Below are 53,812 nucleotides of genomic sequence, written 5' to 3' on the forward strand. Positions count from 1 at the left end.
CCATCGTTCCGCTTGCACCCTGGCGGTTCTCCACGACCACCGGGCGTCCGAGCCGGGGCGCCAGTTTTTCCGCGATGACCCGGGCAACCTGGTCGGGGCCGCCGCCGGCGGGGAAGGGCACGACCAGGGTGATGGGTTTCGTGGGAAAATCGGCCGCATGAAGCGGCGCCAGGCTCGCCAGGGCGAGCGCGACACAGGCGGAATGTCGCAGCGTTCGCAGTAAGGTTCTGCGCACGACGTCATGCTGTTTCTTCAACCACATCATTTTTCCTTTGGTAATGGATGGGAAGGCCGCCCTCCGCGGCACGGGTCCGTCGAAACAAGGATGGCTAAAATTCCTTTTATTGGGAATTTTGGCCATTGTGGCAGGGCTGCCATTTCCCTTCAAGCGGAATGAACATGACTAAGACAAGGCCACAGAAGCGAAGCGCGGGCCGGCCGGAGGCGGGATCGGGCGACAAGCAGGCCGAGATCATCGAGGCGACGCTGTCCATCCTGAGGACGACTCATCCGGACGCCGTGACGGTGATCGAGGTGGCGCGGCATGCCGGCGTGGATCCCGCGATGGTCCGCTATTACTTCAAGAACAAGGAAGGCCTGTTCGTGGCCGCCGCGAAGACGCTCATGGGCCGGCTGCTGGCGCGCGCCACCGAGATCGTCCAGGGAGAAGGCGAGATCGGCCCGAAGATCCAGGAGCGGCTCAAGGGCATGCTGACCATCCTGGTCGAGAATCCCTTCCTTCATACCTTGTTGAACCGGGTGTATTCCTCCGAGTCGGCGGAAGGCCGGCAGCTCATGGCGGACGTCAACGGGCGCAGCATGGTGCTGATGGGCGACCTGCTCCGGGCGCGGCCGGGCGATCCCGTTCGCGCCATCGACCCGCGCATCCTGCAATGCGCGCTCATCGGCCTGAGCGAGGTGCTGCTGAACGCCAGGCCGCTGATCGAATACATGTTTGGCGTGGAGGCCGACAGCCAGGACTTCGTCGATCGCTACGCCGCCGCCATGGCGGATCTGCTCCTGCGCGGACTGGCGCCTGGTTGACAGTCGATTCCTGGAACTCCTAAAATTCCTTCAATTAGGAATTAAAGGGTTCGTGATGTTCGTTCGCAATCAATGGTATGTGCTGTGCTCCAGCGCAGAGCTGGCATCGCGGCCGCTGGGAAGAGTCGTTTGCGGCATTCCCATGGTGGCGTTTCGAACGCAGAGCGGCCGGGTGGGCATCGTCCAGGACCTGTGTTCGCACCGGCGCGCGCCGTTGTCGATGGGGCGGGTGCAGGGGGAAAACCTCCGCTGCGTCTATCACGGCATGGAATTCGGCACCGACGGGCAGTGCCTGCACATTCCTTCCCAGTCGGTCATTCCGCGCATGGCCCACGTCCAGGCATTTCCGGCCATCGAACGCTATGGCTTCATCTGGGTATGGCCAGGCGACGCCGAGGCCGCCGAAGCCCTGCTGCCGCAATTGCCGTGGCGTGAAAGCAAGGCATGGAATAGCGGGTTGATCCAGTATTTTCCCGTCAAGGCCTCGTACCTTTACATGAACGACAACCTGCTGGATCTGTCGCACGTCGCGTTTCTCCATGAGTCGAGCATCGGTTTCGATCCCAGGCTGTTGTCCGAAGATCCTCTGGAAATCGAGGTGACCGACGATGGCGTGGTGAACCGGCGCTGTTTCAAGGATGTGGAGCAGGCACCGGCACACCGGGAGTGGTACCCGTTCCCGGGGCGGGTCGATCGGGTCCAGGTGGCGGAGTGGACGCCGCCCGGCCGGATATCCGTCCTGGTCCGCAACTCGGCCGAAGGCGTGGACGTAGATCTGCGCGCGGATCACTTGCTTACGCCGGAAACCGCGACGACGCATCACTACTACATCGCCCTGTCGCGGAATTTCCGAATCGAGGATGAGGCGCTGAGCGAGCGGCTCAATGCCGATGCGCTTCGAGTCCACCAGGAGGACGTCGATATCGCCGAGGCGCAGCAGCGGATGGCGCTGGCCATGCCGCATGCCCGCGACCTGCCTCTCCAGGCGGACCGGGGCATGCAGGCGGCGCACCGCATCATGAAGCGCCTGCTGGACGCCCCCGCCGTCTAGGGCCTGCCCGAAGGGCGCCCATCCAAACGCACCCCTGACTGCATTGCGAATGCGCGCCGGGGTAAAATTCCCCATGGATCCGAACGAGCACCCTCCATGGTCTGGACGCCCCGAGTCACCGTCGCCGCCGTGATCGAGCGCGGCGGCAAGTTCCTGGTCATCGAGGAAGACACCGACGCCGGCGTCAGGCTGAACCAGCCGGCCGGCCACCTCGAAGCCGGCGAATCGCTCGAAAGCGCCGTCAGGCGCGAAACCCTGGAAGAGACCGCGCATCCCTTCGTACCGTCGGGATGGCTGGGCACGTACCTGTGGCGTCCCGAAAGCGTCGATGCGCCGACCTTCCTGCGCTTCGCCTTCGTGGGCGAGGCGGGCGAGCCGCTTCCCGGCCGCGCCCTGGACGAAGGCATACGCCGCGCGTTCTGGATCTCCACCGACGAGCTGCGCGCCCGGCAAGCCGAGCACCGCAGCCCGTTGGTCATGCGCTGCGTGGACGACTATCTGCGCGCGCGGGCGTCCGGCCGGCCGTGGCTGGCGCTGGACGCGCTCTACACATATACGGCAATCGTGGATACGCATCATGGCAAGCAGTAAGGGACGCATCGTAGTGGGCATGTCCGGCGGGGTGGATTCGTCGGTCAGCGCCTGGCTGCTGAAACAGCAGGGCTACGAAGTGGTCGGCCTCTTCATGAAGAACTGGGAGGACGACGACGATTCCGAGTACTGCTCGACCCGCCAGGACTGGCTGGACGCCGCCAGCGTGGCCGATGTCATCGGCATCGACATCGAAGCGGTCAACTTCGCCGCCGAATACAAGGACCGTGTGTTCGCCGAATTCCTGCGCGAGTATTCGGCCGGCCGGACGCCCAATCCCGACGTGTTGTGCAACGCCGAGATCAAGTTCAAGGCCTTCCTGGACCATGCCATGCGCATGGGCGCCGAGCACATCGCCACCGGCCACTACGCGCGCGTGCGCCGCGTGGAGTCGGGGCCGCAGGCCGGGCGCCACCAATTGCTCAAGGCCCTGGACCACACCAAGGACCAGAGCTATTTCCTGCACCGGTTGAACCAGGCGCAGTTGTCGCGCACGGTCTTTCCGCTGGGCGAGATCCGCAAGACCGAGGTGCGGCGCATCGCTCATGAACTTGGCCTGTCCAATGCCGCCAAGAAGGACTCCACCGGCATCTGCTTCATTGGCGAACGTCCGTTCCGCGAGTTCCTGAACCGCTACCTGCCCACCCAGCCCGGCCCCATCCTGACGCCCGAAGGCCAGCGCGTGGGCCGGCACGTCGGGCTGTCGTTCTACACGCTGGGCCAGCGCAAGGGCCTGGGCATAGGCGGCGTGAAAGGGCGCCAGCAGGAGGACGGCACCGCGGACGCCTGGTACGTGGCGAAGAAGGACCTCGCGTCCAACACGCTATACGTGGTGCAGGGCCACGACCATCCCTGGCTGCTGAGCGACGCCCTGCAGGCGCAGCAGGCATCGTGGGTGGCCGGCGAGCCTCCGGCGCCGGGCGCCTATGGCGCCAAGACCCGTTACCGGCAACCCGATGCGGCGTGCACGCTGGCGCGGGCCGATGGCGAAACGTTCGAACTGGGCTTCCCCGAACCCCAGTGGGCAGTGACGCCAGGCCAGTCCGCGGTGCTGTACGACGGCGAGGTCTGCCTGGGAGGCGGCATCATCACGTCCCCGTCCGCGCGCTAGCGGCGCGGATTGCCTATCCCTCGAAGGCCTCCGGATCGTCCAGCACGATGCGCGCGGTCTTCTGGTAGTGCTCGGTCAGCAGCGCCACGGCCCGGTCGGCGTCCCCCGCCGTGATGGCTTCCATCAGGGCTTCATGTTCGGCCTGGATCGGGCGGTCCGGGAAGATCTTCTGCACCGACAACTGGCGATAGCGGTACAACTGGTCCGCCAGTTGTTCGCAGAAGCCGATCAGCCAGCGCGACCCGCATCCGCCTATCAGTGCCCGGTGGAAGGCCCGGTGGCGCTGTTCCCATTCGGGATTGGCCTCGAAGCGGTCGTCCCGCAGCGAACGCGGCGTCTTGGACAGGCGATGGAAGGCCAGGACCAGGCCCTCTTCCCATTGCGCGGAGCCGGACGCCATGGACTTGCGCAGCGCGATTTCCTCCAGCCAGCAGCGGGTGTTGGTGATCTCGACCAGATCGGTGGGGCTGACCGCCGCCACGGCGAAGCCGCGCTGGTCGCGCTGTTCCACCAGGCCGTCGGCGGTCAGCCGGTTCAGGGCCTCGCGCACGGGGGTCTGGCCGGCGCCGTAGTGGTGGCCCAGGAATTCGATCTGCAGCTTGCGCCCGGGCGGCAGCAACCGGCCCGCCAGCAGATCGGCGCGCATGCGGTCGTACAGCGTGGTGGTCTGGGTGGCGGCGGGGGCGCCGGGGTCGGCCGGTGGGGCGGGGGTCTTAGCCACGAAAACTCCATGAGGCCCGTTGTGGGCGGCCGTGCGTGGGTGCCGGCCGGTGGATTTTATATGAAAGTGTATAAAACGCCGTACCCATCAAAAATATGTATAAAAAATTGCATTCAAGAAAAATGTATATAAAATGGCGAAGCCAAAGGAATAACCGTCCCGCGGGGCCGGCGTCTTGGCGCGTGCAGGCACGCGCGTTTTCACCCCACTACCGGAGTTAGAGATGAAATTCGTGAGTTTCCGCAAAGATGGCGCCGTGCGCCTGGGCGTCCTGGCCGATGACGGCATCATCGACCTGAACCAGGCCCAGCCGCAGGTCCCGGCGGACCTGGGCGCCGCGCTGCAGGCCGGCGTCGACCTCCAGGGCGCGGCGAAGGCCGCCATCGCGTCGTCGGCCCCGCGCCTGCCGGCCGATTCCATCGCCTACGCCCCCGTGGTGCCCCGCCCCGGCAAGATCATCTGCCTGGGCCTGAACTATTTCGACCATGCCAAGGAAGGCGGCCGCGACAAGCCCGAATACCCCTGGTTCTTCTTCCGCGGCGCGACTTCGCTGCTGGCCCATGGCGAACCCACGGTGCGTCCGCGCGTGTCCGACAAGTTCGACTACGAAGCCGAGCTGGCCGTGGTGATCGGCAAGGCCGGCCGCCACGTCAAGCGCGACCAGGCCATGGACCTCGTGTTCGGCTATGCCTGCTTCAACGACATCTCGGTGCGCGACTACCAGAAGCGCACGCCGCAGTGGACCATCGGCAAGAACTTCGACGCCACGGGTGCCTTCGGCCCGCACCTGGTCACCGCCGACGAACTGCCGGCCGCCGCCAAGGGCCTGTCGATCAAGTGCCGCCTGAACGGCCAGGTCATGCAGGACGCCAACACCAGCGACATGATCTTCGACATTCCCGAGACCATCGAGCTGCTGACCGAAGTGCTGACGCTGGAACCGGGCGACGTGATCGTCATGGGCACGCCCGCCGGCGTGGGCCAGGCGCGCAATCCGCAGGTCTGGATGAAGCCGGGCGACGTGGTGGAAATCGAGATCGAGAAGGTTGGCCTGCTGCGCAACCCGGTAACGGCCGAAGCCTGATATCCGGGCGGCAACGCAATGAAAAAAGCCCCGCGGGGCTTTTTTCATTCTCATCAGAAATTGAGTTGTTCCGGGCTGATGCCCAGAGCCGCGGCAATTTTCTCTCTGGATGCCTTGCGCAGACGGTCGCGGCTTTCCTGCTGGGCGTAAGCGGACTGGCTGACTCCCAGGCGTTCAGCGACGACAGCCTGGGTCAGACCCAGATGCTCGCGCCAGGCTCGGACCGGTGTGGCGCCATCTACGGTTCGATCGACCACGTCGTGTGGAATCAGGTCGCTGTCCACATTGCGCCGCGCCATGTACTCGCCATAGGGGATCACCACGAAGGCGGGTTCGCCATCCGGCCCGTTGATGATCTGGATGTTAGTACGTGCGTTCATCGCGCTTTTTCACCTCTTGAATTTCAACGATCCTGATTTTTCCGTCCCAGTCGAAGAAAATCCGGTAGTTGGCGATCCGTAGCCGGTATCCGTACTGATGATTGACGAGAGCCTTGACGTGCAGGCAATCAGGCATTGTCACTAGACCGGAAACGCCGTCTCGTATGGCCATCTGATGCTGCCGATCAAGCTTGCGCAGCTGCCTGGCTGCCTTCACCGTCCACAGAATCGAGTTCATGAGAATTATAAGCTAATTATAAGTTATTGGTGTGCTCCATTATGGCCTGTTGGAGAAGGATTTCTGCTCCTTGGTATGTCCGGCCTGACATACTCACGAGGTTCGGGCAGCGTCCTAAAGCAACCTTTCCCGATGTTCCCGCACGGCCTGTCGCGCCATGTCGTTCAGTTCCGCATCGCCGTGGGCGTCGAGGTGTGCCAGCAGGGCGCGGCGCATGCGCGGTTCCCAGAAGCGCTTCAGGTGATCGGCCACGTCGGCGATGGCCTGCGGCCGGTCGGGCATGGTGCTGAAGAAGTCGCCGATCTGGTTGGCCATGCGGATGAGGTTGTTGGCGGCGTTCATGGCGACGGACTCGTAGCGGGATGGGCGCGCAGGCGCTCCGGATGGGTGTAGACGACGTGGCCATGGTGGCGCACGAAACCGGCCAGGGTGACGCGGCTTTCCTCGGCCAGCCTGATCGCCAGGCCGGTCGGCGCGGAGATCGCGGCCAGCATGCCTATGCCCAGCGTGGCGGTTTTCTGGACCATTTCGTAGCTGGCGCGGCTGGACACCAGCAGGGCGCCGCGCGACAGGTCGGCATGGGCCGCGGCCAGTGCGCCCAGCAGCTTGTCCAGGGCATTGTGGCGGCCCACGTCCTCGCGCACCAGGGCGACGTTCCCCTGCGCGTCCATCCAGGCCACCGCGTGCGTGGCGCCGGTCGCCAGGCGCAGGGTCTGCAGGCTTTGCATGGTTTCCAGTCCCCGCTGCAGGGCCTCGGCATCGAAGCAAGGGTTGCTGGCGACCGGCGCGGGCCGCCGGACGGCATGCCGCAGGCTCTCGGTGCCGCACAGGCCGCAGCCCGTGCGCCCCGTGAGGTTGCGCCGCTTGTCCTTCAAGGCGGCAAAGCGCTGCGCGGCGATGCGCAGGGCGATGCGGATGCCGTCCGGCTCGTCGGAAATTTCGCAGTCGTAGAGTTCGCCGGGGCGCGCCAGGATGCCTTCGCTGAGCGAGAAACCCAGTGCGAAATCCTCCAGGTCGCAAGGCGTGGCCAGCATCACGGCATGAGAGATGCCGTTGTATTCCAGCGCGATGGGGACTTCTTCGGCCAGCAGGTCGGTGCGCACGTCATCGCCGCCGTCGCGCCGGCAGCGAACCTCGACCGTGGCCGTCGGCGGCCGGGCGGTTGGATGCAGGCTGTTCATGGTCTGGCCAGGCTCCTCACTTGGAAACCAGAACGTGGCGTTCTTCGGCGGCCGCCGCCAGACGCAGCTGCCGTTCGTTGAACTCGCTGTACTGCTGCTGCCATTGCGAGGGTTGGGTCACCGGCATGACCTGCACGGCCGTCACCTTGTATTCGGGGCAATTGGTGGCCCAGTCGGAACTGTCGGTGGTGATGACGTTGGCGCCCGACTCGGGGAAGTGGAACGTCGTGTACACCACGCCCGGCTGCACCTTGTCGGTAACGGTCGCGCGCAGCACCGTCTGGCCGGCGCGCGATTCGATGCCTACCCAGTGGTCGTCTGCGATGCCGCGTTCCTCGGCGTCCTGGGGATGGATCTCCAGCCGGTCTTCGGCGTGCCAGAGGTTATTGTCGGTGCGGCGGGTCTGTGCGCCCACGTTGTATTGCGACAGGATGCGCCCCGTGGTTAGGATCAGCGGATAGCGCGGCGTGACCTTTTCCGGCGAAGCGAAGAACTGCGTGATGATGAAGCGGCCCTTGCCGCGCACGAACCGGTCGATGTGCATGGTGGGCGTTCCCTCGGGCGCCTCGTCGTTGCACGGCCATTGCAGGCTTCCGAGGCGGTCGAGCTTGTCGTAGCTGACGCCGTGGAAGGTCGGCGTGAGCCGGGCGATCTCGTCCATGATTTCCGACGGATGCGAATACGGCATGGGATAGCCGAGCGCCTCGGCCAGCGCCACGGTGACCTCCCAGTCCGACTTCCCGCCCAGCGGCGGCATCACTTTGCGCACGCGCGAGATCCGGCGCTCGGCATTGGTGAAGGTGCCGTCCTTTTCCAGGAACGACGAGCCGGGCAGGAAGACGTGCGCGTATTTGGCGGTTTCGTTCAGGAAAATGTCCTGGACGACGATGCACTCCATGGCGGACAGCGCCGCGGTCACGTGCTGCGTATTGGGATCGGACTGCACGATGTCCTCGCCTTCGCAGTACAGGCCCATGAAGCTGCCTTCCAGCGCGGCATCGAACATGTTGGGGATGCGCAGGCCGGGCTCGGGGCTGAGGGTGACGTTCCAGGCGCCTTCGAATTCGCTGCGCACCGTGGTGTCGGAGATGTGGCGGTAGCCGGGCAGCTCGTGCGGGAAGGAGCCCATGTCGCACGAACCCTGGACATTGTTCTGGCCGCGCAAGGGGTTGACGCCCACGCCTTCGCGGCCGACGTTGCCCGTGACCATGGCGAGGTTGGCGATGCCCATCACCATGGTCGAGCCCTGGGCGTGCTCGGTCACGCCCAGGCCGTAGTAGATCGCGCCGTTGCCCGCGGTGGCATACAGGCGGGCGGCGGCGCGCAGCTCGGCCGCCGGGACGCCGGTGATGGAGGCGGTTGCCTCGGGGGAGTTTTCCGGCCGCAGCACGAAGTTCTTCCAGTCTTCGAAGGATTTCGTGTCGCAGCGGTCGGCGACGTAGCCGGCGTCGTGCAGCCCTTCGTTCAGGACCACGTGGGCGAGGGCATTGATGATGGCGACGTTGGTGCCGGGCAGCAGCTTCAGGTGATGGGTGGCCGCCGCATGCGGCGACTTCACCATTTCCGTGGCGCGCGGGTCGACCACGATCAGTCTGGCGCCCTGGCGCAGCCGCCGCTTCATCTGCGAGGCGAACACCGGATGGGCGGAGGCGGGGTTGGCGCCGATCACCATGATGACGTCGGCCTTCATGACCGAGTCGAACGACTGGGTGCCGGCGGATTCGCCCAGGGTCTGCTTCAGGCCATAGCCGGTGGGCGAGTGGCATACGCGCGCGCAGGTGTCGACGTTGTTGTTGCCGAAGGCCGCGCGCACCAGTTTCTGGACCAGGTAGGTTTCTTCGTTGGTGCAGCGCGAGGAGGTGATGCCGCCGATCGAATCCTTGCCATGCCTGGCCTGGATGCGGCGGAACTCGCCGGCCGCGTAGGACAGTGCTTCTTCCCACGATACCTCGCGCCAAGGATCGGTAATCCTGCTGCGGATCATGGGCTTGGTGATGCGGTCCTTGTGCGTGGCGTAGCCCCAGGCGAAGCGGCCCTTGACGCAGGAGTGGCCATGGTTGGCGTGGCCGTCCTTGTTGGGCACCATGCGCACGACTTCGTTGCCCTTCATCTCGGCCTTGAACGAGCAGCCGACGCCGCAATAGGCGCAGGTGGTGACGACGCTGTGCTCGGCCTGGCCCATCATGATGACGGTCTTTTCGGTCAGGGTGGCGGTCGGGCAAGCCTGGACGCAGGCGCCGCAGGACACGCATTCCGACTCCATGAACGACTCGGCCTGCCCGGCGGTGACCCGCGACTCGAAGCCGCGGCCCGAGATCGTCAGCGCGAACGTGCCTTGTGTTTCCTCGCAGGCGCGCACGCAGCGGTTGCAGACGATGCACTTGGACGGATCGTAGGTGAAGTAAGGGTTGGACTCGTCCTTGGCGGCGTCGAAGTGGTTCTTGCCTTCATAGCCGTAGCGCACTTCCCGCAGGCCGACCACGCCCGCCATGTCCTGCAGTTCGCAATTGCCGTTGGTCGGACAGGTCAGGCAGTCCAGCGGATGGTCGGAGATGTAGAGTTCCATCGTGCCGCGCCGCAGTTCCGCCAGCTTGGGCGATTGCGTGCGCACGCGCATGCCGGGTTCGCACGGCGTGGTGCAGGAGGCCGGATAGCCGCGCCGGCCTTCGATCTCGACCAGGCACAGCCGGCACGAGCCGAAGGGTTCGAGGCTGTCGGTGGCGCACAGCTTGGGGACGTTGACGCCGGCGATCGCGGCGGCGCGCATGACCGAGGTGCCGGCGGGCACTTCGACCGGGGCGCCGTCGATTTCCAGGATGACGGTCTGGTTCGATTCGCTCGCCGGCGTGCCGTAGTCGAGGTCGTTGAGCTGGTTCATGGTGATTCCTCTTGAGCTCAGGCGGCTTGTTGCTTGGACGCCTGCGCGCCGAAGTCTTCCGGGAAGTGGTCCAGGGCCGACAGCACGGGGTAGGGGGTCATGCCCCCCATGGCGCACAGCGATCCGTTCAGCATCAGGTCGCACAGGTCGCGCAACAGCCGTATCTGCTGGGGCCGGTTCTGGTTGGCGATGATCTTGTCCACGACTTCAACGCCGCGTGTCGAGCCGACCCGGCACGGGGTGCACTTGCCGCAGGATTCCAGCGCGCAGAACTCCATGGCGTAGCGGGCTTGCCGGGCCATGTCGACGCTGTCGTCGAAGGCGACGATGCCGCCGTGGCCCAGCACCGCGCCGATGGAGGTGAACGCTTCGTAGTCGATGGGCGTGTCGAAGGCCGACTCGGGCAGATAGGCGCCCAGCGGACCGCCGACCTGGACCGCGCGCAGGGGGCGGCCGCTTTCCGTGCCGCCGCCGTAGTCGACCAGCAGCTCGCGCAGCGTGATGCCGAAGGCCTTCTCGACCAGGCCGCCGTGCTTGAGGTTGCCGGCCAGTTGCAGCGGCAGCGTGCCGCGCGAGCGGCCCATGCCGTAGTCGCGGTAGAAGGCCGCGCCCTTGGCCAGCACGATGGGCACGGTGGCCAGCGAGATGACGTTGTTGATGACCGTGGGCTGGCCGAACAGGCCTTCGAGCGCGGGCAGGGGCGGCTTGGCGCGCACGATGCCGCGCTTGCCCTCCAGGCTTTCCAGCAGGGCGGTTTCCTCGCCGCACACATAGGCGCCCGCGCCCATGCGGACCTCGAGCCGGAAGGTCCGGCCCGAACCCAGGACGTCGTCGCCGAGATAGCCGGCTTGCCGGGCGCGGACGATGGCTTCATCCAGCGCGGCGATGGCGTGCGGGTATTCGGAGCGCACGTAGATATAGCCATGGGTCGCGCCTACCGCGAGGCCCGCGATGGTCATGCCTTCGATCAGCACGAAGGGGTCGCCTTCCATCACCATGCGGTCGGAGAAGGTGCCCGAGTCGCCTTCATCGGCGTTGCACACCACGTATTTCTGCGGCGCCTGCGCGCCCAGCACGGTCTTCCACTTGATGCCGGTGGGAAAGGCCGCGCCGCCGCGGCCGCGCAGGCCGGAGTCGGTGACTTCCTGGACGATGTCCGCCGGTGCCATGCCGATGGCGCGCGCCAGGCCGGCATAGCCGCCATGGGCGAGGTAGTCGTCCAGCGAGACCGGGTCGGTGATGCCCACCCGGGCGAACGTCAGGCGTTCCTGGTTCCTGAGGAAGGGGATCTCCTGCGTCGGCCCCAGGCACAAGGCATGGGGCGCGCCTTGCGCCAGGCCGGCGTCGAAGAGCGCGGCCACGTCGTCGGCGGACACGGGGCCGTAGGCGATGCGGCCGCGATCGGTGGCGACCTCGACCAGGGGCTCGAGCCAGAACATGCCGTGCGAGCCGTTGCGGACCAGATCGAGGGCGATGCCGCGGCGCGCCGCTTCGGCCTGGATGGCGGCGGCGGTGTCGTCGGCGCCGAGCGCCAGCGCGGTGGAATCGCGCGGCACGTAGATCGTGATGGGGCCGGCGGTCATGATGCGCCTCGCGTCGTGGCCATCAGTGTGTCGAAGCGGCCGGGCGTTACGCGCGCATATTGCCGTTCGCCGATGGCGATGTTGGGGCCGACCGAGCAGTGTCCCAGGCAGTACGCGGCTTCGAGCGTGACCTGTCCGTCCGCCGTCGTCTCGTGGAAGTCACAGGACAGGGCGTTGACGGCGTGCGTGGCGAGGGCTTCCGATCCCCGCGCCTGACAGGCCTCGGCCCGGCAGATCCTGACCGTGCGCGCGCCCGCCGGATGCTGTCGGAAGTCGTGGTAGTAGGTGATGACGCCATGCACCTCGGCGCGCGACAGATTCAGGCCGTCCGCGATCAGCGGCACGGCGCCGTCCGGAATACAGCCGGCGATGTCCTGGATCGCGTGCAGCAGGGGCAGCAGGGCCCCGGGCATGCCGCGGTGGGACGCGATGGCCGCTTCAATGGCCGCTTGTTGCGCGTCTGGCATGGGAAGTCTCCTTGGCGATTCATACCGTCGGTCAGGCAAGATATGCACAAAAAAACATATCCTCTTCCGAGGTTCTTCCATGATAAATAGGTGGCACCAAAGAGAAAATATGAGCCGGTTTGCGAATCGATGGTGCAAAAAATCGGCGATTAAATATGCAAAAAATTGCCTAAATGAAGATAGAAATACGCCCTCATCTCTATCTGATCGATGACGATGACCACGCCTCGTCGCTGGTGCGCGGGGTGCAACTGCTGTCCGCCATCGAGGCCACCGGCAATCTGCGGGCGGCCAGCGGGACCCTGGCGCTGTCCTATCGCCATGCGTGGAATGCCCTGGCCGAGATGGAAGGCCGGCTGGGCGGTCCGGTCGTCGCCATGACCCGGGGCCGGGGCGCCGAGCTGACCGAGCTCGGACGCCGGCTGGTGGCCGCGCAGCGGCTCATCCATGCCAGGGTGGATCCGCTGTTCGACAGCATGGCCACCGAGATCGAGGCGGAAATCCGTTCCGCCGTCTCGCAAGAAAGCAACGTGCTGAAGATCCACGCCAGCCACGGGTTCGCCATCGAGGCCCTGAACCGTCACGCGCATCGCAAGGGCATCCTGCTGGACATGAATTATCGCGGCAGCGTCGAGGCCCTGAATGCGTTCAACCGCGGCAATTGCGACATCGCCGGCTTCCACGTGCCCATGGGGGCGCTGGAGTTGCCCGTGCTGGAGCAGTTCTCCGCGCTGCTGCACCGCGACCACCGCATCGTCGCCCTGGCCACGCGCCGCCAGGGGATCATGGTGGCCAAGGGCAACCCCAGGAATATCTGGTGCATCGAGGACCTCGCCCATCCGGACGTGCAGTTCGTCAACCGCCAGCACGGCTCGGGCACGCGCGCCATCCTCGATCTGCTGCTGGAGCAGGCGGGCAAGTCGGGGCGCGACATCAACGGCTACGAGAACATCGAGCTCACCCATGCCGCCATCGCTGCCTACGTGCTGTGCGGCAAGGCCGACGCGGGGCTGGGCGTCGAGACCGCGGCGCGGCGCTTCGACCTGGACTTCGTGCCGCTGCTGACCGAGCGCTACCTGTTCGTGTGCGGGAAGAAGCTGCTGGCCGATCCGCGCTTCCTGCCCCTGAAGGAGCTGATGCAAAGCAGCGAGTTCAGGATGGAGATCAATCGCCTGCCAGGCTACGACGCCGTGGACACGGGGATGGTGTCGACCATGCGCGAGGCGTTTCCCCGCTTCTTCCGGCCGGGCGGCCGGAAGGGGAGCGAGGGGTAGGCGGCCGCGGTCAGGATGCGGCCTGGGTCTGGGGCAGCATGGCCTCGAAGGACTCGGCCTGGGCCATGGGCCAGTATTTCCGGTAGACCTCGTAGGGCGGCGTGCCGGCCAGCAGTTCGCCGCGCTTCAGGAAGGGGAAGAGGCTGGCCAGCAGCTTGACTTCATTGCCTGATATGCGGCGCACGATGTGCTCGGGGCTCAGCTTGGACGGATGGTCCATGCCCGCGGCCGATACCAGTTCGCTCAGCGCGCGCAGGGTGTTGCGGTGGAAGCTGTAGACCCGCTCGGCCTTGTCGGGCACGACCAGCGCCTTCTGCCGCAGCGGATCCTGCGTGGTGACGCCGGTGGGGCAGCGGTCGGTGTGGCAGGCCTGCGCCTGGATGCAACCCAGCGAGAACATGAAGCCGCGCGCGCTGTTGCACCAGTCGGCCCCCAGCGCCAGCGTGCGCGCGATGTCGAAGGCGGTGATGATCTTGCCCGAGGCGCCTATCCGTATCCGGTCGCGCAGGTTCACGCCTACCAGGGTGTTGTGGACCAGCAGGAGGCCGTCCTGCAGCGGCACGCCGACGTGGTCGGTGAATTCCACCGGCGCCGCGCCGGTTCCGCCTTCGGCGCCGTCCACCACGATGAAGTCGGGCGTGATGCCGGTCTGCAGCATGGCCTTGACGATGGCGAACCATTCCCAGGGGTGCCCCACGCACAGCTTGAAGCCCACGGGCTTGCCGCCCGAGAGCCGGCGCAGGCGCGCCACGAACTGCATCAGGCCGATGGGGGTGGAGAAGGCGCCGTGGCGCGAGGGCGAGTTGCAGTCGACTCCCACCAGCACGCCGCGCGCCTCGGCGATCTCGGGCGTGACCTTGGCGCCCGGCAGGATGCCGCCGTGGCCGGGCTTGGCGCCTTGCGAGAGCTTGATCTCTATCATGCGCACCTGGGGCGAGGTGGCGTTGGTCACGAAGGCTTCCTCGCTGAAATGGCCGTCGGCGTCGCGGCAGCCGAAGTAGCCCGACCCGATGTTCCAGACCAGGTCGCCGCCCGGCGCCCGATGGTAGCGGCTGATGCCGCCTTCGCCGGTGTCGTGCGCGAAATTGCCCTTGCGGGCGCCGGTGTTGAGCGCCGTCACCGCGTTGGCCGACAGCGCGCCGAAACTCATGGCGGAGATGTTGAAGATCGAGGCGCTGTAGGGCTGGGTACAGTCCGGTCCACCCACCGTCACGCGGAAATCGAAGTTCTCGATGTGCACCGGGGCCATCGAGTGGTTGATCCATTCGTAGCGCCGTTCGTACACGTCTTCCTGGGTGCCGAACGGGCGCTTGTCGATGTCCTGCTTGGCGCGCTGGTAGACGATGGAGCGCTGGTTGCGCGAGAACGGCGCGGCCTTGGTGTCGTCCTCGAAGAAGTACTGGCGCAGTTCGGGGCGGACGAACTCGAACAGGAAGCGCAGGTTGCCCAGGATGGGATAGTTGCGGCGGATGGCGTGCTTGCGCTGCAGGAGATCGACGATGCCCAGCGCCAGCAGCGCGGCGAATATCAGCGCCGGGATCCCCCAGTCGGCGTCGTCCGCGGCCAGCAGGCCGAATCCCACGGTGCCCAGGACGGCCAGCCATAACGTGGTGTATCGGGGGGCAAACCAGGACATGCGCGACTCCTTCGGACTGAAACGGAGTCAAGCATAGCAGCGCGGCAGGGGCGGGCCGGGATCAGCCCTGGCGCGGATCGGTGTCGGCGAACGACGGGCGCTGCGCCAGCTTCTCGGCCAGGCGGGCCAGGTTCGGATGGCCGTCGCGCCAGTCGCGCTCGGGGTAGCGGAAGTCCAGGTAGCCCAGCGCACAGCCGACCGCGACGTCGGCCAGCGTGTAGCTGTTGCCGGCGCAGAAGGGTTTCTCGCCCAGGCCGGTTTCCATGGCTTCCACGGCGGCGTCGATCTTGCCCTGCTGGCGTGCGATCCAGCTCTCGCTGCGCAGCGCCTCGGGGCGCTGGGTGTATTCGGCGCGGATCAGCACGGCGGCATCCAGCAGGCCGTCGGCCAGGGCCTCCCAGCATTTGACCTCGGAGCGCTCGCGGCCCGACGGGGGCAGCAGCCGGCAGACCGGCGTGATCGTGTCCAGGTATTCGACGATGACGCGGGAATCGAAGACCGCGCCGCCATCCTCCATGATCAGGCAGGGGACCTTGCCGAGCGGGTTGGAGTCCTGGATGCGGGTGTCCGCCGCCCACACGTTTTCCTGTTCGAACTGGTAGTCGAGTTTCTTGTCTGCCAGGACGACGCGGACTTTGCGGACGAAGGGGCTGGCCAACGAGCCGATAAGTTTCATAGAGCAAGAGCCGGATGGTCCTAAAATCAGGGCCGGCCGGCGGGCATGGATGGGCCGCGGAGTATACCATCCGGACCCGTCCCCGGATATGGTGCGGTGCTACAATTTCTTTTTACTTTCAAGCGCTTATGAAGACTTCCGACCAGTTGACCCCCCTCAATGCATTGTCGCCGCTGGACGGCCGCTATGCCAGCCGCGGCGCGCTCTTGCGCCCGCTCTTGTCCGAAGCCGGCTTCATGCATCACCGGGTTCAGGTCGAGGTCGCGTGGCTGGTGGCGCTGTCCGACGCGGGACTGCCCGAATTGCAACCCTTCTCCGTCGCCGCGCGCCAGCGCCTGGCGGAACTGGTGGCCGGATTCTCCGAATCCGACGCCGCCCGCATCAAGGACATCGAACGCACCACCAACCATGACGTGAAGGCGGTGGAGTACTGGCTGAAGGAAAAGGTGGCCGACAACGCCGAACTGTCCGCCGCGGCCGAGTTCATCCATTTCGCGTGCACGTCGGAAGACATCAACAACACCTCGCACGCGCTGATGCTGCGGGCCGCGCGCGACCAGGCTCTCGTGCCCTCGCTGCGCAAGGTCTACGACAAGCTGGCGGCCCTGGCCGAGCAGCATGCCGACCAGCCGCTGCTGTCGCGCACCCATGGCCAGCCCGCCAGCCCCACCACCATGGGCAAGGAATTCGCCAACATGGCGGCGCGCCTGGGCCGGGCCATCGCCGAGATCGAACGCGTGGAACCGCTGGCCAAGCTCAACGGCGCCACCGGCAACTTCAACGCCCACCTGTCCGCCTATCCCGAGATCGACTGGGAGGCCTTCAGCGCCAAGGTGCTGCAGGGCCTGGGCCTGACGCAGAACCGCCACACCATCCAGATCGAGCCGCATGACTGGATGGCTACGCTGTTCGACGCCGTGGCGCGCGCCAACGTGATCCTGCTCGACGTGAACCGCGACATCTGGGGCTACATCGCGCTGGGCTACTTCAAGCAGCGCCTGAAGGAAGGCGAGATCGGCTCGTCCACCATGCCGCACAAGGTCAATCCCATCGACTTCGAGAACTCCGAAGGCAACCTGGGGCTGGCCAACGCCACGCTGCGCCACCTGGCCGACAAGCTGCCCGTTTCCCGCTGGCAGCGCGACCTGACCGACTCCACCGTGCTGCGCAACCTGGGCGTGGCCTTCGGCTACTGCCTGGTGGCCTACGATGCCTGCCTGCGCGGACTCGACAAGCTGGAGATCAACGGCGCGGCCATCGACGCCGACCTGGACGCCTGCTGGGAAGTGCTGGCCGAACCCGTGCAGACGGTCATGCGGCGCTACGGCCTGCCGCAGCCCTACGAGCAGCTGAAGGCGCTGACCCGCGGCAAGGGCATCAGCGAAGAGGCGCTGCGCGAGTTCATCCTGGGGCTGGAACTGCCCGACGAGCCCAAGGTCCGGTTGCTGGCGATGACGCCGCGCAACTACATCGGCCTGGCGGCCAAGCTCGCCCGCGAGCTGTAGCCGCCTACCGGATGTGGGCGCCGCGGCGCCCACATCGCGGGAACCCTCTCGCGCCTCGCGCATCGAACACGTTGGAATCGTTGTCCGACCGGTCTATCGTCCGGTAGACCCTCCCTTGTCCGTCCCACCCAGGAGCCCCTGATGAAGAGACTTTTGCGCGTACTGTCCGTCGCCTGTATCGCCGCCGCCCCCATGCTGCTGCCCGCCACCGCCGCCGCCCAGTTCGCCAAGCCCGAGGACGCCGTCAAGTATCGCCAGTCGGCGCTTACCGTCATGTCCAACCACTTCGGCCGCATCGCGCCGGTCGTGCGGGGGCAGCAGCCCTACGACGCGGCCCAGGTGAAGGCCGACGTGGCCATCGTCGCCATGATGTCCAAGCTGCCGTGGAGCGCATTCGGTCCGGGAACGGAAGGTGGCGGGGCCAAGCCGGCGGTCTGGTCCGACAACGCCAGATTCAAGCAGGGCCAGGAGCGGCTGCACGGCGACATCGCCAAACTGGTGGCGGCCGCCGACGCCGGCGATCTCGCCCAGGTACGGACCGCCTACGGTGCGGTCGGCGCCAGCTGCAAGGCTTGCCACGATAATTTCCGGAATCGGTAATCGATCGAAATAAGTTTCAGGGCTTGTAAGCCCGTTGTTTCAAAAAAAGCCAGGTCCACCCTGGCTTTTTTCGTTTCCCGGCGGTCGAATACCTGTGTATTCCCGCCTAGGGGGGCCCGTCATGGCTTCCGTATCGAAAATCGTCTTGTGCATGGCCGCCGCCTTTTCCACCGTGGTCGGCCTGCCCGTGCCCGTCGCGGCCCAGACCACGGCATCGACGCGCAACGGCGTCGCCCAGCCCGCCGAGCTGGAGCAACTGGTCGCGCCCATCGCGCTGTATCCCGACGCGCTGTTGTCGCAGATCCTGATGGCGTCCACCTATCCGCTGGAAGTGGTCGAGGCCGCCCGCTGGCAGAAGGATCACCCCAACGTGACCGGCGCGGACCTGGAAGGCGCGATGCAGAACCAGGACTGGGATCCCAGCGTCAAGTCGCTGGTCGCCTTTCCCAATGTGCTGGACATGATGAACGAACGCCTGAGCTGGACCACGCGCCTGGGCGACGTCTTCCTGTCGCAGCAGGATGCGCTGATGGACCAGGTCCAGGTACTGCGGTCGCGGGCCCAGGCGGCCGGCAACCTGACCTCGGGGTCGGAGCAGACGGTTACCACCGTGCCGTCCTCGGGCGGCACCACGGTCATCCGCATCGAGCCCACGCGGCCGGACGTGGTCTACGTGCCGGTCTACAACCCCACGGTCGTCTACGGGCCCTGGCTGTATCCGGCCTACACGCCGTTCTACTGGTACCCGCCCGGCTACGTGGCCGCCGGCGTGGTGTTCTCGTTCGGCGTGGGCCTGTTCATCGGGCACGCGCTGTGGGGCGGCTACGACTGGCACGCGCACCGGGTCAACGTGGTCAACATCTACAACTACAACAACTTCAACCGCACGCGATACAGCCACGTCGACTGGCGGCACGATGCCTACCACCGCCGCAACGTGGGCTATGGAGATCCCGGGCGTGGCCGCCAGTTCTACGGCGATCCGGCCAGGCATTTCGCCGCGCGCGAGGCCTATCGTTCCCGCGCCGATGCCTGGCGGCGCGACCTGCCCAATATCGACCGTGCATCGCTGCGCGATCGCGATCCAGGCAGGGGATTCGGCAGCCGCTTCGACGGCGGCCAGGGTAGCCGTTTCGACGGCGGGCGGCCGGGCGGGGCGGGCGACCGTGGCACGCCCGGCAGCCGTTTCGATGGACAGGGAAGCGGCCCCAGGGCCGATGGCGGCCGGGGCCGCGAGACGGGCAGCCCGGGCGCGATGCCGGGCCGTACGCCGGGTGGTGTCGCGGGCATGCCGGGGGCCGGGGGCGGACGCGGACAAGGGCCCCAGGCATCGCGTCCGGGCCAGGATGGCCAGCGCGGCGCGGGGGGGATGCCCTCGCGTCCGTCAGGCGGCAGGGAATGGGCCGGAGGCCGTGGCGAAGGCGGCGGCGTCCAGGCGGGACCCGGCGCGGGCCGGGGCTGGAGCGGCCCGCAGGGCGGCCGCGAGTCCGGCGGCGGGCGTGATTTCGGCCACGCGGGCGGAGGCGGCCATGGTGGCGGCGGTGGCCGTGGCGGCGGCAACGTCGGCATGGCCGGCGGCGGAGGTGGCGGAGGCGGTGGCGGCCATCACGGCGGTGGCCGCTGACCGGCACGCATCAGAACATGGCGGCGGGCCGCAGCGACACGATGCCGTAGACCACCGCGGCGGCCAAGGCCGCGATGACCAGCGCGAGCAGGCGGGTGCCCGCCGTATCGCGCGCGGAGTCGGCGCCGGTGGTGAATTCCTCGGCCGGGGCGTCGCCGGTGACCATGGCGCGGGTCAGCTTCTGCTTCTTCGCGACGCGGTACCAGACGATGGCCACGATGTGCAGCCCGACCAGGATCAGGATGGGCAGCTCGTCCAGCTTGTGCAGCCCGGTCAGCCGGTCCGACCAGTCCTTGCCGACCAGGCCGGCCAGCGGCCCTTCCGTGAAGATGTCGTCGTTGGAGAACAGCCCCGTGGCGGCCTGGTAGCCCAGCAGCAGGATCATGGCCACCACCGACAGCGCCCCCAGCGGATTGTGGCCGGGCGTGCGCGGCATGGTGCCTCTCAGGTAGGCGGCGATGGCGCGCGGCCCGCGCACGAAGCGCGCGAAGCGGGCATGGCCGCTGCCCACGAATCCCCAGACGATGCGGAACAGGATCAGCCCCAGGACGGCGTAGCCGAAAAGCAGATGGTATTCGGCCCAGAGCCCGCCGACCTTGATGGTGACGAAGGCCCCGATCACACAGACGACGAGCAGCCAATGAAAGAGGCGGGTGGGAAGGTCCCAGACGCGGATCTTGCTTGGGTTGGACATGGAGGCAGCCATCGAAGAAGCGGGAGAGTGGCTATTGTGCCATCGGTACCTGGGCGCGCGATGCGGGCATGCGACGATCGATCAGGGGATGGAGGGCCTGGGCGTGCCGCAGCAGCGCCTCGTCTTCGCCTTGCCTGCCCACCAGTTGCACGCCTACCGGCAGGCCACGCGGGGACCAGGCCGTGGGCAGGTGGATCGCGGGCCATCCCAGCACCGACCAGACCCGGTTGAAGGTCGAGTCGCCGGTATGGTGCAGGCCCGCCGGCGCCTCGCCGGCCGCGCTGGGGGTCAGGATGAGGTCGAAGTCCCGCATCCGGGCATCGAGCGCGGCGTGCGCTTCGCGCACCTGGTGCCGGGCCTCCTGGTACTGGCTGGCGGTGACCGAGCGTCCCGCGTCGATCGCCTTCAGCATGGCCGCGCTCAGTTCGCGGCCGCGCGTGCACAGGATGGGCAGCAGGGTGCGGGCCAGTTCGTGCAGCATGATGCGGCGATGGCATTCGGCCAGCGCGGGCAGGAGGCCGGCCAGGGGAGCTTCGACGACGGCGCAGCCCGCCCCGCGCAGCGCGGCGGACGCTTCGTCCAGCGCCTGCCGCGCTTCGGGCGACAGCGTTCCCAGTTCCATGGCGTCCAGGCGCCAGACGCGCAACCGATTGCCGGGACGACGGGGCGCGAGATCCTGCCAGGGCAGCAGGACCCTGGCGGCCAGAATGGCATCCTCCACGGATCGGGCGAACCAGCCCACGCAATCCAGGCTGTCGGCCACGGGCGCGATACCGGCCGAGGGGACCGCGTTCAGCGATGTCTTGATGCCGACCACGCCGCAGTAGGCCGCGGGCCGGATGACCGACCCGCCGGTCTGCGTGCCCAGCGCCAGCGGCACCATGCCGGCGGCCACCGCGGCGGCCGAGCCGCTGGACGACCCGCCGGGCGTGTGGCCGGGCCCGTGCGGATTGCGCGTCGGGCCCGGATGGGAGAAGGCCAGTTCGGCGGTAACGGTCTTGCCGACTGGCACGGCGCCGGCGGCGCGCAGCAGCTCGACGCAGGCCGCGTGGCGGGCCGCCGGGGTGGCCGCGCCGGGCAGGCCGAGTCCGGTCGGCATGCCGTCGACGTCGATGATGTCCTTCACGCCCACGGGGACGCCCAGCAGCCCGGGGCGCGGATCGGTGGGCGCCGGGCCGTCTCGGTAGGAGCGTTCGATCTGGCGGGGTTCGAACCAGCTCCAGGCCCTCAGGTCCGGTTCCAGCCGTGCGTGCCGCTCGATCACGCCGCGCGCGATGTCGGCTGGGGACAAGGTGCCGTCAGACAGGCGGGCGGCGATCTCGCCCGCCGATAGTGGGGAAAAGTCCAGGTGTCGCATGGCCGCCAGTATGCGTGGGCGGGTAGCCGGGAAGACGCGAATTTTTTTCGCGCCCCCCGCGCCGATTCGTCGTTTGCCCGGCCCGGCGGGACGGTCCAGACTTGCGCCGCAAGGAGGAAAGCCATGCAGACATTTTCCGATCAACTGGGGCTGCGCTGCGTATTGATGCGCGGCGGCACATCCAAGGGGCCGTTTTTCCTGGCGGACGACCTGCCGCCGGCCGGTGAGCGGCGCGATGCCGCGCTGCTCAGGCTGATGGGGGCCCTGGAGCCGCGGCGGATAGACGGCATAGGCGGCATCGATTCGCTTACCAACAAGGTCGCGATCATTTCGCGCAGTACCCGGCCGGGCGTGGACGTGGACTATCTGTTCGCCCAGATCTGCGTCCACAAGAACACCATCGACTACTCGGTGAACTGCGGCAACATGCTGGCCGCCGTCGGCCCGTTCGCCATCGACGAAAGCCTGGTGAAGGCCGCCGCGGGGGCCTCCACCGACGTGGCCATCTTCAACGTCAACACCGGCAAGCGCATCGTGGCGACCGTGCGGACACGGGACGGCCGCGCCATCTATGCGGGCGAGGCGGCCATCGACGGCGTGGCCGGCACCGCCGCGCCGGTGTGGCTGCGTTTCTGCGACGTGGCCGGCGCCAAGACCGGCAAGCTGCTGCCCACGGGGCAGGCCATCGAGACGCTGGAGGGTGTGCGCGTCAGTTGCGTGGACGCGGCCGTGCCCATGGCCATCGTCGAGGCCGCCGAGCTGGGCATGACGGGCTACGAGACCGCCGGCGAGATCAACGCCCGCGACGATCTGCTGGCCCGCGTCGAGCGCGTGCGCCGCGCCGCCGGCCGGGCGATGGGCCTGGGCGACGTCGCGCGGCTGGAGATGCCCAAGCTCGTGACCGTGGCGCGGCCCGTGGCGGGCGGTACGATCAGTGCCCGGTACTTCATGCCGTACACCTGCCATACCTCGTTCGCCGTGACCGGCGCGGTATGCCTGGCGGCGGCCGTGCAGGTGCCGGGATCCGTGGCGGCGCGGATCGCCGCCCAGGGCGCGGCGGGCGAGGTCGCCATCGAGCACCCCGCGGGCACGCTGCGCGTCGGGATCGACGCGACTCAGGGCGCCGCGGGTACCGAGGTCCGTTCGGCCAGCCTGCTTCGCACCGCCCGGCGCCTGTACGCCGGCACCGTCTATTTTCCGGAGGCGACGCTGGATGCGCCCGCCGCCGAGCCTGCAAGGGAAGTTCTCGCATGAAATCGTTCCGTGTTCTCCTGATCGCCGGCCTCGCGCTCGCCGGGCCGCATGCCGCCCAGGCGGCCGATGCCTACCCGGCCGGACCCATCCGGCTGGTGGTGCCGTTCCCCGCCGGCGGCGGCACCGACATCCTGGCGCGCGAACTGGCGCGCGAGCTGGACCAGCAATGGCATCAACCCGTCATCGTCGAGAACCGTCCCGGCGCGGGCGGCGCCATCGGTGCCGCCGCGGTGGCCTCGGCCAAGCCCGACGGCTACACCATGCTGATGACGACCGCGGGCGTGTCGGCCATCAACCCCAGCCTGTACAAGTCGCTGCCCTACGATCCCGAGAAGCAGTTCACGCCGGTCAGCCGCGTGGCTTCGACCGTGTTCGGCGTGCTGGTGCATCCTTCGCTGGGGGTGAACTCCATCGGCGAACTGATCGCGCTGGCCCGGAGCAAGCCGGGCATGCTGACCTTCGGGTCGGCGGGCAACGGCGCCGCGGGCCACCTGCCGGGGGAGCTGTTCAAGTCCATGGCGCGGATCGACATCCGCCACGTTCCCTATCGCGGCACCAGCCCGGCGCTGAACGACCTGCTGGGCGGCCAGATCTCCATGATGTTCGCCATCCTGGGGCCGGCCACGCCCTACATCAAGTCGGGCCGGGTCAAGCTGCTGGCGACCACCGGCGCCGCGCGCGCGGCAAGCTTTCCCGATGTCCCCACGGTAACCGAGGCCGGGTTGCCCGGCTACGTGGCCGACGAGTGGTGGGGCGTCGCGGCGCCCAAGGCCACGCCGGCCGACGTGGTGCGCAAGTGGAACGCGGCAATGCGGGCCTACGTGGCCAGGCCGGCCGTGCGGCGGAAGTTGATCGAGAACGGCTACGAACCCGCGTCCGACACGGTGGAGGCCTTCGCGGCCCTGATCGCTGCGGACAAGGTGAAGTGGGGCAAGGTGGTGCGCGACGCTTCGGTCAGCGTGGACTAGGCGGCCTGCGACAGCAGGGCGCCCAGCAGGCGCGACACCGCGGGCGTGGGGACCACGCCCGGGTCGACCACCAGGCGCAGTTCGAAGCTGGCCCAGTCGTCGGCCAGCGGCACCTGCCGGATGTTGGCGGGAACGTGCCAGTCGGCGGGCGCGGCGGGCACCACGGCCACGCCCAGTCCCGCGCTGACCAGCGAGAACACCGCGGGGAAGCTGGTCACCTGGGTGGAGACGGCGGGCGGGTGCGGCGTGCCCGGGCCGTCCTGGCCCGAGAACTGCGCCAGCGCGCTGCCGGCCGCCCGCGCGATGTGCGGGAACCGCAGCGTTTCCTCATAGAAGACGGCATCCCGCCCCGCCAGTTCATGGCCGGCGGGGACCGCCAGGACCAGCGGCGTGCGCGTGTAGGGCAGGCTCCGCAGGGGGTCCGCCCGGACGCCGGCATGGGCGATGCCCAGATCGACCGACCCGTTGGCCACCGCCTCCAGCACCGCCGCGCTCGTGGCTTCCCGCACCGATATGCGGATATCGGGATATTCCGCCGAGAAGCGGGCCATCAGGTCGGCCAGTCCCGCGCACATGCCCGAGGTGTTGGAAGCGATCCTGACCGTGCCCGAGGTCCCGTCGGCGAACCCCGCCAGGTCTTGCTGCAATCCCTGCAATTCTTCCAGCACCCGTTCGGTGCGCCGCGCCACCGCCAGGCCGGCGGCGGTCAGGCGGGCGCCTTCCGGCCGTCGGGTCAGGAGGGCGATGCCCAGCTGCGATTCCAGCTCCAGGATGCGCTTGCTGGCGGCCGATGCCGTCAGGTGGATGGTCTCGGCCGCGCGCGCGACGCTGCCGGTTTCATCGACCTTGCGCAGAAGTTGCAGGGTCAGGAGATCGAATCGCGGATTCATGGAAGCGCTCCGTCGGGCCGCATGGCTCGATGAAAACAAAAACGCCCGGCGGAGCCGGGCGCTTCGGGACGTCGTCCGGGACGGCGCGGGCGTCAGCCCACGACTTCGCCGGTGTCCTTCTTGGCCGGCTTGACCAGGTCCTCGCGCTTGACGCCCAGCCACATGGCGATGGCGGCCGCCACGAACACGGACGAGTAGATGCCGAACCAGATGCCGATGGTCAGGGCCAGCGCGAAATAATGCAGCGACGGGCCGCCGAAGATCAGCATCGCGATCACCATCATCTGGGTCGAGCCGTGGGTGATGATCGTACGCGAGATGGTGGCGGTGATGGCACCGTCGATCACGTCCCGCACCGAGGCCTTGCGCTGCTTGCGGAAGTTTTCCCGGATCCGGTCCATGATGACCACGGATTCGTTCACCGAGTAGCCCAGCACCGCCAGCACCGCCGCCAGCACAGGCAGCGAGAATTCCCACTGGAAGAAGGCGAAGAAGCCCAGGATGATGACCACGTCGTGCAGGTTGGCCACCACGCCCGCCACGGCGAATTTCCACTCGAAGCGGAACGCCAGGTAGATCATGATGCCGACCACCACGAACAGCAGCGCCAGCAGGCCGTCGTGGGCCAGCTCCTTGCCGATCTGCGGGCCCACGTATTCCACGCGGCGCAGTTCGACGCTGGCGTCGGTGGCCTTCAGGGCCTCGATGACCTCGTTGCTCTGCTGGGTCGAGGTCTTGCCCTCGATGTTGGGCAGCCGGATCATCACGTCGCGCGAGGTGCCGAAGTTCTGCACCTGGAAGTCGTTGTAGCCCTTCTGCGAGATGGTGCTGCGCACCTTGTCCAGCTCCACGGCCTGCGGGTAGGCCACTTCCATGACCGTGCCGCCGGTGAACTCGATGGACAGGTGGAAGCCCTTGGTGGCGATGAAGAACACCGCCGCCAGGAACGTGACCAGACTGATGATGTTCAGCACCAGCGCATGGCGCATGAACGGGATGGTCTTGTGGATGCGGAAGAATTCCATGTTGCTCAGACCTCTTTGGGTTTCCAGACCTGGCCAATCGACAGCTTGGCGAGTTTCTTGCGGCGGCCGTACCAGAGGTTGGCGAGCGCGCGGGCGCCGACCACGGCGGAGAACATCGAGGTCAGGATCCCGATGGTGTGGACGATGGCGAAGCCCCGTACCGGGCCCGAACCGAAGGCCAGCAGCGCCACCGCCGCGATCAGCGTGGTGACGTTGGAGTCCAGGATGGTGCCCCAGGCCCGCTCGAAGCCGAGGTGGATGGCCTGCTGGGGCGCGGCGCCGGCTCGCAGCTCCTCGCGTATCCGCTCGTTGATGAGCACGTTGGCGTCGATCGCCATGCCCAGCGTGAGCGCGATGGCCGCGATGCCGGGCAGGGTCAGCGTGGCCTGCAGCATGGACAGCAGCGCGATCAGCAGCAGCAGGTTGACCGCCAGCGCGATCACCGAGAACACGCCGAACAGCCCGTAGTACAGGATGATGAAGACGGCGATGGCGGCGAAGCCGTAGACCACCGAGTGGAAGCCTTTCTGGATGTTGTCGGCGCCCAGGCTGGGGCCGATGGTGCGTTCCTCGATAATCTCCATCGGCGCGGCCAGCGAACCGGCGCGCAGCAGCAGGGCGGTGTCGTTGGCCTCGACCGTGGTCATGCTGCCGGAGATCTGCACGCGGCCGCCGCTGATCTCGCTGCGGATCACGGGCGCGGTCACGACCTCGCCCTTGCCCTTCTCGAACAGCAGGATGGCCATGCGCTTGCCCACGTTGTCGCGGGTCACGTCGCGGAAGATGCGGGCGCCCTTGGCGTCCAGCGTCAGGTGCACGGCGGGCTGCTGGGTCTGGCCGTCGAAGCCGGCCTGGGCGTCCTGCAGGTTCTCGCCGGTCAGCACGACCTGGCGGCGCACCAGCACCGGCCGGCCGTCGCGGTCGGTGTAGCGTTCCAGGCCGAAGGGCACGGTGCCGCTGGCCAGCGCGCTGGTGGCTTCCGGCGAATCGTCCACCATGCGCACTTCCAGCGTGGCCGTGCGGCCCAGGATGTCCTTGGCCTTGGCCACGTCCTGCACGCCCGGCAGCTGGACCACGATGCGGTCGGCGCCTTGCTGCTGAATGACCGGCTCGGCCACGCCCAGTTCGTTGATACGGTTGTGCAGCGTCGTGATGTTCTGGCGCAGCGCGTTGTCCTGCGAGGTCTTGATGGCCTGCGGGGTCAGGGCGCCGGTCAGCTTGAAGTCGCCGCCGGCGTCCTGGTCGCTGAGCTGCAGGTCGGGCAGGCCGTTGCGCAGCACGTCGCGCGCGGCATCGCGGGTGGCGGCGTCGCGGAATTTGATCTCGATGCTCTGGCCGACGCGGTCGATGCCGTTGTGGCGGATGTTCTTGTCACGCAACTGCGAGCGCACGTCGCCGGTCATGGCGTCGTAGCGCTTGGTCAGCGCGCCCTTCATGTCCACCTGCAGCAGGAAGTGCACGCCGCCGCGCAGGTCCAGGCCCAGGTACATGGGCAGCGCGTGCAGCGAGCGCAGCCAGGCGGGCGAGGCCGACAGCAGGTTCAGCGCGACCACGTAGCCGGGATCGGACGAGTCGGGGTTCAGCGATTTCTCGAGCAGGTCGCGCGCGCGCAGTTGCTGGTCCGGGGAGTTCAGGCGCACCCGCACCGTGCCCACCGGGCCGTTCTGCTCGAAGTACAGGCCGGTGTTGGAGATGCCCGCGGCCTGCAGGGTCTGGTCCACCCGCTCCATCATGGAGTTGTCGACCTTGATGGTCGCCTTGGCGCTGGAGACCTGGACGGCGGGGGATTCGCCGAAGAAGTTCGGCAAGGTGTAGACGAAGCCGATCACGACCACCACGGCGATCATGATGTACTTCCAGAGAGGGTAGCGATTCATCGGTAATCAAACCTCGGAAGGCTGGCGCATCGGCGCCGGTGCCCGCGGCGGGCCCGGCCGCAGAACGCGAAAAAGGGGCGGCGCCTGGCGCCAGCCCCCGGCAGAAGCATCGAATGCCGCGCGGGCGGCATGGATGCGAGCGCCTGGCTTACAGAGCCTTGATGGTGCCCTTGGGCAGGACGGTCTGGACCGCGGTCTTCTGGACCAGGACTTCCACCGCCTTGTCGCCTTCGCGCGAGATTTCCACCGAGACGTAGGTGTCGTTGACCTGGACGACCTTGCCCAGGATGCCGCCGGCGGTGACGACTTCGTCGCCCTTGGCCAGGGCGGCGACCATGTTCTTGTGCTCCTTCTGGCGCTTCATCTGAGGACGGATCATCAGGAAATAGAGGATCACGAACATCAGGACGATGGGCAGCATCCCCATCAGGGCGCCTTCGCCTCCGGCCGCAGGAGCTTGCGCCAGGACATTGGCGAGCGCGTTGGATGTCAGCATTTCTTCTCCAGAATCAATGACTTGCGTCGAAAATAACTCAAAATTGTAGCCCAGCCCGCCCAGGGCGGAACCGGGCCTCTTTTAGGGATAACCCAGGCCGGCCGCCGTGCTGACCAGTGGCCGCGAGCACCTGGTTGGCCACGGCGGGGCCGGGAGGTGGCATTCTAGACGCCACGCGCCCGGTTGGCGGCGAATTCCGCGCGCCAGGCCGCGAAAACGCCGCCGGCGATGGCGTCGCGCATTTCCTGCATCAGCTGCAGGTAATAGTGGAGGTTGTGGATCGTGTTGAGCCGCGCCCCCAGGATCTCGTTCGACCTGAACAGGTGGTGCAGGTAGGACCGGGAAAAGTTCTGACACGTATAGCAGCCGCAGGTTTCATCCAGCGGACGGGTGTCGTCCCGGTAGCGCGCGTTGCGGATCTTGACGTCGCCGTAGCGGGTGAACAGCCAGCCGTTGCGGGCGTTGCGCGTGGGCATCACGCAATCGAACATGTCCACGCCGGCGGCCACGCCGTCCACCAGGTCCTCGGGCGTTCCGACGCCCATCAGGTAGCGGGGGGCGTCCTGCGGCAGCCGGGGCGCCACGTGGGCCAGGATGCGCAGCATGTCTTCCTTGGGCTCGCCCACCGACAGGCCGCCGATCGCGTAGCCGTGGAAGCCGATGTCCTGGAGGCCCGCCAGCGATTCGTCGCGCAGGGATTCGTACATCCCGCCCTGGACGATGCCGAACAGCGCGTTGGGGTTCTCCAGCGCGTCGAACTCGTTGCGCGAGCGGCGCGCCCAGCGCAGCGACATGCGCATCGAGGTGGCCGCCTCGTCCACGGTGGCCGGCCGGCCGTCGATGGCGTAGGGCGTGCATTCGTCGAACACCATCGCGATGTCCGAGTTCAGGCTGCGCTGGATGCGCATCGATTCCTCGGGCGTCAGCATCAGCCGCGCGCCGTCGATGGGGGAGGCGAAGCGCACGCCTTCTTCTGTGATCTTGCGCAGGCCCTCCAGGCTGAATACCTGGAAGCCGCCCGAGTCCGTCAGGATGGGCTTGTGCCATTGCATGAAGCCGTGCAGGCCGCCGTGGGCATCGATGATTTGCGTGCCCGGCCGCAGCCAGAGGTGGAAGGTATTGCCCAGCACGATCTGCGCGCCGACCTCGTCCAGCTCGTAGGGCGCCATGGCCTTGACCGTGCCGTAGGTGCCCACCGGCATGAAAATGGGCGTCTCGACCACGCCATGGTTCAGCGTCACGCGCCCGCGGCGCGCCTGGCCCTCGGTGGCCAGGAGTTCGAATTTGAGTCCGTTCATCGTTCTATAAACATCGCGTCGCCGTAGCTGAAGAAACGGTAGCGCTGGGCCACGGCGTGGGCGTAGGCGCGACGGATGGGGTCCATGCCCGCGAACGCCGAGATCAGCATCATCAGCGTCGACTTCGGCAGGTGGAAATTGGTGACCAGCGCGTCCACCGCCCGGAACTCGTAGCCGGGCGTGATGAACAGGCGCGTGTCGCCGCGCGTCTCGCGCAGTGGCCAGTGGGTGGCGGCGGCCGACTCCAGGGCCCGCACGCTGGTCGTGCCCACGGCGACCACCCGGCCGCCGGCGGCGCGGGCCTGCGCGATGGCGTCCACGGTGGCCTGGGGCAGCGTATAGAGTTCGCTGTGCATCACGTGCTCGGACAGATTGTCCACCCGCACCGGCAGGAAGGTGCCGGCGCCCACGTGCAGCGTCACGAAGGCGGTGTGCACGCCCTGGGCGCGCAGCGTCGCCAGCAGGGCATCGTCGAAGTGCAGCCCCGCCGTCGGGGCGGCCACCGCGCCGGGTTCCCGGGCATATACCGTCTGATAGCGGGCGTCGTCGCCGGTGTCCGGCGTGTGCGTGATGTAGGGCGGCAGCGGCGTCTGGCCGTGCTCGGCCAGCAGCTCCAGCACCGGGCCGGGGAAGCGCAGATCGAACAGGTCGCCCTCGCGGCCCAGCATGGCCACGTCGAAGGCGCCCGCCAGGCGGATCGTCGCGCCGGCCTTGGGCGACTTGCTGGCGCGCAGGTGCACCAGCGCCCGGTCGGGCTCGGTAATGCGTTCGACCAGCACCTCCACCTTGCCGCCGCTGCTTTTTTCGCCGAAGAGGCGCGCCTTGATCACCCGCGTGTCATTGAAGACCAGCAGATCGTTCGGGCGCAGCAGGCCGGGCAGATCGGCAAACCGGCGGTCGTGCAGCCCGCCTTGCGCGTCCAGGTGAAGGAGGCGGCTGGCGGTGCGGTCGGCGGCGGGGGTCTGGGCGATCAGCTCGGGCGGAAGTTCGTAATCGAAATCGTCGAGAGTGAGATCTGGCACGGGTAAGACAGGATAGGGAAAGCGCACGGCAACCCACCATCATAGCCTGGAATGGGCGCCTACCCGGACGGCTGCCCGGCCGCCCGCCGCCGGTTCAGGCCGTCCGCGCTTCCTGCTCGAGCCAGTCCCGGAACAGCCGGACGACCTCGCGCTTGGAGGCCGGTTCGTTGATGACGATGTGGTAGCTGGACGCCAGCCGGACCTCCAGCGGGAAGGGCGCCACAAGCCGGCCGGTCGCCAGGTCCAGGCGGGCGAGTTCCTTGGTCGTCGCGACCACGCCCTTGCAGGCGACGGCAGCTTCCATGGCGGGAATCGAGTGCCAGAAGTGAGGGCCGCGCGAGGTGTCTATGCCCGTCACGCCCGCCTTTTCCAGCCACATGTCCCAGAACGACGGCCCTTCGTACAGCACGCCGCGATCGTCGTGGAGCAGCACGTGGCGGCGCAGGTCGTCGGGCTCGCGCAGGGGGTTGTCGCCTTCGAGCAGGGCGGGGCTGCACAGCGGGGTGATGGTCAGCGGCATCAACTGGTCGACCCGCATGCCCGGGTAGCCGCCGTTGCCGAACACGACCAGGACGTCGACCTCGTCCACCCAGCCCATCACGCTGGCGACGTCTCCGCGCGGCCCGCGCGGCAGGCGCGAGAACTGCCGCACCCGGGTGGAGACGCGCACGTCGATGTCGGGGCACGCGGTCACGAAGCGGTGCAGGCGCGGCATCAGCCAGTTGGAAATGAAGGAGGGGGGCGCGCCGACCTCGAGCACGTCGGCGCCGCGATGGTCGCGCAGCCGTCCGACTGCCTGGCGCAGGCAGTCGAAGCCTTCTTCCAGCTTGGGAAAGAAGATCTCGGCGCTGGCGGTCAGCTCGATGCCGCGGTGGACGCGGCGGAAAAGGCGCACGCCCAGCATGTCCTCCAGGATCTGGATCTGGTGGCTGACGGCGGCCGGCGTGACGTTCAGTTCCTCGGCGGCCTTCTTCAGGCTGCGGTGGCGGGCGGCCGATTCGAAGGCCCGGAGCGCGGTCAGCGGGGGCAGCGGGTGGCTCATGCTTTCAGATTAGTTTTTCTAACTTAATGTGGAAAGAGAATTCGTGTGACAGGCCAAGAGGGCATACCTATAGTAGTCCGGAAATCAGAGCGATTTATCTCGCATCAAGAAGATCCCAGGGATGCATCAATTTAATGCGTCTAATCTGAAAACCACCCAGGACACGCCATGCCCGACATCCAGATCCTCAACCCCGCTGGCCTTGGTACCCCGCTTGCCCAGTATTCCCAGGTGGCCCGCGTCAAGGCCTCGGAATTCGTCTTCATCGCGGGGCAGGTGGCGACAGACCAGCATGGGAACACCGTCGGCGCGGGCGACTTCGATGCCCAGTGCGTCCAGGTTTTCCGCAACATCGACATCGCGTTGAAGGAAGTGGGCGCCACCTGGCAGAACGTGCTGCAGTTCACGACCTATCTGGTGCATTCGCAGGACATCCCCCGGCTGGGCGCCTACCGCGAGCGTGCCTTTCCGGGCATGTTCGGCACCCGCGCCTATCCGACCAACACCTTGCTGATGATCGATCGCCTGGTGCGCGAGGACCTGCTGATCGAAGTGCAGGCGGTCGCGGCGCTATGAGTTCGTGTCTGCGCGAGGGCGGGTTCGAGCTGGACGGCATCCCCGTCCGCTACGCCGAAGGCGGCGCGGGCCTGCCGCTGCTGTTGCTGCACGGCTCGGGGGCCGGCGCGTCCAGCCACGGGAACTGGCAGCGCGTACTGCCGCGGCTGGCCGAACGGCACCACGTGCACGCGATGGACCTGATCGGCTTCGGCCGGTCGGGCGCCAAGCCCGCCGGGCCGCATTTCGACTATGCCCTGTGGCTGCGCCAGTGCCGCGAAATGATCGCGCGCATGCCGGGAGGGCGGATAGGCGTGATCGGACATTCCCTGTCCGGCACCCTGGCCCTGCGGCTGGCGGCCTGCGAGCCGCGCGTGGCGCGCGTGATGACGACGGCGACCATGGGCGCGTCGTTCGCCGCCAATCCCGCCACGGAAACCGCCTGGAGCTTTCCCCGGGGCCGCGAGGCGCTGAAGCGGGCCTCGCGCCTGCTGGTCCATGATCCGGCGCTGATCGACGAGGCCTATCTGGACGGCCGCGAGCGCATCCTGCGCGAGGGCGACCACGGCCGGCGTTTCGAACAGATGTTCGCGGGCGACAAGCAGCGCTTCATCGATGACGTCGCGCTGACGGCGGACGAGCTGGCCGCCATCGGGTGCGAGGTGCTGATGCTGCATGGCCGTGACGACCGCGGTTTCCCCGCCGATGCCCTGACATTGCGGATGTCGCGATCCATCGCCCGGGCCGACGTGCACCTGCTGAGCCGCTGCGGCCACTCGGTCGCCTTCGAGTGGCCGGAGAAGTTCCTGGCGCTGGCCGTGCCGTTCTTCGCCGAGGTGGAGCATGGGTGAACCCGCCTACATCCTGAAGGGCAAGGTGATCGATGGCACGCTGGATGCCCCGATCGCGCATGGCGCGGTCGTGACGCAGGGCGAGGCGATCGCGTGGGTGGGCGAGGCGGCGGCATTGCCGCCGCGCTACGCGCAGGCCGGCGCCCAGGTGGTCGACCTGCCCGGCCGCAGCATCCTGCCCGGCCTGATCGACGGGCATATCCACATCTCGTTCGGCGAGGCGCGCTCGGAAGAGGAACTGGCGCTGTACACACCGGTGGAGTTCCGGACCCTGAAGGCGGTGTGGAATGCGAAGAAGGTGCTGCAGGCAGGCGTGACGAGCGCCTTCGATGCCGCCACCACATTCAACATCGCGCAGTCGGTGCGCGACGCGATCGATAGCGGCATGTTCGAGGGGCCGCGCCTTGCGGTGTCGGGCCGGCAACTGACTTCCCACCAGGGGCTGGAGGATTCCTTCCCCAACTGGATGGAGTTTCCGCCGGGGCAGGCGGGGGTGCTGATCCGCAGCCGCGACGAACTGGTCGAACAGATCCGCTACCAGGTCAAGGACGGCGTCGATGCCATCAAGGTGTCGGGATCGAACGACTCCTTCATCACCCCCGATTCGCTGGACGGCTCGGCCTTCACCTATGAGGAATACCGGATCGTGGCCGACGAGGCCCACCGGCTGGGCCGCATGTGCACGGTGCACGCCCGGTCCCGCGATGCCGTGGCCGATGCCGCGCGCGCCGGTTTCGACGTGATCTTCCATGCGTCCTTCATCGACGACGAAGGCATAGACCTGTGCCTGCGCAATGGTTGCGTGATCGTGCCGACGCTGCCCTTGCTGGTCAACGCGATCGAGGCCACGGGTGGGTCGGCCAACCCGGCCAACGCCGGATTCCAGCGCGAGGTCGACGCGGCGCTGACCAATCTGGCACGCGCCAGCCGTGCCGGCGTTCCGCTGGTGCCCGGGTCGGAAAGCGGCTGGTCGCCGGTGCCCTACGGCCAATGGCACGCCCGCGAGATGCAGATATTCGTGGACGACCTGGGCCTGTCGCCCGGGCAGGCGCTGCATGCGGGCACGCTGGGCGCCACGCGGCTGTTCCGCCGTTTCGGCGACCGGGTCGGCAAGCTCGAGGCCGGACGCTATGCCGATCTGATCGTGGTCGACGGCGATCCGCTGGCCGACATCGGGCTGCTGCAGAAGCCGTCGCGCTTCGACCTCATCCTGAAGGCCGGCCGCCCGGTGGACCGCACGCCGCCCGCGCCGCGCAGGCCCATGCACTACGAACGGCACAAGATGTTTCTCAACGGCATTTTCCACTACGACCAGGATGCCGGCCACGGCGTCCTGCGGCGCTGACCCTTCTTCATTCTTCAGCAGGAAACTCGATGACGTACAGCAAAGAGCAACTCGCCGGCCTGGTCCAGGCGGATCGCGTGCACCGGGCCTACTACACCGATCCGGCCGTGTTCGAGGCCGAGATGGCCAAGGTGTTCGGCAAAGTGTGGGTCTATGTGGGCCACGACAGCCTGGTGCCCAATCCGGGCGATTACTACTGCACGACGCTGGCCGGCCAGCCGGTGGTGCTGAGCAGGCACGAGAGCGGTTCGGTGCACGTGCTGTACAACCGCTGCGGCCATCGCGGCGCCAAGGTGCTGTCCCGCACGCGCGGCAACGCGCGCGTGTTTTCCTGCATGTACCACGGCTGGGCGTTCCGTCCCAACGGCGAGCTGGCGGGCGTGCCGATGCGCGCCGACTTTCCCGAGGATGCGCTGCGCGAGCCGCGCGCGGGCATGGAGCCGCTGCCGCGCATCGACAGCTATCGCGGCTTCGTGTTCGCCTCGCTCGATCCCGCCGTGATGCCGCTGCTCGATTTCCTGGGCGAGGCGCGCAAGGGCATCGACGAACTGGTCGACCGTGCGCCCGAAGGGCGGGTCGAGTTCGCGGCCGGCTGCCATCGCTACCACTTCCGCGGCAACTGGAAACTGCAGATGGACAACATGGCCGACACCTACCATCCCGCGGCGGCCCACGGCTCGACCGTCGGTCCGGACGGCCGCCAGTTCCAGCGGCGCGCCGGCGCGCAGGGCGGTGCGGCCCTGTTCTTCGCGCCCAATGGCGAAGCGGTGGTGTCGCAACTGGGCGTGAGCGGCTTCCCGCACGGCCACAGCTCGGAACAATCGCTGTTCGACAAGGAACAGGCCGGCGGCGTCTGGGACGACTACCGCGCCCTGATGGTCGCGCGCTACGGCCAGGAGCGCACCGCCGACATCCTGAAGAATCGCCGGCACAGCCTGACGCTGTTCCCGACGCTGGACATCCTGATCGCCCAGACCTCGGTGCGCGTGGTCAAGCCGATCGCGGTGGACCTGACCGAAGTCGAGATCTGGCCGGTCAGGCTGGCGGGCGCGCCGGCCGTGATCTCGGACGACCTGGTCAAGTACGTCAACATGACCCATTCCGCGTCGTCGTTCATCCAGACCGACGACCTCGAGGCCTTCGAGCGCTGCCAGGAAGGGCTGAAGGCGCAGGGCAGCGACTGGGTGCTGGTCGCGCGCGGCATGGGCACCGAAGTCGACCAAGGCGACGGGGTGCTGTTCGGCGCGCGTTCGAGCGAGGTCGGCCAGCGCGCCAAGCACTATGCCTGGCGCGATCTGATGAGCGCCTGATTCCACCAGAGAGCAACCATGAACACGCTTGCAAGACTCACCCCTGCCGGCCATGCCGCACCGTCCCTGGACACCCTGCGCGACTTCGTCGAACACGAGGCCGACCTGCTCGACAACCGCCGCTTCGACGACTGGCTGGACCTGTACAGCGACGATGCCGTGTATTGGGTGCCGGCCTCGCAGGACCAGGCCGACTGGATCAGCCACGTGTCGCTCTACTATGACGAGAAACACACCATGAAGACGCGCGTCGCGCGGCTCAAGCACCCGATGATCCATTGCCAGGACCCGCCGTCCACGACGGTGCGCGTGCTGTCGAACTTCGGCATGGAGGCCGCCGACGACGACCTTTTCCGTGTCCGCAGCAAATTCATCATGCTGGAGGACCGGCCCGGCGCCGACCGCCGCGTGTACGGCGGACGCTACCTGCATACGCTGCGCCTGGACGGCACGCATATGAAGATCGTCCAGAAGTGCGTGCGGCTTACCAACTGCGACCAGAGCTTTCCGCAACTGACCCAGCCGTTCTGAGGGCGCACACCGGCGCTCTTCCCCCTGGAGGTCCACGATGAAATCCATGCTGCGCATCGGCCGCCTGCTGGCCTGTATGTCGGTCCTGACGTCCGCGGCTCCCGCGGTCCAGGCCGAGGACTACCCGACCCGCCCCGTGCGGATGATCGTGCCGTATGCGCCGGGCGGCGCGCCCGACGTGCTGGCGCGTTCGCTGGCGCCCGGCCTGTCGGAATTCTTCAAGCAACAGTTCGTGATCGAGAACCGGCCCGGCGCGGGCGGCATCGGCGCGGCCGAAAGCGTGGTCCGGGCCGCCCCGGACGGCCAGGTGCTGTTCTTTTCCGACATCCAGCAGCTCGCGATCAATCCCTACCTGTTCGCGAAGCTGCCCTATGCCGCCGACAAGGACTTCACGCCCGTGACCCTGGCCGCGACCATTCCGCTCTATATCGCCGTGCAGTCGTCGCTGAACGTGCACAACCTGGCCGAGCTCGTCGCCCTGGCCAAGGCCAGGCCGGGGGCGTTGACCTACGGCTCGTCGGGCATAGGCAGCATCCACCACATCGCCATGGAGTCGATGCTGCACGGCCTCGGCATCAACGTCGTGCACGTGCCGTACAAGGGGTCGGGTCAGTCGGTGCCCGCCTTCATGGGCGGCGAGACCTCCCTGGTGATCGCCGCCTATCCGGCGCTGGAGCAATACGTCAGGACCGGCAAGGCGCGATTCATCGCCGTCACCACCCTCGAACGCCCGGCCATGACGCCCGACATCCCGGCCGTGTCCGAGACCGTGCCCGGCTACGACTTCAGCTCCGAGATGGGCATCGTGGTGCCGGCCGGCACGCCGCAGACCGTGGTACAGCGGCTTTCGGCCGCGGTGGCGCGGGCGCTCAAACAGCCCGATACCGTCGTCCGCCTGAAGGCCATGGGCGCCACGGCCATCGCCAGCAGCCCCGACGGCTATGCCGCCAACATCCGCAACAACCTGGACAAGTTCGGCAAAGCGGTCAAGCTGGCCGACATCACGCCCAACTGAACCCGTCCATACGGAGCGTTTCCTTGAAGCTACTCAGATACGGCCCGCCGGGCCTGGAGCGGCCAGGCCTGCTCGATGCCGCCGGCGCGATCCGCGACCTGTCCGGCCTCCTGGCCGACATCGGTCCCGACACCCTGTCGCCGGACACGCTGCAAGCGCTGGCCGCGCTCGACTCTCGGCGCCTGCCCGTGGTGGACGGCGCGCCGCGCCTGGGCACGCCCTGGCGCGGCATCGGCAAGTTCGTCGCGGTCGGCCTGAACTACGGGCGCCATGCGGCCGAGGCCGGCATGGCCATCCCGGCCGAACCCACGCTGTTCTGCAAATGGACCAGCTGCATATCAGGCCCGGACGACGACATCGTCATTCCGCCCGGCTGCGCCCGGGTCGACTGGGAAGTGGAACTGGGCATCGTCATCGGCAGCCGCGCGCGGGCCGTCGACGAGGCCGATGCCCTGCGCCACGTGGCCGGCTACTGCCTGGCCAACGACGTGTCCGAACGCGAATACCAGATCGACCGCGGCGGCGGCCAGTGGGGCAAGGGCAAGGGCTTCGACAGCTTCGGCCCGCTGGGGCCCTACCTGGTCACGGCGGACGAAGTGCCCGACCCGCAGAACCTGGAGCTGTGGCTGGAACTCAATGGCGAGCGCCGGCAGACAGGGCATACCGGCGACATGATCTTTTCCTGCGCCCGCCTGGTCAGCGAGTGCAGCCGCGTGATGACGCTCGAACCTGGAGACGTCATCATCACCGGCACCCCGGCCGGAGTGGGGATGGGGGCCCGCCCGCCGCGCTACCTGGAAGCGGGTGACGTGGTCACGCTGGGCGGCGGCGTGCTGGGAACCCAGACACAACGGGTCGTTGCGGCGGGCTGAGGGGCGAACCCCCAGCGCGGCCGCGGGCGGGGCGGATCAGTCCTGGCGGCTGGTCACTTCCACCAGGTGATAGCCGAACTGGGTCTTGACGGGGCCCTGGACGACGTTGACGGGGGCGCTGAACACCACCTTGTCGAATTCCGGCACCATCTGGCCGGGGCCGAAGGTGCCCAGATCGCCGCCCTGGGCGCGCGAGGGGCAACTGGAGTGCTCGCGCGCGACCTGCGCGAAATCGGCGCCGCCTTCGATGGCGGCTTTCAGTTCGTTGCACTGGGCCTCGGTGGAGACCAGGATGTGGCGGGCGCTTGCATGGGCCATGATTTGCTCCTTGGTAAGAGGAAGCAGAGTACCGCAAATTACGGGTATAATTTGCGGCTCCCTTCCTTTCGGCCCTTCGCGCCGGAAGAACCTGCCCGAGTGGTGAAATTGGTAGACGCAGGGGACTCAAAATCCCCCGCCGCAAGGCGTGCCGGTTCGATTCCGGCCTCGGGCACCATCGATACATCGGCCACCGCACTACTTGCGCCAACCGCCAATGCCGTCCTATCGCAAGCGCGGCGACACATGGCGCACAGCGATCATGCCTCCGTGCAGCTGTAGCGCCCCGGGGGGCAGTCAGCAATTCCCCTTTTTCGCTTGGCCCGGCGGGCAGAAGCCACCTCCACCCCCGCCTCCACGGCTCATCCCTGGATCAACGATCACTGCTCCATCAGGCGTGTACACGGCACAGGCAGTCAGTGTCGAGGCGAGAAAAACGAGAGCGACTACTAGCTTCATGGAATTTCCTATGGGTGCGGGAAGTGGAGTTTATTGCGCTCGGGTGTCGTCGAGATTTTATGTTGGTAACAAATCTCAGCGCCAGCGCAAGCAAGACGGAGGGAAGCACGACCTAACGAGATCTGATCGATATTCGGGCCGTCGCCGATATGCCGGGCGGTTTGAATCCGGACCCCATGCGCGATAGGGTAGTACGTCGGCCGGACTGCCTTTCAAGACAAAGCGCAATAACGATCGGCTATCGCGTCGCGCATTTCGACATCTCCCTGCGCCAGCCACCGTCTCACATAATCGTCCGCACTACGCGCCCACCCACGGCCCGCGTAGTGAAAAACATAAACGGATGGAGACGCCATACATGTTCCCGCGCACCCTGATCAGCACCTGCGTGCTGCTGGCACTTGCTGCCTGCGGTGGTTCGGATGGTTCGAGCACCGGTACCGACACCACCACTCCTACCCCGCCGGCCGCCGCCGGCCCGGGCGTATTCGACAGCTCGCTGGCTTTCGACAAGGCCGGCTACACGACCATCACCGTCACGCTCGACGGCGTGAGCACGCCGGTGCGCTGGTACCGGGAAGTCTGCTACGTCGGCAAGCCGATGAAGCTGGCGCCCACGCAGGCGGCCGGCGCAGTGGACAATCAGGACTGTGGCTATCAGAACATGAACATCTTCGTGCGCGAGGCCGACGCTGCCAGGCAGGACAATCCCATCTTCTTCAACGTCAACAACTCCGGCTGGCTTGCCAGCTACCAGGGGGGCAAGGGCGGTTGGGATCCCGCGACGCCGGTCACGCGTACCAATTATTCGGGCGCGGACATCGTCAACGGCGGCGCCTACGTCAGCACCAGCGACACGGACAAGATCGGCGCGGCGCTCAAGCGTGGTTTCGTGTACGTCAACGTCGCCTCGCGCAGCCGTGGCGCCGTCGCGCCCGCGGGGGTCTACGAGGACGGTGTCTATCAGGGCAAGTCGCCGGCGGCCATCGTCGACGCGAAGGCGGCGGTGCGCTATCTGCGCCTGAACGACGGCGCCATGCCGGGCGATGCCGGCCGCATCGTGGTGAACGGCACGAGCGGGGGCGGCGCGCAAAGCACGCAGCTGGGGGCCACGGGCAACAGCGCGGACTATTTCCCCTACCTGCAGGCCATCGGCGCCGCCGGCATCGACAAGGACGGCAAGAGCTCCATCGGCGACGACGTCTTCGCCATCGTGGCCTATTGTCCGATCCAGGACATGGGCAGCGCCGATCTGGCGTATGAATGGATGTTCAATGTGCTGGATACGCGCGCGCTGGTGTCGGCGGACCAGCTGGCCGGGAAGATCGTGGATGCGGGCGGGACCCAGTTGATCCGGGCTTCCAATCCGGATCCCGCCGGCAGTGCCGAGTTGATGAGCGCGTTCAAGACCTATCAGGCTGGCCTGGGGCTGAAGAATGACGACGGCTCGGCGCTGACCACGGACAACATGCTGGCCGCCATCCAGGCGGAGATCAAGAAGGCCGCGACCCGGCAGGTCAAGGCGGGCAAGCCGTTCGTCGCTTATGGCGCCTATGGGGACGCCGCGGGCAACGGGGTGGGCGGGGGAAGCGGAACGCTGCACTATCTGAATGACTTCATCGGCACGGACGCCGCTGGCACGGTGACGTTCTTCGACATGACGAAGTACATGAAATTCGTCGCCACGCAGGCTCGGCTCAAGTCTGTTCCGGCTTTCGACCGGAGTGGGCAGAGCGCGACCGCGGCCGGTGCGGTGACCACCGATGGCGCGGGTACCGTGAACAGCGCCGGGGGCGAGTCCAACCTGTTCGGTAACGCCGCCCAGGTCTATTCCAACTTCACGGAGTATGGCTGGAACCACAACGATGGCGCCAACGGCACCGACAGGCAGGACGGCGTGGGCCTGGCCAGCACGGGCTACAGCTGGGCCGCGAACCCTCAGCGGGCATTCCTGCTGGACCAGTACAAGATGATCAATGCGCTGCCGTACGTCGGCAAGACGGACGGCATCACGCCGCACTGGCGCATCCGCGTGGGCGCGCGGGATCGCGATACGTCCTTCACCGTTGCCTACAACCTCAGCCGTGCGCTGAAGGCCGATCCCAAGGTCAAGGACGTCGATTACGCGCTTCAATGGGATCAGGGCCATGCCGGCAACTACGACGTGCAGGAGGCGATGGCCTGGGTCGATCAGGTACTGGCCGCGGCTGACTGAGCTGGACGGCGGCGGGGTGGCTGTCCGCGCCCACCGCCGGGTCACGAGGCCTTCTCCTTGGTAAGCTTGAGGCCCTCGAGACCCGATCGCAAGCTGCGCTGTCCGATGTCGCTCCACTTTATTTCGAATTTTCCCGCTTATTCTCCATCGCTGCTCGCGGCATTTCCCTTCCGGCAAATGGCATTCGCCTTCGCGCTTGTCCTGCCTGGCGCCGCCCTGGCCCAGGTCTGTACGGTCACGTCCATCCACGACGGCGACACGATGCGCCTGCAATGTCCCTCGCAGAAGAAAAGCATGCCGGTGCGACTGGAGCGGATCGATGCGCCGGAGATCGGCCAGGTGGGTGGAATCGCCTCGCGCGATTTCCTGCGGGCGTTGTGTCCGTTGGGCGCGCCGGCCCGGTTGTCGCGCCATGGCAAGGATCGCTACGGCCGCGTGCTGGGGGATGTCGACTGCGGCCACGGCAGCGTGCAGGAAACGATGCTGCGCCACGGGTATGCGTGGGTCTATCCCAAGTTCACCGCGGAGCGGGCGTTGGTGGATCTGCAGGGCGAGGCGAAGGCGGGACGGCGCGGCTTGTGGGCCTTGCCGTCGCCTGTTGCGCCGTGGGATTTCCGTAAGCGAGGCCGCGATCTCTAGGCCGCTACCTCGAACGCCTGGTGATACGCCACCATTCCTCCACCCGCCCCAGGCATGAACCGGACCACCTGGAAATATTCCGGCGGCACACCCGGCAGCACGAAGTCCGGATCGGCCCGGAACCCGAACCGGCCGTAGTATTCCGGTTCGCCCAGCACCACGCATCCCGCCGCATGGCGCTGGCGCAGCGCGTCCAGGGCATGCGCGACCAGATGCCCGCCCACGCCCTTGCCCTGGTGTTCGGGGGCGACGGCAAGCGGGCCGAGGCCATACCAGCCGGGCGCACCGCCGGAGAGTGCCACGGGAGAGAGGGCCACGTGGCCCACCACCTCGCCATCCGTTTCCGCCACGAGTGAAAGGGCCAGCGCGCCGGCCTCGCGCAGGGCGTCGACGATTTTCGCCTCGGTGCCGCTGGTATGCGGCGCGGTGGCGAAGGCGCGGGTGATCACGCGTTGGATGGCCGCGATGTCGCGCGGGTGTTCAGGGCGTATCAACATGGGCAGAGGGGCTGTCATCCGAGCTATGGAATATAAGGCAATTCAACGAGCGTAGCGTCCACGTAATTAGGTTGCATGCGAACTAATTTCCTGAGAAAATAGTTCGCATGCAACCTAATTCAGCGACCCCGCCGCAGCTCGACGAACATGTCCGGGCCCGTTTCGGCCGGCTGGTCGGCGCGGTCTACCGCAAGTGGCGCAGGGCGGTCGATCAGCATTTCAAGGAAATGGGGCTGACGGACGCCACCCGCGCGCCGCTGCTGGCCCTGTACGAATCCAGCGAACCGGTGGTGCGCCAGAAGGACCTGGCGGAGACGCTGTCGCTGGAGAAGTCCTCGCTGGTCCGCATCCTGTCGCAGTTGCGCGAGCTGGGGCTGATCGAGTGGGAAACGGCGGAAGAGGACCGCCGCGCGAAGTCCATCCGCCTGACGCGGCAGGGGCGCGCCCTGGCCGAGGGGATCGTGGCCAAGAGCCTGGAGATCGAAGCCAGCCTGCTGGACGACCTGACCGCGCAGGAGCTGCGCATCACCCGCCAGGCCCTGGAAAAGATCGCGCGCCGGTTCGACACGCTTTAGACGAAAGACTTCGATGACCCGCGCGCAGCCGCCCTTTGCCCCTTCCGTTCGCGCCCCCTTGTGGCTGCTGGTGCTGGTGACGCTCAGCGGCACGATGGCCATGCACATCTTCATGCCGGCGCTGCCGCTGGCGGGCGCCGATCTGGGCGCGAGCCCGGCCGGCATGCAGCAGACCATCACGCTGTATGTGGTGGGGCTGGCGTTCGGGCAACTGATCTACGGGCCGGTGTCGGACACCATCGGGCGCCGGCCCACGCTGCTGCTGGGCTTGGGCATCTATCTGGTGGCGAGCGTGTTCGCGCTGTTCGCGCCCACGCTCGAATGGCTGCTGGGCGCTCGCCTGGCGCAGGCGCTGGGCGGCGCGGCGGGCATCACGCTGGGGCGCTCCATCGTCCGCGACATCTCCACGCCCGAGCGGGCCACCAAGGACCTGGCGCTGCTGAACCTGTTGACGCTGGTGGGGCCGGGGCTGTCGCCCATCCTGGGTTCGTACCTGGCCGATGGTTTCGGCTGGCGGGCGATCTATGTGTTCCTGGTGTGCATGGCGGCCGCGATGGTGCTGTGCGCGTGGCGGCTGCTGCCCGAGACCAACCTGGACCGCTCGCCGCTGGCCTTCGGCAAGATCGCGCGGGACTACGGCCAACTGATCGGCAATCGGCGGTTCGTGGGGTTCATGGTGGGCGGGGCCTGTTCCAGCACGGCGCTCTATCCCTATCTGGCGACGGCGCCGTATATCGTGCATGGGCAGTTGCAGTTGCCGATTTCCCAGATCGGCTGGTTCGCGGCGATCACCATCGTGGGGGCCAGCGTGGGTTCGGCCACGACCCGGCGGCTGGTGGGACGCTTGAACACGGAGCTGTTTCTCTACATGGGCGCGGGGCTGAGCCTGGCCATGGCCGTGGTGTTCCTGGGCGTGCAGGCCATGGGCTGGCTGAATGTGCCGGTACTGATCGCCATCACCTTCCTGCTGACGATGGGATGCGGCATGGCCAGTCCCGCCGCGCTGTCGCGCGCCTTGTCCTCGGCGCCGGGGCTGACGGGGTCGGCGGCGGGCCTGTACGGGTTCGGGCAGATGGCGGCCGGCGCGCTGGGCACCAAGCTCGTGGGCTATGGTGCGGATCCGGCCATCTCCTGCGCGGTGGTGCAGATCTTCCTGACGGTGGTGGCGCTGGGGGCTTTCCGGATCGCGGTCGGCGCGCGGCGCCAGGAGGGCGGCGAGCCTCAGGGGCGCGACGCGCCCTGAAGAAAGAATTCGAAGGCGTGCGCGAACTCCCGGCGCAGCGCAGCCTTCGGGTCCCCCAGCCAGGTCATCAGGGCCGACAGATAAAGGAAGTGCAGGTAGTTGGCCAGGCGTTGCGGCGATTCGCTGTCGCGGACTTCCCCGGCCTGCTGCGCGGCGTGGATAAGCGCCGTGTATGCCGCGACCATGTCGGACGCGGCCTGCTCGTCCGACCCGTCACGCACCTGCTGGAAACGAAAGCGGATGTAGGGCGCGGCGTACGGCCGATGTTCTTCCCACCACCGGGCCGAGGCGTCCAGGATCATCGCGACGCGGGACGCGAAGGCCTTGCGTTTCATGACGGCCTGCATCAGCGGCGCCAGGTCCCGCGCCAGGCGCGCATGCATCCATTCGGCAAGCACCGCTTCCTTGACCGCGAAGTGGTTGTACAGCGTTCCCCGCACGACGCCCGCCTCGACGGCGATCTGTTCCATCGTCACGGCCTCGTAGCCGTGGCGTTCGAACAGGCCGCCCGCCACCGTCGCGATGTGCTCGCGCGTGCGCTGGCGCTTGGAGGGAAGGGCGGCCGTGGTCATGAAGGAATTATACAGTGTAGAATTTTGTACATTGTCTAATTTTCACGATCAGGGAGGCAGGCTGCCATGGGAAGGTCGATACGGTCGGCGGTGGTCGTTGGCGCGGGCTTGTCGGGTCTGGCGGCCAGCGTGGCGCTGGCCCGGCAGGGCGTCGATGTCGTGCTGGCCGAAGCCGGCGAGGCGGTCGGCGGCTGCTGCTCCACCGCCAGCGAGCAAGGCTTCACCTTCAACAACGGCGCTGTGTATGTGGCGGTGCCGTCGTTGTTGCGGTCGGGGTTCGCACGGCTGGGCATGGACTTCGAGCGGGAGGTCGAGCTGGTCGCCATCGCGCGTCCGCATGCGACGCATCTGGATGACGGCACGGTGGTGCGGCTGGCCGGCGTGGAGGATTCCCTGGTCGAGGGCGACGAGGGACGGACGGCCATGCTGCGGGACGGACTGGGTGAACTGCGGCGCCGCTGGGCGCCGATCTATCGCACGCTGGTCCAGGAAGTGCTGCCGTTCGAGCCGGCCCTGGCCAGGACGCTGGGGCGGCTGTGGCGCTACCTGCCTGCGCTGTCGGGGCGGGCCGATCGCCTCATCGCCGGGCGTTTCCCGGATGCCGGGCTCCAGGCCGCCGTCGCGTCCACGCTGCTGTACACGGGCATGGGTCCGGAACGGCTGCCCGCCACGCAGATTATCGGACTGGTGGCGCTGCTGGAAGAGGGCTTCCATCTTCCCCGTGGCGGGATGGGTGCCATCAGCCAGGCGCTGTATCGCGCGGCGGAACGTCATGGCGTGCGCATCCTGTGCGGCCGGCCGGTCGAACGCATGGTGGTGGCCGGCGGCGTGGCGCGCGGCATCACGCTCGCGGGTGGAGAACGCATAACCGCCGATTGCGTGATCGCCGCCTGTTCGGGCTTCGACGTGGTCCACCGCCTGCTGCCGGCCGAGGCGGTGCCCCGGGCGCTGGCGCGGCGCGCGCGGCGTGCGCCGTTGTCCCATCGGGCGATATCGATCCAGCTGGGCGGCGTCGTCGCCGCCAGGCCGGACGCGTTCATCGTCAACCACGTGCCGTCCATGCGCGAGCAGGACCGGCTGCACATGGCGTCGCCGGACGTGCCGCGCTGGCTGGCCTACACCTGCCCCACGCAGGTCCTGCCGGATCTGGCGCCGCCGGGACGGTCCATCCTGGAGCTGTACGCGCCGGTCTCCGGCATCGCCTCGGCCGACGCGTGGACCTCAGACATGACGCGGTTCGCCGTGGACCGCTATCTGGCGGCCATGCGGCAGCGGGTTCCGGGGCTGGAGGTCGAGGCGGTCCGCGTGCTGGATCCTCGGGACTTCGCCCGCCAGCGGCATTTGTACGAGGGGGCGCTGTACGGCGTGGCGCCCGGGGCGTCGCCGGACCGCTTTTTTCCGCACCGCACGCCTCTGCCGGGCCTGTATCTGGCCGGACAGACCACGTTCCCGGGCTATGGCGTGCCGTCCGCCGTCCTGTCGGGCATACAGGCGGCCGAGGCCGCCATGGGCGGCGGGGCGGGGACCTGAGCTGGCGGCCGTACCAGGCGTCAGCAGCCGTCCAGCCAGTCGCCGACGACCTGGCGGGCCACGCGTTCGAGTTCGGCGCCGTGACGCGCCGCATCCCGCCGGATGGCGGCGACGTCGATCCGGTGCGCCGCCAGCTCGCAGGCATGGCCGATCAGCCAGCGTTCGATGTGCGTGGCCTGGGCTTCCAGGTGGAACTGCAGGCCCAGCAGGCGCGGTCCCAGGGAAAAGGCCTGGTTGGGGAAACCGGGCGTCTGCGCCAGCCTGGCGGCGCCGAACGGGATGTCGAACTGGTCGCCGTGCCAGTGCAGCACGGGCACCGATCCGATGCCGCGCAGCACCGAGTGCTGCCCTTCGTCGGTAAGGGTAAGCGGCGCATGGCCGATCTCGATGCGCCCGGTGGACGTGACGTCCGCCCCCAGCGCCTTGGCCATCAATTGCGCGCCCAGGCAGATGCCCAGGGTCGGCCGGTCCTGTTTCAGGCGTTCGGCAATGGCCGCCAATTCCGCTTCCAGGAAGGGATAGCGGTCGGTCTCGTAGACGCCGATCGGGCCGCCCAGGATCACGACCAGGTCGGCCGCGGCCAACGAGGTGGAATCGATCGCATCGACGCCGGCTTCCAGATAGCGCACGCCGTAGCCTCGCTCGGCCAGCAGCGGAGCCAGCGTACCCAGGTCTTCGAAGGCGACGTGGCGAACAACCAGGGCTTGACGGTTCATCTTCAGGGACTCCGGTTAGGCGTTCAGGGATGGGGCGGCAGTAGCAGTTCGGCGCAATGGGCGCGCTGCGTTTCGCGCAGCGCGGACAGGACGTCATCGGCGGACCGCCGCGCCGCCGCTTCGATCGTTGCGCCTTCCAGCAGGTGCGCGGCCAGCGAAGCGGTGAAGAGATCGCCGGTGCCCTTGGGCGTCAGGGCCAGCCGGGGATGGACGATGGTCGTCGCGCCGGCGCGGGTCACGACCAGGATCTTCATGTCGTCCGGGGTCCAGGTCGCGGGCGCCGCGCTGGTGACGACCACCCATTCGGTATTGCCCGCCAGCAACTGGCGGGCGGCGCGAATGGCGTCGTCGATGCCGTCCACGGGCAGGCCGGTCAGTTGCGCGAGTTCGAAGCCGTTGGGCGTCAAGCCGCGAGCCTGGCCGACGAGGTGGTCGCGGTAGGCGTCCACCAGAGACGGGTCGACGTAGATGCCGTGGTCGTGGTCGCCGATGACCGTGTCGACGATCAGCATGAGGTCCGGGTGGTCCGGCCGTATCCTGTCCAGCCACCGGCCCAGCGCCCGGGCCTGCGCGGCGTTGCCCAGGAAGCCCACGACCACGGCGCGCAGCCGGTGCAGCGCGTCGCGGGCCACGAGGTCGTCCAGGTAGCCCTGGAACCAGTCCAGCGGCAGGGCGCCGCCATGCATCGTGGGGTAGTGGGGCGTATTGCTGAGCACGACGGTCGGCACGGCGGCCACATGCAGGCCGGCGCGGCACAGCCTGGGCACCGCGATCGAGTTGCCGACGCGGCCGTAGACGACCTGGGACATGATGGAGACCACGTCCAGCGGGAGCGGGCCGGGACTGTTCATGATGCGGACGCCGGCTCGGCGGTGGGCCAGTAGTAGGCGTCCGGGGTGCTGCGGGCGCCGAAGATGGCCTGGCCGACGCGCACCACGGTGGCGCCTTCCTCGATGGCGATCTCGTAGTCGCCCGACATGCCCATGGACAGTTCGTCCAGGCCGATGCCGGCCGGCGCGTCCTGCCGCAGGCGGCCGCGCAGCGTGCGCAGCAGCACGAAGCACTGCCGGACCCGTTCGGCTTCGGCGGAGAACAGGGCCAGCGTCATCAGCCCGCGCACACGCAGGGCGGAGAAGGCGGGCATCTGGCGCAGGAAGTCCCGGACGTCATCCGGATGCAGGCCGTACTTGCTGGCCTCGCCCGAGGTATTGACCTGCACGAACACGTCCAGCGCGCGGCCTTCGGCCTGTAGCCGGCGATCCAGCGCCTCGGCCACCCGCAGGCTGTCCAGCGCCTGGAATTCGGCGGCGAAGCGCGCCGCCAGCTTGGCCTTGTTGGTCTGCAGATGGCCGATGATGGACCACTGCAGGTCGGCCAGGTCGGACATCGCTTCCCACTTGCGCGCCGCTTCCTGTAGCTTGTTCTCGCCCAGGAAGCGGCAGCCAGCCTCGTAGGCCAGGCGGATGCGCGCCTCGTCGACGGTCTTGCTGACCGGCAGCAGCCGCACGCCGGCTGGGTCGCGGCCGGCGCGCCGGCAGGCCGCGCCGATGCGTTCGCGCACCGCGGCCAGGTTGCGGCGGAAATCCTCGACCGTGGTGGCCTGGGGCCAGCGGCCGTGCTGGTCGTGCTGGGTGGGGGTGTCGGCCTGGAGGCCGTCGTTTTCCGCGTTCATGTCCGGCTCATCGGTTTTGTCCTATGCCAAAAGAGTATCATGTCCAGGAGTGACTGCAGGAGTCCGACATGTCCCGACCCAAGCCCCATACCGTGGAAGCGCCGTCGTTGCAGGTGGACGAGTGGCTGAATGTCTCCGCCCCCATCGACCTGGCCGGCCTGCGGGGGAAGGTGGTGCTGCTGTACGCCTTCCAGATGCTGTGTCCGGCCTGCCTGGCGCATGGCCTGCCGCAGGCCGAGCGCGTGCATCGCATGTTCCGCGAGGACGACGTGGCCGTGATCGGCCTGCATACGGTGTTCGAGCACCATGAGGTGACGGGGCCGGCCGCCCTGCGCGCCTTCACGCAGGAATATCGCTGGAGCTTCCCCATCGGGATCGACCGTCCCGCGCCGGACGGAAACATTCCGATGACGATGCGCGACTATGCCCTGGGCGGCACGCCCAGCCTGGTGCTGCTGGACCGCCGGGGGCACATCCGCCTGCATCACCTGGGCAGCATCGACGACCTGGCGCTGGGCTCGGCCATCGGCCGCCTGCTGGAAGAGGGCTCGGCGCGAGGCGCAGGCGATGCGGGGCCGCCCGCAAACGGACCGGTGGATGCGGGATGCGGCCCGGAGGCCTGCGTGGCGCCGGTGCCCTAGCCGAGGCAGTGCCGCAGGTCCGAGGCGAGCCGCCGGCATTGCGCCGGTTCGATCCCGGAAAGCGTGATGCGCAGTCCCGGCACGGCCTCGTGCACCCCGAAGGCCTGTCCATGGCGCACCAGCCAGCCCCGCCGGGCCAGCGCCCGGGCGACCGCCTGGTCATCGGTGGCCAACGGTACCCACAGATTGAGTCCGTCGCCGCCTTCCAGGCAGGCGATGCCCTGTCCGCCCAGCGCGTCTTCCAGGCGCCTTCTGCGCAAGGCATAGTCTTTACGGGCGCGCGTCATCAGCCGCGCGGCCTGGGGACTGCCCAGCGTGGCCTGCGCCATGTCCTGCAGCAGGTGGCTGACCCAGTTCGTGCCCGATGCCAGGCGCAGGCGCAATTGGCGGGAGGTTGCTTCGTCGCTTGCCACCAGCGCCATCCGGATATCGGGCCCCAGCGCCTTGGTGAGCGAGCGCACCAGGGCCCAGCGCCGCGTGCCCGCGGGCAGCACGGAGTGATAGGCGGCGGTCGCCAGCAGGGCGAAGTGGTCGTCCAGGATCACGGCGACGTGCGGATGCTTGGCCAGGACGCGCGACAGCGCGCGCGCCCGCCTGGCGCTCAGGTTGCAGCCGGTGGGATTGTGCGCACGGGGCGTGAGGATGACGGCCCGGGCCCCCTTGGCCAGCGCGGCTTCCAGCGCCGGGGCCTGCATGCCCTCGGCGTCGACCGGTACGCCCACCGCCTGCAGGCCGGCCAGGCGCAGCAGGTTGATGCTGCTCAGGAAGCAGGGATTTTCCACCGCCACCTTGTCGCCCGGGACCAACAGGGCGCCCAGCAGGCGTTCGATGGCATCGACCGCGCCATGGGCCAGGTCGACCTCGAAGGAAGCCGGGCAGTCCTGGACGAGCCAGGCGCGGGCATGGGCCTCGAGCCCCGCGTTGATCAGCGGTTCGCCGTAGAGCCGGGGCCGGTAGGGCCTGGCGCGCAGCGCCGCGGCCAGGTCCGGCAGCCAGGCCGGGTCGGGGTTGCCGCTGGCCAGGTCCACCAGGGGAGAATCGGGCAGCGCGCCTTCCTGTTCGCCGGGGCCGTGGCCGCGTATGGTCGTCCCGCGCCGTCCCTGGGCGGTGGCAATGCCCGCCGCCACGAGACGCTTGTACGCCGCGGCCACGGTATTGCGGTTGACGTCCAGTTGCGCCGCCAGTTCGCGCACGGGCGGCAGGCCCTGGCCGGGCAGGATCTGCTGGGACTGGACTTGCGCGCGAACGCTGTCGAAGATCTCGGCCGCGCTCTTTCCTCGTATTCTCATGTCGTCCTAGGACAATGTCGGTGTGCTAGTTTGACACGTTGTTCCCGGTAAAGAGCATTCCTTCATGACCCGCACCCACGCTTTCGATGCCTGGCTCGACCGCTGGGGCCTGGTGCCCGACGGCGATCCGTTCACCACGCATTCGAGCCTCTTGCTGCCCGTGCGGCGCAACGGCAAGGCCGCCATGCTGAAGATCTCCATCGAATCCGAAGAGCGATGGGGCGCGGGCCTGATGGTGTGGTGGGAAGGCGTGGGCGCGGCGCGTGCTGGAGCACGAGGGCGACGCGATCCTGCTGGAGCGCGCCCTGGGGGCGCGGTCGCTGGCCGGCATGGTCCGCGCGGGGCAGGACGACGAAGCCAGCCGCATCATCTGCCGGACCGTCGCCGGGCTGCATGCCCCGCGCGGCAAGCCCGCGCCGGCGCTGGTGCCGCTGGCCGAGCGGTTCCAGGCGCTTGAACCGATGGCGGCCCGCCTGGGCGGCATCCTGGCCAGGTCGGCCGGCGCGGCGCGCGCGCTGCTGGCCGAGCCCCGAGACGTCGTGCCGCTGCACGGGGACATCCACCACGGCAACATCCTCGACTTCGGCGCGCGGGGCTGGCTGGCCATCGATCCGAAACGGCTGGAGGGCGAGCGGGGCTTCGACTACGCCAACCTGTTCTGCAATCCGGACCATGATATCGCCCTGGCCCCGGGGCGCCTGGCGCGGCAGGCCGACGTCGTCGCCCGGGCGGCGGGGCTGGAGCGCCCGCGCCTGCTGCAATGGATCCTGGCCTGGGCCGGCCTGTCCGCCACCTGGCTTATCGAGGACGGCCAGGACGAGTGGGTGGCGCCGACCTTGCGCGTCGCGGAGCTGGCGTTGGCCGAACTCGGTCCGGATCGGCGCTAACCGGCGGCGGGGCCGGTCGTCCGGGCCGTTGCCGCCGCCGGCGTCGCGCGCAGGGTGGCGGCCCAGAACAGCAAGGCGAGCGCGCCGATGCCCGCGCCCATCAGACAGACGCCGTTCCAGCCCGCGCGGGCATAGACCAGGGTCGAGATCGACGAGCCGGCCGCGCTGCCGATGGAATAGAACACCATGTAGGCGGCGGTCAGGCGATTCTGCGCTTCCGGCCGCACGCGATAGATCATGCCCTGGTTGGTGACGTGCGCCGCCTGCAGGCCGAAGTCGATCACCAGCACGCCCAGGACCAGCCACAGGATGGAATGCGGCAGCATGGAGATCGGCAGCCAGGCGGCCAGCATCAGCGCGAGCGCGATGCCGGTCGTGCGCTGGCCGTGCCCGCGATCGGCCCAGCGGCCGGCGCGCGCGGCGCCCAGCGCACCGGCGGCGCCGGCCAGCCCGAACAGGCCGACCTCGGTATGGGACAGCGAAAAAGGCGGGGCGGCGAGCGGCAGCACCATGGGCGCGAGCAGCGTCGTGATATCGGCGAAGATCAGCATCGCGATGACGGCGCGGATACGCAAGACCGGTTCTTCCAGAAACAGCGTGAACACCGACGCGATCAGGCGCGGATAGGAGATCCGGGGACCGGTGCGCCGCTGGCGGGGCAGGGCCTGGTAGAGCAGTCCGGCGATCACCAGCGTCAGCGCGGCCGACACCAGATAGACCGTGCGCCATCCCGACAGGTCGGTCAGGAGGCCGGCGGCGGTCCGCGCCAACAGGATGCCCAGCACGATGCCGCTGGTGACCACGCCCACGACCTGGCCTCGCTCGGATGGCCGGGCCAGCGTGGCCGCGTAGGCGACCAGCGCCTGCGTGACGACCGCGAGCAGGCCCACCGCCGCCATGGATGCCAGCAGCATGGCCGCCGTCGACGAAAACCCCACGCAGGCCAGGGCCAGGACGGAAAGCAGCGATTGCCCGACGATGAGCTTGCGGCGATCGAGCAGGTCGCCCAGCGGCACCAGCAGGACCAGGCCCAGACCGTAGCCGAACTGGGTCGCACCGACGATGAGGCCGGCCACCGCGTGCGACAGGCCGAGGTCGTCCGCCATGACGTCCAGCAAGGGGTGGGCGAAATAGGCGTTGGCGACGGCCAGGCCGCTGGCGACCGCGAAGAGCAGCGTGACCGGACGCGTGAGCGGCGATGGCGCCGCGCTTGCTGTAGAACCCATGGCTAAGACTCCGATTGTTGGTTGCATGACGAAACCGTTCGGAAGGATAGGGTTTTTGGTTTTATAATGCAACCTAAAAATCGATGGAGGGCGGGCATGGTTGGACGAAAAAGCCTGAAGGGGGATTACTGCCCCAGCGCCCGGTCGCTGGACGTGATCGGCGACTGGTGGTCGCTGTTGATCGTGCGCGACGCGTTCGACGGCCTGACGCGTTTCGGCGAGTTCCAGAAAAGCCTGGGCATCGCGAAGAACATCCTGACCGAGCGCCTGCGCACGTTGGTGTCGCGCGGCATCCTGGAAGCCGTCCCGGTGGGAGACAGTGGCGCGCGGATGGAGTACCGCCTGACGGCCATGGGCCGCGACCTGTTCCCGGTGATGGTCGCCCTGCGCCAGTTCGGCGAGCGGCATCTGTTCAAGCCGGGCGAGGCGCATTCGGAACTGGTCGATCGTGAAACCGGCCTGCCGGTCCACCTCGATATCCGCACGCCGGATGGACGGTCGGTGGGGCCGGACGACACGGTGCTGCTGAAGGTGCCGGAGGAATAGCGCGGCGCCAGCCTGGAGGGGCCGTGTTCTCGCGGCGAGCACAGCGTGTGCGGCGTTGCTGTCTTGTTGCCTCGTCGGCCGGCATCGATACTTTGCCGCTCAGCCGACAGGAGACAGCATGAGATCGATCCGCAGGCGCCGCCTTGCCGCGTCCATCATCCCGACCGCCCTTGCCGCGACGTGCGCCGCGGTGAGCGGACTGCCCGCCCAGGCCGCCTATCCGGAGAAGCCCATCAAACTCGTGGTGGGGTTCGCCGCGGGCGGCGCGAACGACCTGGTGGCCCGCGTAGTGGCCCAGGAAGCTTCGCGGAAAATCGGCCGCCCCATCATCATCGAGAACATGCCGGGCTCGAATGCCGAAGTGGCCTCGGGTGCGGTCGCGCGCGCGGCGCCCGATGGATACACCCTGTTGTTGGGATCGTCCGGCGCGCTGGGCATCAGCCCCATCCTCAAGCCCAGGCTGTCCTACCGGCCGGCCTCGGATTTCGCGCCGGTCGCCATGCTGGCCAAGGCGCCCTACGTGCTGATCACCAGCACGCAATCTTCTTTCCGGAGCGTGAAGGAACTGGCCGCGGCATCGCGCAAGAGCCGGCAGGGGCTGACGTTCGCGTCGGTCGGCGTCGGCTCTGTGCCGCACCTGGCTACCGAATGGTTTGACGAGGCGGCGGGCGTGAAAGCGCTGCACGTGCCCTACAAGGGTGCCAGCCAGTCCATCGTCGACATCGTCGGACGGCAGGTGGA

General features: G+C 67.9%; 54 protein-coding genes, 1 tRNA gene and 1 pseudogene (2 of these 56 only partly in view). 28 read left to right on the forward strand and 28 right to left on the reverse strand.

Going from position 1 to position 53,812, the window contains the following annotated elements; genetic code table 11:
• Positions 1–235: the beginning of a Bug family tripartite tricarboxylate transporter substrate binding protein gene (locus tag WKR98_RS11725; RefSeq protein WP_341433167.1), read on the reverse strand. The gene continues 752 nt to the left of window position 1, outside the view; the window shows 235 of its 987 coding nt (coding positions 1–235); it begins with the start codon at positions 233–235; the stop codon falls past the left edge of the window.
• 164 nt (positions 236–399) lie between these two features.
• Here WKR98_RS11725 and WKR98_RS11730 point away from each other — a divergent pair, with 164 nt between their 5' ends.
• The 4 genes from WKR98_RS11730 (at position 400) to mnmA (ending at position 3,797) form a co-directional block, all read left to right on the forward strand.
• Positions 400–1,044 carry a TetR/AcrR family transcriptional regulator gene (locus WKR98_RS11730; protein ID WP_341433169.1) on the forward strand — a complete coding sequence of 215 codons (645 nt, stop codon included), beginning with the start codon at positions 400–402 and terminating at the stop codon, positions 1,042–1,044.
• 55 nt (positions 1,045–1,099) lie between these two features.
• Positions 1,100–2,095: an aromatic ring-hydroxylating dioxygenase subunit alpha gene (locus tag WKR98_RS11735; RefSeq protein WP_341433171.1), complete on the forward strand. Its 996-nt coding sequence runs from the start codon at positions 1,100–1,102 to the stop codon at positions 2,093–2,095.
• A gap of 96 nt (positions 2,096–2,191) precedes the next feature.
• Positions 2,192–2,686: an NUDIX hydrolase gene (locus WKR98_RS11740; protein WP_341433173.1), complete on the forward strand. Its 495-nt coding sequence runs from the start codon at positions 2,192–2,194 to the stop codon at positions 2,684–2,686.
• Positions 2,673–3,797 carry a tRNA 2-thiouridine(34) synthase MnmA gene (gene mnmA / locus WKR98_RS11745; protein ID WP_341433174.1) on the forward strand — a complete coding sequence of 375 codons (1,125 nt, stop codon included), beginning with the start codon at positions 2,673–2,675 and terminating at the stop codon, positions 3,795–3,797. The genes WKR98_RS11740 and mnmA overlap by 14 nt, the downstream gene beginning before the upstream one ends.
• Positions 3,798–3,810: 13 nt before the next feature.
• Here mnmA and WKR98_RS11750 read toward each other — a convergent pair whose 3' ends face one another.
• Entirely contained in the window at positions 3,811–4,518 is a 708-nt protein-coding gene (locus tag WKR98_RS11750; protein WP_341433177.1) for a GntR family transcriptional regulator, read from the reverse strand.
• 223 nt (positions 4,519–4,741) lie between these two features.
• On the opposite strand from WKR98_RS11750, the gene WKR98_RS11755 reads away from it, so the two are divergent.
• Positions 4,742–5,602 (forward strand): fumarylacetoacetate hydrolase family protein, encoded by an 861-nt coding sequence (locus WKR98_RS11755; RefSeq protein ID WP_124688264.1) that lies wholly within the window; start codon positions 4,742–4,744, stop codon positions 5,600–5,602.
• 53 nt (positions 5,603–5,655) lie between these two features.
• Here the strand turns inward: WKR98_RS11755 and WKR98_RS11760 are convergent, their stop codons facing one another.
• The 7 genes from WKR98_RS11760 to WKR98_RS11790 form a co-directional block, all read right to left on the reverse strand.
• Positions 5,656–5,982: a helix-turn-helix domain-containing protein gene (locus tag WKR98_RS11760; RefSeq protein WP_341433178.1), complete on the reverse strand. Its 327-nt coding sequence runs from the start codon at positions 5,980–5,982 to the stop codon at positions 5,656–5,658.
• Positions 5,966–6,220, reverse strand: coding sequence for a type II toxin-antitoxin system RelE family toxin (locus WKR98_RS11765; protein ID WP_341433180.1), 255 nt, complete (start codon positions 6,218–6,220; stop codon positions 5,966–5,968). The genes WKR98_RS11760 and WKR98_RS11765 overlap by 17 nt, the downstream gene beginning before the upstream one ends.
• 114 nt (positions 6,221–6,334) lie before the next feature.
• Positions 6,335–6,562: a formate dehydrogenase subunit delta gene (locus WKR98_RS11770; protein ID WP_341433182.1), complete on the reverse strand. Its 228-nt coding sequence runs from the start codon at positions 6,560–6,562 to the stop codon at positions 6,335–6,337.
• Entirely contained in the window at positions 6,559–7,401 is an 843-nt protein-coding gene (gene fdhD / locus WKR98_RS11775) for a formate dehydrogenase accessory sulfurtransferase FdhD (protein ID WP_341433184.1), read from the reverse strand. Before fdhD ends, WKR98_RS11770 begins: the two co-directional genes overlap by 4 nt.
• A gap of 16 nt (positions 7,402–7,417) precedes the next feature.
• Positions 7,418–10,279: a formate dehydrogenase subunit alpha gene (gene fdhF / locus WKR98_RS11780; protein ID WP_341433186.1), complete on the reverse strand. Its 2,862-nt coding sequence runs from the start codon at positions 10,277–10,279 to the stop codon at positions 7,418–7,420.
• Between the two features lie 17 nt (positions 10,280–10,296).
• Positions 10,297–11,862: a formate dehydrogenase beta subunit gene (locus WKR98_RS11785; RefSeq protein ID WP_341433188.1), complete on the reverse strand. Its 1,566-nt coding sequence runs from the start codon at positions 11,860–11,862 to the stop codon at positions 10,297–10,299.
• Positions 11,859–12,329, reverse strand: a complete 471-nt coding sequence (locus tag WKR98_RS11790; RefSeq protein WP_341433190.1) for a formate dehydrogenase subunit gamma — start codon at positions 12,327–12,329, stop codon at positions 11,859–11,861. Before WKR98_RS11790 ends, WKR98_RS11785 begins: the two co-directional genes overlap by 4 nt.
• A gap of 173 nt (positions 12,330–12,502) precedes the next feature.
• Here WKR98_RS11790 and WKR98_RS11795 point away from each other — a divergent pair, with 173 nt between their 5' ends.
• On the forward strand, positions 12,503–13,603 hold the full coding sequence (locus WKR98_RS11795) for a substrate-binding domain-containing protein (protein WP_341433192.1): 1,101 nt from the start codon (positions 12,503–12,505) through the stop codon (positions 13,601–13,603).
• A 10-nt stretch (positions 13,604–13,613) separates the two neighbouring features.
• Here the strand turns inward: WKR98_RS11795 and WKR98_RS11800 are convergent, their stop codons facing one another.
• Together WKR98_RS11800 and WKR98_RS11805 are read right to left on the reverse strand one after the other, a co-directional pair.
• The gene (locus tag WKR98_RS11800; protein WP_341433194.1) at positions 13,614–15,239 is read right to left on the reverse strand and encodes an FMN-binding glutamate synthase family protein; all 1,626 of its coding nucleotides are present in this window, start codon (positions 15,237–15,239) and stop codon (positions 13,614–13,616) included.
• A gap of 61 nt (positions 15,240–15,300) precedes the next feature.
• Positions 15,301–15,915 (reverse strand): glutathione S-transferase C-terminal domain-containing protein, encoded by a 615-nt coding sequence (locus WKR98_RS11805; protein WP_341433195.1) that lies wholly within the window; start codon positions 15,913–15,915, stop codon positions 15,301–15,303.
• A gap of 128 nt (positions 15,916–16,043) precedes the next feature.
• On the opposite strand from WKR98_RS11805, the gene purB reads away from it, so the two are divergent.
• The 3 genes from purB (at position 16,044) to WKR98_RS11820 (ending at position 19,644) form a co-directional block, all read left to right on the forward strand.
• Positions 16,044–17,420, forward strand: coding sequence for an adenylosuccinate lyase (gene purB / locus WKR98_RS11810; RefSeq protein WP_124688270.1), 1,377 nt, complete (start codon positions 16,044–16,046; stop codon positions 17,418–17,420).
• A gap of 141 nt (positions 17,421–17,561) precedes the next feature.
• Positions 17,562–18,020, forward strand: a complete 459-nt coding sequence (locus WKR98_RS11815; protein ID WP_341433198.1) for a c-type cytochrome — start codon at positions 17,562–17,564, stop codon at positions 18,018–18,020.
• Positions 18,021–18,141: 121 nt separating this feature from the next.
• Positions 18,142–19,644, forward strand: coding sequence for a DUF3300 domain-containing protein (locus WKR98_RS11820; protein ID WP_192901798.1), 1,503 nt, complete (start codon positions 18,142–18,144; stop codon positions 19,642–19,644).
• A gap of 10 nt (positions 19,645–19,654) precedes the next feature.
• On the opposite strand, the gene WKR98_RS11825 is transcribed toward WKR98_RS11820, so the two are convergent.
• Together WKR98_RS11825 and WKR98_RS11830 are read right to left on the reverse strand one after the other, a co-directional pair.
• On the reverse strand, positions 19,655–20,338 hold the full coding sequence (locus WKR98_RS11825; protein WP_341433201.1) for a cytochrome b/b6 domain-containing protein: 684 nt from the start codon (positions 20,336–20,338) through the stop codon (positions 19,655–19,657).
• Positions 20,339–20,369: 31 nt separating this feature from the next.
• Positions 20,370–21,695 carry an amidase gene (locus WKR98_RS11830; protein WP_341433203.1) on the reverse strand — a complete coding sequence of 442 codons (1,326 nt, stop codon included), beginning with the start codon at positions 21,693–21,695 and terminating at the stop codon, positions 20,370–20,372.
• A gap of 123 nt (positions 21,696–21,818) precedes the next feature.
• Here WKR98_RS11830 and WKR98_RS11835 point away from each other — a divergent pair, with 123 nt between their 5' ends.
• A complete protein-coding gene (locus tag WKR98_RS11835) occupies positions 21,819–22,949 on the forward strand; it encodes a 4-oxalomesaconate tautomerase (RefSeq protein WP_341433205.1) in 1,131 nt (376 codons plus the stop codon).
• The gene (locus WKR98_RS11840) at positions 22,946–23,917 is read left to right on the forward strand and encodes a Bug family tripartite tricarboxylate transporter substrate binding protein (protein ID WP_341433207.1); all 972 of its coding nucleotides are present in this window, start codon (positions 22,946–22,948) and stop codon (positions 23,915–23,917) included. Before WKR98_RS11835 ends, WKR98_RS11840 begins: the two co-directional genes overlap by 4 nt.
• Here WKR98_RS11840 and WKR98_RS11845 read toward each other — a convergent pair.
• The 7 genes from WKR98_RS11845 to WKR98_RS11875 form a co-directional block, all read right to left on the reverse strand.
• Positions 23,914–24,807: a LysR family transcriptional regulator gene (locus WKR98_RS11845; RefSeq protein WP_341433209.1), complete on the reverse strand. Its 894-nt coding sequence runs from the start codon at positions 24,805–24,807 to the stop codon at positions 23,914–23,916. The genes WKR98_RS11840 and WKR98_RS11845 overlap by 4 nt on opposite strands.
• A gap of 92 nt (positions 24,808–24,899) precedes the next feature.
• A complete protein-coding gene (gene secF, locus WKR98_RS11850) occupies positions 24,900–25,832 on the reverse strand; it encodes a protein translocase subunit SecF (protein ID WP_341433211.1) in 933 nt (310 codons plus the stop codon).
• A gap of 5 nt (positions 25,833–25,837) precedes the next feature.
• On the reverse strand, positions 25,838–27,709 hold the full coding sequence (gene secD / locus WKR98_RS11855; RefSeq protein WP_124688278.1) for a protein translocase subunit SecD: 1,872 nt from the start codon (positions 27,707–27,709) through the stop codon (positions 25,838–25,840).
• Between the two features lie 148 nt (positions 27,710–27,857).
• Complete coding sequence (gene yajC / locus WKR98_RS11860; RefSeq protein ID WP_124688279.1) at positions 27,858–28,205, reverse strand: preprotein translocase subunit YajC; 348 nt, start codon at positions 28,203–28,205, stop codon at positions 27,858–27,860.
• Positions 28,206–28,369: 164 nt separating this feature from the next.
• Entirely contained in the window at positions 28,370–29,503 is a 1,134-nt protein-coding gene (gene tgt, locus WKR98_RS11865) for a tRNA guanosine(34) transglycosylase Tgt (RefSeq protein WP_341433214.1), read from the reverse strand.
• Positions 29,500–30,525 (reverse strand): tRNA preQ1(34) S-adenosylmethionine ribosyltransferase-isomerase QueA, encoded by a 1,026-nt coding sequence (gene queA, locus WKR98_RS11870; protein ID WP_341433216.1) that lies wholly within the window; start codon positions 30,523–30,525, stop codon positions 29,500–29,502. Before queA ends, tgt begins: the two co-directional genes overlap by 4 nt.
• A 94-nt stretch (positions 30,526–30,619) precedes the next feature.
• A complete protein-coding gene (locus WKR98_RS11875) occupies positions 30,620–31,567 on the reverse strand; it encodes a LysR family transcriptional regulator (RefSeq protein ID WP_341433217.1) in 948 nt (315 codons plus the stop codon).
• A gap of 168 nt (positions 31,568–31,735) precedes the next feature.
• Between WKR98_RS11875 and WKR98_RS11880 the strand changes: the two genes are divergently transcribed.
• From WKR98_RS11880 to WKR98_RS11910, 7 genes are read left to right on the forward strand one after another with little or no spacing between them, the layout of a single operon-like run.
• Complete coding sequence (locus tag WKR98_RS11880; protein WP_130357488.1) at positions 31,736–32,143, forward strand: RidA family protein; 408 nt, start codon at positions 31,736–31,738, stop codon at positions 32,141–32,143.
• Positions 32,140–32,973, forward strand: a complete 834-nt coding sequence (locus WKR98_RS11885; protein WP_341433219.1) for an alpha/beta fold hydrolase — start codon at positions 32,140–32,142, stop codon at positions 32,971–32,973. Before WKR98_RS11880 ends, WKR98_RS11885 begins: the two co-directional genes overlap by 4 nt.
• The gene (locus tag WKR98_RS11890; RefSeq protein ID WP_124688285.1) at positions 32,966–34,318 is read left to right on the forward strand and encodes a metal-dependent hydrolase family protein; all 1,353 of its coding nucleotides are present in this window, start codon (positions 32,966–32,968) and stop codon (positions 34,316–34,318) included. Before WKR98_RS11885 ends, WKR98_RS11890 begins: the two co-directional genes overlap by 8 nt.
• Positions 34,319–34,347: 29 nt before the next feature.
• On the forward strand, positions 34,348–35,628 hold the full coding sequence (locus WKR98_RS11895; RefSeq protein ID WP_341433221.1) for an aromatic ring-hydroxylating oxygenase subunit alpha: 1,281 nt from the start codon (positions 34,348–34,350) through the stop codon (positions 35,626–35,628).
• 18 nt (positions 35,629–35,646) lie between these two features.
• On the forward strand, positions 35,647–36,159 hold the full coding sequence (locus WKR98_RS11900) for an aromatic-ring-hydroxylating dioxygenase subunit beta (RefSeq protein ID WP_341433223.1): 513 nt from the start codon (positions 35,647–35,649) through the stop codon (positions 36,157–36,159).
• A 37-nt stretch (positions 36,160–36,196) separates the two neighbouring features.
• Complete coding sequence (locus tag WKR98_RS11905) at positions 36,197–37,174, forward strand: Bug family tripartite tricarboxylate transporter substrate binding protein (protein ID WP_341433224.1); 978 nt, start codon at positions 36,197–36,199, stop codon at positions 37,172–37,174.
• 23 nt (positions 37,175–37,197) lie between these two features.
• Complete coding sequence (locus tag WKR98_RS11910) at positions 37,198–38,046, forward strand: fumarylacetoacetate hydrolase family protein (protein ID WP_341433225.1); 849 nt, start codon at positions 37,198–37,200, stop codon at positions 38,044–38,046.
• A 36-nt stretch (positions 38,047–38,082) separates the two neighbouring features.
• On the opposite strand, the gene WKR98_RS11915 is transcribed toward WKR98_RS11910, so the two are convergent.
• Positions 38,083–38,364, reverse strand: coding sequence for a peptidylprolyl isomerase (locus WKR98_RS11915; protein WP_130357494.1), 282 nt, complete (start codon positions 38,362–38,364; stop codon positions 38,083–38,085).
• Between the two features lie 93 nt (positions 38,365–38,457).
• Between WKR98_RS11915 and WKR98_RS11920 the strand changes: the two genes are divergently transcribed.
• The 3 genes from WKR98_RS11920 to WKR98_RS11930 all read left to right on the forward strand — a co-directional run bounded on the left by WKR98_RS11920 (position 38,458) and on the right by WKR98_RS11930 (position 41,677).
• A tRNA-Leu gene (locus WKR98_RS11920) sits at positions 38,458–38,542 on the forward strand.
• Positions 38,543–39,181: 639 nt separating this feature from the next.
• Positions 39,182–41,038: a subtype B tannase gene (locus tag WKR98_RS11925; RefSeq protein WP_341433228.1), complete on the forward strand. Its 1,857-nt coding sequence runs from the start codon at positions 39,182–39,184 to the stop codon at positions 41,036–41,038.
• A gap of 177 nt (positions 41,039–41,215) precedes the next feature.
• Entirely contained in the window at positions 41,216–41,677 is a 462-nt protein-coding gene (locus WKR98_RS11930) for a thermonuclease family protein (RefSeq protein ID WP_341433230.1), read from the forward strand.
• On the opposite strand, the gene WKR98_RS11935 is transcribed toward WKR98_RS11930, so the two are convergent.
• Entirely contained in the window at positions 41,674–42,174 is a 501-nt protein-coding gene (locus WKR98_RS11935; RefSeq protein WP_445936081.1) for a GNAT family N-acetyltransferase, read from the reverse strand. The two genes, WKR98_RS11930 and WKR98_RS11935, sit on opposite strands and share 4 nt — an antisense overlap.
• Positions 42,175–42,281: 107 nt before the next feature.
• Between WKR98_RS11935 and WKR98_RS11940 the strand changes: the two genes are divergently transcribed.
• Together WKR98_RS11940 and WKR98_RS11945 are read left to right on the forward strand one after the other, a co-directional pair.
• Positions 42,282–42,749 carry a MarR family winged helix-turn-helix transcriptional regulator gene (locus WKR98_RS11940; protein WP_124688296.1) on the forward strand — a complete coding sequence of 156 codons (468 nt, stop codon included), beginning with the start codon at positions 42,282–42,284 and terminating at the stop codon, positions 42,747–42,749.
• Between the two features lie 13 nt (positions 42,750–42,762).
• Entirely contained in the window at positions 42,763–43,992 is a 1,230-nt protein-coding gene (locus WKR98_RS11945; RefSeq protein ID WP_341433233.1) for a multidrug effflux MFS transporter, read from the forward strand.
• Here the strand turns inward: WKR98_RS11945 and WKR98_RS11950 are convergent.
• Complete coding sequence (locus WKR98_RS11950; protein WP_341433235.1) at positions 43,971–44,564, reverse strand: TetR/AcrR family transcriptional regulator; 594 nt, start codon at positions 44,562–44,564, stop codon at positions 43,971–43,973. The genes WKR98_RS11945 and WKR98_RS11950 overlap by 22 nt on opposite strands.
• Before the next feature lie 66 nt (positions 44,565–44,630).
• Here WKR98_RS11950 and WKR98_RS11955 point away from each other — a divergent pair, with 66 nt between their 5' ends.
• A complete protein-coding gene (locus WKR98_RS11955; protein WP_341433237.1) occupies positions 44,631–46,094 on the forward strand; it encodes a phytoene desaturase family protein in 1,464 nt (487 codons plus the stop codon).
• Between the two features lie 20 nt (positions 46,095–46,114).
• Here the strand turns inward: WKR98_RS11955 and WKR98_RS11960 are convergent, their stop codons facing one another.
• Genes WKR98_RS11960 through WKR98_RS11970 form a run of 3 tightly spaced genes read right to left on the reverse strand, consistent with a single transcriptional unit; the run spans position 46,115 to position 48,482 of the window.
• Entirely contained in the window at positions 46,115–46,810 is a 696-nt protein-coding gene (locus WKR98_RS11960; protein WP_124688299.1) for a glutamine amidotransferase, read from the reverse strand.
• Between the two features lie 23 nt (positions 46,811–46,833).
• Positions 46,834–47,661, reverse strand: a complete 828-nt coding sequence (gene pdxK, locus WKR98_RS11965) for a pyridoxine/pyridoxal/pyridoxamine kinase (RefSeq protein WP_341433239.1) — start codon at positions 47,659–47,661, stop codon at positions 46,834–46,836.
• On the reverse strand, positions 47,658–48,482 hold the full coding sequence (locus WKR98_RS11970; RefSeq protein ID WP_341433241.1) for a YggS family pyridoxal phosphate-dependent enzyme: 825 nt from the start codon (positions 48,480–48,482) through the stop codon (positions 47,658–47,660). The genes pdxK and WKR98_RS11970 overlap by 4 nt, the downstream gene beginning before the upstream one ends.
• Before the next feature lie 68 nt (positions 48,483–48,550).
• On the opposite strand from WKR98_RS11970, the gene WKR98_RS11975 reads away from it, so the two are divergent.
• Positions 48,551–49,123, forward strand: coding sequence for a TlpA disulfide reductase family protein (locus WKR98_RS11975; protein ID WP_341433242.1), 573 nt, complete (start codon positions 48,551–48,553; stop codon positions 49,121–49,123).
• Here WKR98_RS11975 and ptsJ read toward each other — a convergent pair.
• On the reverse strand, positions 49,120–50,412 hold the full coding sequence (gene ptsJ / locus WKR98_RS11980; protein ID WP_341433243.1) for a MocR-like B6 salvage transcription factor PtsJ: 1,293 nt from the start codon (positions 50,410–50,412) through the stop codon (positions 49,120–49,122). The genes WKR98_RS11975 and ptsJ overlap by 4 nt on opposite strands.
• 64 nt (positions 50,413–50,476) lie before the next feature.
• Between ptsJ and WKR98_RS11985 the strand changes: the two are divergent.
• Positions 50,477–51,299 (forward strand): annotated as a pseudogene (locus tag WKR98_RS11985) (aminoglycoside phosphotransferase family protein).
• Here the strand turns inward: WKR98_RS11985 and WKR98_RS11990 are convergent.
• Positions 51,296–52,525 (reverse strand): MFS transporter, encoded by a 1,230-nt coding sequence (locus WKR98_RS11990; RefSeq protein WP_341433245.1) that lies wholly within the window; start codon positions 52,523–52,525, stop codon positions 51,296–51,298. The pseudogene WKR98_RS11985 and the gene WKR98_RS11990 overlap by 4 nt on opposite strands.
• 96 nt (positions 52,526–52,621) lie before the next feature.
• Between WKR98_RS11990 and WKR98_RS11995 the strand changes: the two genes are divergently transcribed.
• Entirely contained in the window at positions 52,622–53,071 is a 450-nt protein-coding gene (locus tag WKR98_RS11995) for a winged helix-turn-helix transcriptional regulator (RefSeq protein ID WP_124688306.1), read from the forward strand.
• 118 nt (positions 53,072–53,189) lie between these two features.
• Positions 53,190–53,812 carry the 5' portion of a Bug family tripartite tricarboxylate transporter substrate binding protein gene (locus WKR98_RS12000; protein WP_341433246.1) on the forward strand. 370 nt of this gene lie beyond the right edge of the window, so only the first 623 of its 993 coding nucleotides appear in the window; the start codon lies at positions 53,190–53,192; its stop codon lies off the right edge, out of view.

Source organism: Pigmentiphaga sp. YJ18, assembly GCF_038066655.1.
In the GTDB taxonomy this organism is placed as follows: domain Bacteria; phylum Pseudomonadota; class Gammaproteobacteria; order Burkholderiales; family Burkholderiaceae_B; genus Pigmentiphaga.

What these genes read in the sequence shown, in the direction of transcription:
- WKR98_RS11730 (WP_341433169.1), top strand. Translation starts at nt 400, where the DNA reads ATGACTAAGACAAGGCCACAGAAGCGAAGCGCGGGCCGGCCGGAGGCG.
- WKR98_RS11735 (WP_341433171.1), top strand. Translation starts at nt 1,100, where the DNA reads ATGTTCGTTCGCAATCAATGGTATGTGCTGTGCTCCAGCGCAGAGCTG.
- WKR98_RS11740 (WP_341433173.1), top strand. Translation starts at nt 2,192, where the DNA reads ATGGTCTGGACGCCCCGAGTCACCGTCGCCGCCGTGATCGAGCGCGGC.
- mnmA (WP_341433174.1), top strand. Translation starts at nt 2,673, where the DNA reads ATGGCAAGCAGTAAGGGACGCATCGTAGTGGGCATGTCCGGCGGGGTG.
- WKR98_RS11755 (WP_124688264.1), top strand. Translation starts at nt 4,742, where the DNA reads ATGAAATTCGTGAGTTTCCGCAAAGATGGCGCCGTGCGCCTGGGCGTC.
- WKR98_RS11760 (WP_341433178.1), bottom strand. Translation starts at nt 5,982, where the DNA reads ATGAACGCACGTACTAACATCCAGATCATCAACGGGCCGGATGGCGAA.
- WKR98_RS11765 (WP_341433180.1), bottom strand. Translation starts at nt 6,220, where the DNA reads ATGAACTCGATTCTGTGGACGGTGAAGGCAGCCAGGCAGCTGCGCAAG.
- WKR98_RS11770 (WP_341433182.1), bottom strand. Translation starts at nt 6,562, where the DNA reads ATGAACGCCGCCAACAACCTCATCCGCATGGCCAACCAGATCGGCGAC.
- fdhD (WP_341433184.1), bottom strand. Translation starts at nt 7,401, where the DNA reads ATGAACAGCCTGCATCCAACCGCCCGGCCGCCGACGGCCACGGTCGAG.
- fdhF (WP_341433186.1), bottom strand. Translation starts at nt 10,279, where the DNA reads ATGAACCAGCTCAACGACCTCGACTACGGCACGCCGGCGAGCGAATCG.
- WKR98_RS11785 (WP_341433188.1), bottom strand. Translation starts at nt 11,862, where the DNA reads ATGACCGCCGGCCCCATCACGATCTACGTGCCGCGCGATTCCACCGCG.
- WKR98_RS11790 (WP_341433190.1), bottom strand. Translation starts at nt 12,329, where the DNA reads ATGCCAGACGCGCAACAAGCGGCCATTGAAGCGGCCATCGCGTCCCAC.
- WKR98_RS11795 (WP_341433192.1), top strand. Translation starts at nt 12,503, where the DNA reads ATGAAGATAGAAATACGCCCTCATCTCTATCTGATCGATGACGATGAC.
- WKR98_RS11800 (WP_341433194.1), bottom strand. Translation starts at nt 15,239, where the DNA reads ATGTCCTGGTTTGCCCCCCGATACACCACGTTATGGCTGGCCGTCCTG.
- WKR98_RS11805 (WP_341433195.1), bottom strand. Translation starts at nt 15,915, where the DNA reads ATGAAACTTATCGGCTCGTTGGCCAGCCCCTTCGTCCGCAAAGTCCGC.
- purB (WP_124688270.1), top strand. Translation starts at nt 16,044, where the DNA reads ATGAAGACTTCCGACCAGTTGACCCCCCTCAATGCATTGTCGCCGCTG.
- WKR98_RS11815 (WP_341433198.1), top strand. Translation starts at nt 17,562, where the DNA reads ATGAAGAGACTTTTGCGCGTACTGTCCGTCGCCTGTATCGCCGCCGCC.
- WKR98_RS11820 (WP_192901798.1), top strand. Translation starts at nt 18,142, where the DNA reads ATGGCTTCCGTATCGAAAATCGTCTTGTGCATGGCCGCCGCCTTTTCC.
- WKR98_RS11825 (WP_341433201.1), bottom strand. Translation starts at nt 20,338, where the DNA reads ATGTCCAACCCAAGCAAGATCCGCGTCTGGGACCTTCCCACCCGCCTC.
- WKR98_RS11830 (WP_341433203.1), bottom strand. Translation starts at nt 21,695, where the DNA reads ATGCGACACCTGGACTTTTCCCCACTATCGGCGGGCGAGATCGCCGCC.
- WKR98_RS11835 (WP_341433205.1), top strand. Translation starts at nt 21,819, where the DNA reads ATGCAGACATTTTCCGATCAACTGGGGCTGCGCTGCGTATTGATGCGC.
- WKR98_RS11840 (WP_341433207.1), top strand. Translation starts at nt 22,946, where the DNA reads ATGAAATCGTTCCGTGTTCTCCTGATCGCCGGCCTCGCGCTCGCCGGG.
- WKR98_RS11845 (WP_341433209.1), bottom strand. Translation starts at nt 24,807, where the DNA reads ATGAATCCGCGATTCGATCTCCTGACCCTGCAACTTCTGCGCAAGGTC.
- secF (WP_341433211.1), bottom strand. Translation starts at nt 25,832, where the DNA reads ATGGAATTCTTCCGCATCCACAAGACCATCCCGTTCATGCGCCATGCG.
- secD (WP_124688278.1), bottom strand. Translation starts at nt 27,709, where the DNA reads ATGAATCGCTACCCTCTCTGGAAGTACATCATGATCGCCGTGGTGGTC.
- yajC (WP_124688279.1), bottom strand. Translation starts at nt 28,205, where the DNA reads ATGCTGACATCCAACGCGCTCGCCAATGTCCTGGCGCAAGCTCCTGCG.
- tgt (WP_341433214.1), bottom strand. Translation starts at nt 29,503, where the DNA reads ATGAACGGACTCAAATTCGAACTCCTGGCCACCGAGGGCCAGGCGCGC.
- WKR98_RS11875 (WP_341433217.1), bottom strand. Translation starts at nt 31,567, where the DNA reads ATGAGCCACCCGCTGCCCCCGCTGACCGCGCTCCGGGCCTTCGAATCG.
- WKR98_RS11880 (WP_130357488.1), top strand. Translation starts at nt 31,736, where the DNA reads ATGCCCGACATCCAGATCCTCAACCCCGCTGGCCTTGGTACCCCGCTT.
- WKR98_RS11885 (WP_341433219.1), top strand. Translation starts at nt 32,140, where the DNA reads ATGAGTTCGTGTCTGCGCGAGGGCGGGTTCGAGCTGGACGGCATCCCC.
- WKR98_RS11890 (WP_124688285.1), top strand. Translation starts at nt 32,966, where the DNA reads ATGGGTGAACCCGCCTACATCCTGAAGGGCAAGGTGATCGATGGCACG.
- WKR98_RS11895 (WP_341433221.1), top strand. Translation starts at nt 34,348, where the DNA reads ATGACGTACAGCAAAGAGCAACTCGCCGGCCTGGTCCAGGCGGATCGC.
- WKR98_RS11900 (WP_341433223.1), top strand. Translation starts at nt 35,647, where the DNA reads ATGAACACGCTTGCAAGACTCACCCCTGCCGGCCATGCCGCACCGTCC.
- WKR98_RS11905 (WP_341433224.1), top strand. Translation starts at nt 36,197, where the DNA reads ATGAAATCCATGCTGCGCATCGGCCGCCTGCTGGCCTGTATGTCGGTC.
- WKR98_RS11915 (WP_130357494.1), bottom strand. Translation starts at nt 38,364, where the DNA reads ATGGCCCATGCAAGCGCCCGCCACATCCTGGTCTCCACCGAGGCCCAG.
- WKR98_RS11925 (WP_341433228.1), top strand. Translation starts at nt 39,182, where the DNA reads ATGTTCCCGCGCACCCTGATCAGCACCTGCGTGCTGCTGGCACTTGCT.
- WKR98_RS11930 (WP_341433230.1), top strand. Translation starts at nt 41,216, where the DNA reads ATGGCATTCGCCTTCGCGCTTGTCCTGCCTGGCGCCGCCCTGGCCCAG.
- WKR98_RS11935 (WP_445936081.1), bottom strand. Translation starts at nt 42,174, where the DNA reads ATGTTGATACGCCCTGAACACCCGCGCGACATCGCGGCCATCCAACGC.
- WKR98_RS11940 (WP_124688296.1), top strand. Translation starts at nt 42,282, where the DNA reads ATGCAACCTAATTCAGCGACCCCGCCGCAGCTCGACGAACATGTCCGG.
- WKR98_RS11945 (WP_341433233.1), top strand. Translation starts at nt 42,763, where the DNA reads ATGACCCGCGCGCAGCCGCCCTTTGCCCCTTCCGTTCGCGCCCCCTTG.
- WKR98_RS11950 (WP_341433235.1), bottom strand. Translation starts at nt 44,564, where the DNA reads ATGACCACGGCCGCCCTTCCCTCCAAGCGCCAGCGCACGCGCGAGCAC.
- WKR98_RS11955 (WP_341433237.1), top strand. Translation starts at nt 44,631, where the DNA reads ATGGGAAGGTCGATACGGTCGGCGGTGGTCGTTGGCGCGGGCTTGTCG.
- WKR98_RS11960 (WP_124688299.1), bottom strand. Translation starts at nt 46,810, where the DNA reads ATGAACCGTCAAGCCCTGGTTGTTCGCCACGTCGCCTTCGAAGACCTG.
- pdxK (WP_341433239.1), bottom strand. Translation starts at nt 47,661, where the DNA reads ATGAACAGTCCCGGCCCGCTCCCGCTGGACGTGGTCTCCATCATGTCC.
- WKR98_RS11970 (WP_341433241.1), bottom strand. Translation starts at nt 48,482, where the DNA reads ATGAACGCGGAAAACGACGGCCTCCAGGCCGACACCCCCACCCAGCAC.
- WKR98_RS11975 (WP_341433242.1), top strand. Translation starts at nt 48,551, where the DNA reads ATGTCCCGACCCAAGCCCCATACCGTGGAAGCGCCGTCGTTGCAGGTG.
- ptsJ (WP_341433243.1), bottom strand. Translation starts at nt 50,412, where the DNA reads ATGAGAATACGAGGAAAGAGCGCGGCCGAGATCTTCGACAGCGTTCGC.
- WKR98_RS11990 (WP_341433245.1), bottom strand. Translation starts at nt 52,525, where the DNA reads ATGGGTTCTACAGCAAGCGCGGCGCCATCGCCGCTCACGCGTCCGGTC.
- WKR98_RS11995 (WP_124688306.1), top strand. Translation starts at nt 52,622, where the DNA reads ATGGTTGGACGAAAAAGCCTGAAGGGGGATTACTGCCCCAGCGCCCGG.